This window comes from Antarcticirhabdus aurantiaca (assembly GCF_009765365.1).
Lineage (GTDB): Bacteria > Pseudomonadota > Alphaproteobacteria > Rhizobiales > Rhizobiaceae > Antarcticirhabdus > Antarcticirhabdus aurantiaca.
The window spans coordinates 331409-386453 of the sequence record NZ_VTOM01000001.1; the positions used below are offsets into that span (position 1 = coordinate 331409).

56 protein-coding genes (1 of these 56 only partly in view) are annotated in these 55045 nt (G+C 68.9%); 28 read left to right on the forward strand and 28 right to left on the reverse strand.

What is annotated here, in order from left to right:
* From flhA to FZN60_RS01690, 8 genes are all read left to right on the forward strand, one after another.
* A protein-coding gene (gene flhA / locus FZN60_RS01655; RefSeq protein WP_158870363.1) for a flagellar biosynthesis protein FlhA crosses the window boundary here: on the forward strand, positions 1–1451 show its 3' portion. The gene continues 646 nt to the left of window position 1, outside the view; 1451 of the gene's 2097 nt are visible here — the last part of the coding sequence; its start codon lies beyond the left edge, outside the window; it ends in the stop codon at positions 1449–1451.
* Positions 1448–2203 (forward strand): flagellar biosynthetic protein FliR, encoded by a 756-nt coding sequence (locus FZN60_RS01660; protein ID WP_158870365.1) that lies wholly within the window; start codon positions 1448–1450, stop codon positions 2201–2203. The genes flhA and FZN60_RS01660 overlap by 4 nt, the downstream gene beginning before the upstream one ends.
* A complete protein-coding gene (locus tag FZN60_RS01665) occupies positions 2200–2640 on the forward strand; it encodes a hypothetical protein (protein ID WP_158870367.1) in 441 nt (146 codons plus the stop codon). Before FZN60_RS01660 ends, FZN60_RS01665 begins: the two co-directional genes overlap by 4 nt.
* 78 nt (positions 2641–2718) lie before the next feature.
* The gene (locus FZN60_RS28785) at positions 2719–3228 is read left to right on the forward strand and encodes a rod-binding protein (protein WP_246726521.1); all 510 of its coding nucleotides are present in this window, start codon (positions 2719–2721) and stop codon (positions 3226–3228) included.
* Between the two features lie 27 nt (positions 3229–3255).
* Positions 3256–3609, forward strand: coding sequence for a hypothetical protein (locus FZN60_RS01675; protein ID WP_158870369.1), 354 nt, complete (start codon positions 3256–3258; stop codon positions 3607–3609).
* Positions 3606–4097 (forward strand): hypothetical protein, encoded by a 492-nt coding sequence (locus tag FZN60_RS01680; protein WP_158870371.1) that lies wholly within the window; start codon positions 3606–3608, stop codon positions 4095–4097. Before FZN60_RS01675 ends, FZN60_RS01680 begins: the two co-directional genes overlap by 4 nt.
* Positions 4098–4419: 322 nt before the next feature.
* Positions 4420–5172, forward strand: a complete 753-nt coding sequence (locus tag FZN60_RS01685; protein WP_158870373.1) for a helix-turn-helix transcriptional regulator — start codon at positions 4420–4422, stop codon at positions 5170–5172.
* A 131-nt stretch (positions 5173–5303) separates the two neighbouring features.
* Positions 5304–5801, forward strand: a complete 498-nt coding sequence (locus FZN60_RS01690) for a hypothetical protein (RefSeq protein ID WP_158870375.1) — start codon at positions 5304–5306, stop codon at positions 5799–5801.
* Positions 5802–5807: 6 nt separating this feature from the next.
* Here FZN60_RS01690 and FZN60_RS01695 read toward each other — a convergent pair whose 3' ends face one another.
* The 12 genes from FZN60_RS01695 to FZN60_RS01750 form a co-directional block, all read right to left on the reverse strand.
* Complete coding sequence (locus FZN60_RS01695) at positions 5808–6119, reverse strand: polyhydroxyalkanoic acid system family protein (RefSeq protein ID WP_158870377.1); 312 nt, start codon at positions 6117–6119, stop codon at positions 5808–5810.
* Between the two features lie 127 nt (positions 6120–6246).
* Complete coding sequence (locus FZN60_RS01700; protein ID WP_158870379.1) at positions 6247–7662, reverse strand: DEAD/DEAH box helicase; 1416 nt, start codon at positions 7660–7662, stop codon at positions 6247–6249.
* Positions 7663–7895: 233 nt separating this feature from the next.
* Complete coding sequence (sthA, locus tag FZN60_RS01705) at positions 7896–9308, reverse strand: Si-specific NAD(P)(+) transhydrogenase (protein WP_158870381.1); 1413 nt, start codon at positions 9306–9308, stop codon at positions 7896–7898.
* A 70-nt stretch (positions 9309–9378) separates the two neighbouring features.
* Entirely contained in the window at positions 9379–10518 is a 1140-nt protein-coding gene (locus FZN60_RS01710) for a D-alanyl-D-alanine carboxypeptidase family protein (RefSeq protein WP_158870383.1), read from the reverse strand.
* Between the two features lie 128 nt (positions 10519–10646).
* Positions 10647–11042, reverse strand: a complete 396-nt coding sequence (locus FZN60_RS01715; RefSeq protein ID WP_158870385.1) for a response regulator — start codon at positions 11040–11042, stop codon at positions 10647–10649.
* Positions 11043–11496: 454 nt separating this feature from the next.
* Entirely contained in the window at positions 11497–13329 is a 1833-nt protein-coding gene (locus FZN60_RS01720; protein WP_158870387.1) for an ABC-F family ATP-binding cassette domain-containing protein, read from the reverse strand.
* A gap of 47 nt (positions 13330–13376) precedes the next feature.
* Positions 13377–14525, reverse strand: coding sequence for a T6SS phospholipase effector Tle1-like catalytic domain-containing protein (locus FZN60_RS01725; protein WP_158870389.1), 1149 nt, complete (start codon positions 14523–14525; stop codon positions 13377–13379).
* 81 nt (positions 14526–14606) lie between these two features.
* Entirely contained in the window at positions 14607–17792 is a 3186-nt protein-coding gene (locus tag FZN60_RS01730; RefSeq protein WP_158870391.1) for an efflux RND transporter permease subunit, read from the reverse strand.
* Positions 17789–19123, reverse strand: a complete 1335-nt coding sequence (locus FZN60_RS01735; RefSeq protein ID WP_158870393.1) for an efflux RND transporter periplasmic adaptor subunit — start codon at positions 19121–19123, stop codon at positions 17789–17791. The genes FZN60_RS01730 and FZN60_RS01735 overlap by 4 nt, the downstream gene beginning before the upstream one ends.
* Positions 19124–19342: 219 nt before the next feature.
* On the reverse strand, positions 19343–20983 hold the full coding sequence (locus tag FZN60_RS01740; RefSeq protein ID WP_158870395.1) for a PRC-barrel domain-containing protein: 1641 nt from the start codon (positions 20981–20983) through the stop codon (positions 19343–19345).
* Complete coding sequence (locus FZN60_RS01745) at positions 20980–21216, reverse strand: hypothetical protein (protein WP_158870397.1); 237 nt, start codon at positions 21214–21216, stop codon at positions 20980–20982. Before FZN60_RS01745 ends, FZN60_RS01740 begins: the two co-directional genes overlap by 4 nt.
* A 49-nt stretch (positions 21217–21265) precedes the next feature.
* On the reverse strand, positions 21266–21433 hold the full coding sequence (locus FZN60_RS01750; protein WP_158870399.1) for a DUF1328 family protein: 168 nt from the start codon (positions 21431–21433) through the stop codon (positions 21266–21268).
* Between the two features lie 225 nt (positions 21434–21658).
* Here FZN60_RS01750 and FZN60_RS01755 point away from each other — a divergent pair, with 225 nt between their 5' ends.
* Positions 21659–22564: a diacylglycerol/lipid kinase family protein gene (locus FZN60_RS01755; protein ID WP_246726523.1), complete on the forward strand. Its 906-nt coding sequence runs from the start codon at positions 21659–21661 to the stop codon at positions 22562–22564.
* Positions 22565–22677: 113 nt separating this feature from the next.
* Here the strand turns inward: FZN60_RS01755 and FZN60_RS01760 are convergent, their stop codons facing one another.
* From FZN60_RS01760 to FZN60_RS01785, 6 genes are all read right to left on the reverse strand, one after another.
* Positions 22678–23025 (reverse strand): ANIS5 family metal-binding protein, encoded by a 348-nt coding sequence (locus FZN60_RS01760; RefSeq protein WP_158870403.1) that lies wholly within the window; start codon positions 23023–23025, stop codon positions 22678–22680.
* Positions 23026–23174: 149 nt separating this feature from the next.
* Positions 23175–23471, reverse strand: coding sequence for a hypothetical protein (locus FZN60_RS01765; protein WP_158870406.1), 297 nt, complete (start codon positions 23469–23471; stop codon positions 23175–23177).
* 171 nt (positions 23472–23642) lie between these two features.
* Positions 23643–24086: a hypothetical protein gene (locus tag FZN60_RS01770; protein ID WP_158870407.1), complete on the reverse strand. Its 444-nt coding sequence runs from the start codon at positions 24084–24086 to the stop codon at positions 23643–23645.
* A 22-nt stretch (positions 24087–24108) separates the two neighbouring features.
* Positions 24109–24462: an ElaB/YgaM/YqjD family protein gene (locus tag FZN60_RS01775; protein WP_158870409.1), complete on the reverse strand. Its 354-nt coding sequence runs from the start codon at positions 24460–24462 to the stop codon at positions 24109–24111.
* A 148-nt stretch (positions 24463–24610) separates the two neighbouring features.
* Positions 24611–25162 (reverse strand): sigma-70 family RNA polymerase sigma factor, encoded by a 552-nt coding sequence (locus tag FZN60_RS01780; RefSeq protein WP_158870411.1) that lies wholly within the window; start codon positions 25160–25162, stop codon positions 24611–24613.
* 13 nt (positions 25163–25175) lie between these two features.
* Positions 25176–25394 (reverse strand): NepR family anti-sigma factor, encoded by a 219-nt coding sequence (locus tag FZN60_RS01785; RefSeq protein WP_158870413.1) that lies wholly within the window; start codon positions 25392–25394, stop codon positions 25176–25178.
* Positions 25395–25684: 290 nt separating this feature from the next.
* Here FZN60_RS01785 and FZN60_RS01790 point away from each other — a divergent pair, with 290 nt between their 5' ends.
* The 5 genes from FZN60_RS01790 to FZN60_RS01810 all read left to right on the forward strand — a co-directional run bounded on the left by FZN60_RS01790 (position 25685) and on the right by FZN60_RS01810 (position 29047).
* Positions 25685–26479 carry a response regulator gene (locus FZN60_RS01790; RefSeq protein WP_158870415.1) on the forward strand — a complete coding sequence of 265 codons (795 nt, stop codon included), beginning with the start codon at positions 25685–25687 and terminating at the stop codon, positions 26477–26479.
* A 235-nt stretch (positions 26480–26714) separates the two neighbouring features.
* Positions 26715–27704, forward strand: a complete 990-nt coding sequence (locus FZN60_RS01795; protein WP_158870417.1) for a PAS domain-containing HWE histidine kinase family protein — start codon at positions 26715–26717, stop codon at positions 27702–27704.
* Between the two features lie 160 nt (positions 27705–27864).
* Positions 27865–28155: a hypothetical protein gene (locus tag FZN60_RS01800; protein ID WP_158870419.1), complete on the forward strand. Its 291-nt coding sequence runs from the start codon at positions 27865–27867 to the stop codon at positions 28153–28155.
* Between the two features lie 121 nt (positions 28156–28276).
* Entirely contained in the window at positions 28277–28570 is a 294-nt protein-coding gene (locus tag FZN60_RS01805; RefSeq protein ID WP_158870421.1) for a YMGG-like glycine zipper-containing protein, read from the forward strand.
* A gap of 168 nt (positions 28571–28738) precedes the next feature.
* Positions 28739–29047, forward strand: a complete 309-nt coding sequence (locus tag FZN60_RS01810; protein ID WP_158870423.1) for a hypothetical protein — start codon at positions 28739–28741, stop codon at positions 29045–29047.
* 7 nt (positions 29048–29054) lie between these two features.
* On the opposite strand, the gene FZN60_RS01815 is transcribed toward FZN60_RS01810, so the two are convergent.
* A complete protein-coding gene (locus FZN60_RS01815; RefSeq protein WP_158870425.1) occupies positions 29055–29804 on the reverse strand; it encodes a HugZ family pyridoxamine 5'-phosphate oxidase in 750 nt (249 codons plus the stop codon).
* Between the two features lie 130 nt (positions 29805–29934).
* Here FZN60_RS01815 and FZN60_RS01820 point away from each other — a divergent pair, with 130 nt between their 5' ends.
* A complete protein-coding gene (locus FZN60_RS01820; RefSeq protein WP_158870427.1) occupies positions 29935–31134 on the forward strand; it encodes an Mrp/NBP35 family ATP-binding protein in 1200 nt (399 codons plus the stop codon).
* 172 nt (positions 31135–31306) lie between these two features.
* On the opposite strand, the gene FZN60_RS01825 is transcribed toward FZN60_RS01820, so the two are convergent.
* Positions 31307–33169: a monovalent cation:proton antiporter-2 (CPA2) family protein gene (locus FZN60_RS01825; protein WP_158870429.1), complete on the reverse strand. Its 1863-nt coding sequence runs from the start codon at positions 33167–33169 to the stop codon at positions 31307–31309.
* A 157-nt stretch (positions 33170–33326) separates the two neighbouring features.
* Here FZN60_RS01825 and FZN60_RS01830 point away from each other — a divergent pair, with 157 nt between their 5' ends.
* The 5 genes from FZN60_RS01830 (at position 33327) to FZN60_RS01850 (ending at position 38700) form a co-directional block, all read left to right on the forward strand.
* Entirely contained in the window at positions 33327–34922 is a 1596-nt protein-coding gene (locus FZN60_RS01830; RefSeq protein ID WP_158870431.1) for an ABC transporter substrate-binding protein, read from the forward strand.
* Between the two features lie 144 nt (positions 34923–35066).
* Positions 35067–36074, forward strand: coding sequence for an ABC transporter permease subunit (locus FZN60_RS01835; protein WP_158870433.1), 1008 nt, complete (start codon positions 35067–35069; stop codon positions 36072–36074).
* Between the two features lie 10 nt (positions 36075–36084).
* Positions 36085–37023 carry an ABC transporter permease subunit gene (locus FZN60_RS01840; RefSeq protein ID WP_158870435.1) on the forward strand — a complete coding sequence of 313 codons (939 nt, stop codon included), beginning with the start codon at positions 36085–36087 and terminating at the stop codon, positions 37021–37023.
* Positions 37024–37027: 4 nt separating this feature from the next.
* On the forward strand, positions 37028–37876 hold the full coding sequence (locus FZN60_RS01845) for an ABC transporter ATP-binding protein (protein WP_158870437.1): 849 nt from the start codon (positions 37028–37030) through the stop codon (positions 37874–37876).
* Positions 37873–38700 (forward strand): dipeptide ABC transporter ATP-binding protein, encoded by an 828-nt coding sequence (locus FZN60_RS01850; RefSeq protein WP_158870439.1) that lies wholly within the window; start codon positions 37873–37875, stop codon positions 38698–38700. The genes FZN60_RS01845 and FZN60_RS01850 overlap by 4 nt, the downstream gene beginning before the upstream one ends.
* Positions 38701–38704: 4 nt before the next feature.
* Here FZN60_RS01850 and FZN60_RS01855 read toward each other — a convergent pair whose 3' ends face one another.
* From FZN60_RS01855 to FZN60_RS01880, 6 genes are all read right to left on the reverse strand, one after another.
* Positions 38705–38842 carry a hypothetical protein gene (locus tag FZN60_RS01855; protein ID WP_158870441.1) on the reverse strand — a complete coding sequence of 46 codons (138 nt, stop codon included), beginning with the start codon at positions 38840–38842 and terminating at the stop codon, positions 38705–38707.
* A gap of 3 nt (positions 38843–38845) precedes the next feature.
* A complete protein-coding gene (locus FZN60_RS01860; protein WP_158870443.1) occupies positions 38846–39085 on the reverse strand; it encodes a hypothetical protein in 240 nt (79 codons plus the stop codon).
* Positions 39082–40155, reverse strand: a complete 1074-nt coding sequence (gene choV, locus FZN60_RS01865; RefSeq protein WP_158870445.1) for a choline ABC transporter ATP-binding protein — start codon at positions 40153–40155, stop codon at positions 39082–39084. Before choV ends, FZN60_RS01860 begins: the two co-directional genes overlap by 4 nt.
* Positions 40152–41051, reverse strand: coding sequence for a choline ABC transporter permease subunit (choW, locus tag FZN60_RS01870; RefSeq protein ID WP_158870447.1), 900 nt, complete (start codon positions 41049–41051; stop codon positions 40152–40154). The genes choV and choW overlap by 4 nt, the downstream gene beginning before the upstream one ends.
* 37 nt (positions 41052–41088) lie before the next feature.
* Positions 41089–42036, reverse strand: a complete 948-nt coding sequence (locus tag FZN60_RS01875) for a choline ABC transporter substrate-binding protein (protein WP_158870449.1) — start codon at positions 42034–42036, stop codon at positions 41089–41091.
* A 127-nt stretch (positions 42037–42163) separates the two neighbouring features.
* Complete coding sequence (locus FZN60_RS01880) at positions 42164–42625, reverse strand: Lrp/AsnC ligand binding domain-containing protein (RefSeq protein ID WP_158870451.1); 462 nt, start codon at positions 42623–42625, stop codon at positions 42164–42166.
* A gap of 118 nt (positions 42626–42743) precedes the next feature.
* Between FZN60_RS01880 and putA the strand changes: the two genes are divergently transcribed.
* From putA to FZN60_RS01920, 8 genes are all read left to right on the forward strand, one after another.
* Positions 42744–45830, forward strand: a complete 3087-nt coding sequence (gene putA / locus FZN60_RS01885; protein WP_158870453.1) for a bifunctional proline dehydrogenase/L-glutamate gamma-semialdehyde dehydrogenase PutA — start codon at positions 42744–42746, stop codon at positions 45828–45830.
* Between the two features lie 321 nt (positions 45831–46151).
* Positions 46152–47831, forward strand: a complete 1680-nt coding sequence (locus FZN60_RS01890; RefSeq protein ID WP_158870455.1) for a formate--tetrahydrofolate ligase — start codon at positions 46152–46154, stop codon at positions 47829–47831.
* Positions 47832–47866: 35 nt separating this feature from the next.
* Positions 47867–48202, forward strand: coding sequence for a winged helix-turn-helix domain-containing protein (locus FZN60_RS01895; RefSeq protein ID WP_369413021.1), 336 nt, complete (start codon positions 47867–47869; stop codon positions 48200–48202).
* Between the two features lie 67 nt (positions 48203–48269).
* Positions 48270–49022 carry a molybdate ABC transporter substrate-binding protein gene (gene modA / locus FZN60_RS01900; RefSeq protein ID WP_158870457.1) on the forward strand — a complete coding sequence of 251 codons (753 nt, stop codon included), beginning with the start codon at positions 48270–48272 and terminating at the stop codon, positions 49020–49022.
* A 17-nt stretch (positions 49023–49039) separates the two neighbouring features.
* A complete protein-coding gene (gene modB / locus FZN60_RS01905) occupies positions 49040–49717 on the forward strand; it encodes a molybdate ABC transporter permease subunit (RefSeq protein ID WP_158870459.1) in 678 nt (225 codons plus the stop codon).
* The gene (gene modC, locus FZN60_RS01910) at positions 49714–50898 is read left to right on the forward strand and encodes a molybdenum ABC transporter ATP-binding protein (protein WP_246726524.1); all 1185 of its coding nucleotides are present in this window, start codon (positions 49714–49716) and stop codon (positions 50896–50898) included. Before modB ends, modC begins: the two co-directional genes overlap by 4 nt.
* A gap of 153 nt (positions 50899–51051) precedes the next feature.
* Positions 51052–53229: an anthranilate synthase gene (locus FZN60_RS01915; RefSeq protein WP_158870461.1), complete on the forward strand. Its 2178-nt coding sequence runs from the start codon at positions 51052–51054 to the stop codon at positions 53227–53229.
* Between the two features lie 20 nt (positions 53230–53249).
* Complete coding sequence (locus tag FZN60_RS01920) at positions 53250–54185, forward strand: cation diffusion facilitator family transporter (protein WP_158870672.1); 936 nt, start codon at positions 53250–53252, stop codon at positions 54183–54185.
* On the opposite strand, the gene FZN60_RS01925 is transcribed toward FZN60_RS01920, so the two are convergent.
* Together FZN60_RS01925 and FZN60_RS01930 are read right to left on the reverse strand one after the other, a co-directional pair.
* Positions 54182–54574, reverse strand: coding sequence for a type II toxin-antitoxin system VapC family toxin (locus tag FZN60_RS01925; RefSeq protein ID WP_158870463.1), 393 nt, complete (start codon positions 54572–54574; stop codon positions 54182–54184). The two genes, FZN60_RS01920 and FZN60_RS01925, sit on opposite strands and share 4 nt — an antisense overlap.
* Positions 54571–54813: an antitoxin gene (locus FZN60_RS01930; RefSeq protein WP_158870465.1), complete on the reverse strand. Its 243-nt coding sequence runs from the start codon at positions 54811–54813 to the stop codon at positions 54571–54573. Before FZN60_RS01930 ends, FZN60_RS01925 begins: the two co-directional genes overlap by 4 nt.
* Positions 54814–55045: the final 232 nt, after the last annotated feature.

Below are 55045 nucleotides of genomic sequence, written 5' to 3' on the forward strand. Positions count from 1 at the left end.
CCGCGGTCAACGTCTTCGGCGGCATCATCATCGGCATCACCCGCCACGGCATGGAGCCCGCCCACGCCGCCGACGTCTTCGTCAAGCTCTCGGTCGGCGACGGCATCGTGTCGCAGATCCCGGCCCTCATCATCTCGCTCGCCGCCGGCCTCCTCGTCTCGAAGGGCGGCACGCGCGGCGAGGCGCAGACCGCGGTTCTCGGCCAGCTCGGCCATTATCCCCGCGCCATGGGCGTCTCGGCCGGCCTGATGGGCCTCCTCGCGATCCTTCCGGGCCTGCCCTTCCTGCCTTTCGCGATGCTCGGCGGCGCGCTCGCCGGCATCGCCTACGTCGTGCCGAAGCGCCGACAGGAAGAGGCCGCGAAGGTCGCGGAGAAGGAAGCGGCCGAGGTCCAGCGCGTCCAGGAGGCCGAGCGCGTCTCGGTGAAGGAATCGCTGCGCATCGTCGAGATCGAGCTGGTTCTGGGCAAGCAGCTCTCCGCCCACCTCCTGCTCCAGCGCGACGAACTGGCCAACCGCGTCGGCAAGATGCGGCGCCGCTTCGCCTCGCGCTACGGCTTCGTCGTGCCGGAGATCAAGCTCTCCGACGATCTCGCGATCGACCCGAAGTCCTACGAGATCAAGATCCACGGGACGACCATCGCCAGCCAGCGCATCCGTCTCGGCGAGCTCCTGATCGTGCTCGGCGAGGGCAACGTGCCGGACGTGCCGCACGACATCACCAAGGAGCCGGCCTTCGGCATGCGCGCCGCCTGGATCTCCGAGACCTTCTCCTCGGAAGTCCGGCGCCTCGGCTTCGAGCCGATCGACACGCTCTCGGTGGTGCTTACCCACCTGTCCGAGACGATCCGCAACAACCTGTCGCAGCTCCTGTCCTACAAGGACATGCGCGCGCTGATCGACCGGCTGGAGGGCGACTACAAGCGCCTGATCGAGGAGATCATCCCCTCGCACATGAGCTATTCGGGCCTCCAGGCGGTGCTCAAGCTCCTGCTCGCCGAGCGCGTCTCGATCCGCAACCTCAACCTGATCCTGGAGGCCATCGCCGAGATCGCGCCCCACGTGCGCCGCTCCGAGCAGATCGTCGAGCACGTGCGGGTGCGCATGGCGCAGCAGATCTGCGGCGACCTCATCCACCAGGGTCAGCTCGGCGTCCTGCGCCTCGGCAACCGCTGGGACCTCGCCTTCCACCAGGCGCTCAAGCGCGACGCCAAGGGCGACGTCATCGAGTTCGACATCGACCCGCGGCTCGTCGAGCAGTTCGCGACGGAGGCGACCAAGGTCATCCGCGCCAAGATGGATGCCGGCGAGAGCTTCGTTCTTGTCGCCGCGCCCGACGCCCGTCCTTACGTGCGCATGATGATCGAGCGCATCTTCGTGAACCTTCCCGTTCTCAGCCACGTCGAGATCGCGCGCGGAACCGACATCAAGTCGCTGGGCACCATCTCGTGAGCGAGAGCGCCTCGGTTCAGGTCCTCTGCCTGTTCCTGGTGTTCTGCCGGGTGGGCAGCTGCCTGATGATCATGCCGGGCTTTTCCTCGGCGCGCCTGCCCGCGCAGATCCGGCTGTTCCTGGCGCTGGCCGTGTCCTTCGCGCTCTCGCCGGCGCTGATCGACAGCCTGCGCCCGCTGGTGGAGGGGGCGAGCGATGCCGAGCGCATCGCGCTCATCGTGACCGAGGTCCTGAACGGGGCAATGATCGGCCTTCTCGGCCGCACCTTCCTGCTCGCGCTCCAGTTCGCCGGGCACGTCGTCGCCAATGCCATCGGCATGGGGCAGGCGCTCGGTACCGCGATCGAGGACAACGAGCCGGGCGCGGCGATCGTGTCGCTGATCACGCTGACGGCGACGACGTTGATCTTCGTCCTCAACCTCCATGCCGAGATCGCCAGGGCGCTCGTCGATTCCTACTCGGCGATCCCGCCGGTGGAGGGGTTCGCGGCGCGCCGAGCGCTCGCCAACTTCACCGACAATCTCGACGAGGCCTTCCTCCTGTGCCTCAGGATCTCGAGCCCGTTCATCCTCTACGCCGTCATCGTCAACTTCGCGATCGGCCTCGCCAACAAGATGACGCCGACGATCCCCGTCTACTTCATCTCGCTGCCCTTCGTTCTCGCCGGCGGGCTCATCCTGTTCGGCTACGCCATGACCGACTTCTTCGTCCTGTTCATGCAAGACTTCACCGGCTGGGTGGTGAACGGATGAGCGCGCGCGGCGAGGGGCAGGCCAAGCGGCTCGCGCGGCTGCTCAAGGTCCAGAACCAGAAGCGCTCGGTGGAGGAGTGGCGCCTCGCCCATCTCAAGGACGAGCACGCCAGGATCGACGCGCAGGACGTCGCGATCATCGACGCGCTCAACCACGAGGGCGCGCTGCACGGCCTGTTCCTCGAGGGCAAGGTCAACGCGCTGAAGCGCAACGACGTCGAGCGCAAGAAGAACGTCGCCGAGCAGACCAGGGTCGAGCAGCTGCTCGTCGAGGCGCGGCGCCTGGAAAAGGGCGTCGAGAAGGCGCGCGACAAGGCCAAGCTCGCCGAGCGCGAAAGCCACGCCAAGCGCGACCTCGACGAGACCGTCGACCGCGTGGCGAGCGCCGGCTTCCAGGCCGAGATCCGCGCCCGTTTCAAGCCCTCAAGCCTCGAATAAGCCGCTCCGGTTTAAGTCGTCCAGGGCAGCCGGCCGGCCCGGCCGCGCCGCTTCCCCATCCATGAAAGGCGCCCTCCGGTGATCGTCGACCGCCTGTCCGCCAAGACCGCCGCGCCTTATCCGGTCGAGACCGTCGATGCCGGCCGGGCCGCGACCGCCGCTCGCGCCGCGTCCGCGGCCGGACACGTCGTCGAGGCCGGCGCCGACAGCTTCTCGGCCCGGCTTTCCAGCGTCGCCGCCCCGGAGATCGGCCGGGTGCCGGGCCTGGTGCGCCACGAGGCGCGCAAGGTCTCGCCGGAAGAGAAATTCGAGGGGTTCGTTCTACGAACCTTCGTCGAGGAGATGCTGCCCTCGGAGGAGGGCGGGTTCTTCGGCACGGGCATGGCGGGCAACGTGTGGCGCTCGATGCTGGCCGAGCAGATCGGCGACGAGCTCGCGGCCTCCGGCGGCGTCGGCATCGCCGAGCTGCTGGCGAAGCGCGACGCCAAGGCCGCCGGCGACCTGCCGTTCGGGCCCGACCCGACGAGCCTCGCGACCGCTCTCGGCGCCGGCCCCGCCGCCGCCCTGTCCGACGATCCCGAGTCCTGATTCTTCAAGAAAGACAGCGGAACCGCGATGGAAAACGTCCTGCTCCAGGCCATCGAGCGCCTCGAAACCGTGCTTCTCACCGAAACGCGAGCGCTCAAGAGCGGCGCCGCGCTGGACCTCGCCCAGATGGCCGGCCGGAAGAACCAGAGCCTTCTGGAGATGTCGCGCCTGTCCCGCTCCATCACCCGCGAGCAGCTGAGCCTCCCTGCGCGCGCGCGGCTCGACGCGCTGAAAGCCAATCTCGGCGAGAACCAGCGCGTCCTGTCGCTCCACGTCGCGGCAAGCCGCGACCTGTCCGAGCTGATCTCCGAGTCGATCCGCCAGGCCGAATCGGACGGAACCTATGATTCGTCGCGTCCGCGCGAAGGCCGGAGCGCATGATCAAGATCATCGCCCTCGGCGCATGGGTCTGCGCCGTCTCGCTCGGGTCCAGCTTTCTGGTCGCCTCCATGCAGAGCGGTGCGGCTCCGGCCGAAGCCGCGGCAGAGCCGACTTACTTCCAGGGGCTCGACTACCGCAAGACGAGCGACATCACCGTGCCGATGATCTCGGACAAGGGGCTGGAAGGCTATATCCTGGCACGCTTCGTCTACACCATCGACGGCAAGACGGTGTCGGAACTGAAGGTGCCGCCCGATCCCTTCGTCATCGACTCGGCCTTCCGCCGGATCTACTCGCTCGACGGCTTCGACTTCGGCCAGCCCCAGCGCTTCGACCTGAAGGCGCTGACAACGCAGGTCCGCGACGACGTCAACGCGGTCTACAAGACTGCACTCGTCGAGGAGGTCCTCGTCGACAAGTTCGACTACATCCGCCGCAACGAGGTGCGCGGCGCCGAGGAACAGGCCGCCGCCTTGCAGCAGAAGTAGGCGAGGGAACCGGCTCGGTGCCGAGCGGGCCCTCCGGGTCGTGTCGGCAAAGCTTGGCTTCGTCTCGACGGCTCGACGCTTCGTCGCGGGCGTTGATTCAGGCTCGAGAATACACTAGGTGCCCTTATTAATTGGTGCGGCGCCCATCGTACGACGAGACCGGGTATCTGGTCGCGCTGCTGTCCGGCACCGGCGCGAGACCTGCGTCGGGGCGGTGTCTCGGCGTCGGAGCGTCCCGAAAGGGTCGAGGCCGTCGCCGTGGCCAAGGGCGTGCCGCGCCAGGAGTCAGGAGCGCCGGTCCTTCGGGAAGATGAATATTGCGATGAATGACGAGCTTCTGGTCGAAGCGGAACCTGCGGTGGGCCGGGACACCATGGGAGCCGCCTTCGACGCGGACGGGCTCTGGAAGTTGGCGAACTTGCCGGACCTCACCGCCCGGTTGACCGAGGCGAGTCGAGCCGGCGGCTTCGAAGGCGTCGCGCTCGTCGTCGCGTCCCCCGATGCGGAGGGCGCCTTTCTGCGCCTGGTGGAAGAGGGGCGGCGCCTCGCTTCGTCCGAGCTTGCTCCCGATAGCCTCGGCGCGTTCATCGTCGGACTGCCGGAACGATCCTCGCTCCCGTTCCGATGGACCGGCCACGGCGAGGCGGACGAGCATCCCCCTGTCTTCGAAGCGGGCGTGCTGCGCGACCGCGGCCCGCTTCCAGTCGCTCTGTCGGGGATCTGCGTGCCGGTGCGAGCCGGGCTTCGGCGTGTCGGCGGGGTGCTTTTTCTCGGTCGGGGTCGGCCGGAGCTGCGCTCGCTCGACATCCTGGCCCTGCGCATCTTCTCGACGAGCTGGTTCGCCCGCTATTGCCAGCTCGAGGCCGTGATCGGCGAGCGTGGCCACGTCACCCCGCGCGAGCGCGAATGCCTGCAGCTCGCCTCGAACGGGCTGACGAGCGAGGCCATCGCGCGCCGCCTCGCCCTGTCCAAGCACACGGTGGACCACCATCTCGTCTCGGCCACGGTGAAGCTGAAAGCCGCCAACCGGGCGCATGCCATCGCCGAATCGCTGCGCCTCGGGATCGTGACCTGAGAAGCCGGGCGAACGGGTCCGGCCTTTCCCCAGGCTGGACGGCGACGGCTTCTTAACCTCGATCGGTGACCATGATGACGGGCCGGACGCCAGCCGCGCGGCCCGCATGGGTTTCCTGTTTCGAGTATGCCATGTCCGAGTTCCGGCAGCAGTCCGCGGCCGCGCGGCTTCGCGCGTTCCGCCGCATCGCGTCCCACTCCATATCGAGCGACGAGGGCGCCAACGCGATCCTCGCGGGGAGCGTCCTGCTCCTGTCATGCGGGTTCTTCGCCTGGGTCGTCTCGACCGCGGCCAAGGATCCGACCTTCTTCGAGCGCCAGCTGATCGCGGGAATGCGCTCCTCCAACGTCGACCCGATCACCACCGGGTCGACCGCCGCGCCGGCCGACGAGACGGGGCCGGCGATTCCCGTGCCGGCGGTGGTGCGGAACGGCGAGGTCGACCCGGCCGATTACTCGATCGTCGCCCTGTTCGAGTCCGAGGCGGTCGTCGCCGCCGGCGACGAACTGTGGCGCGTCAAGGTCGGCTCGACGCTGCCGGGTCTCGGCGCCGTGCTCGCGATCGAGACGGAAGCGGGCGGCACGGGCCGCGTGCGGACGGAGAAAGCGGTGCTCAGCGCCTCGCGCTGAGCCGGCTCACTTCTTTTCCAGGAGAATCTGGCCTTCGCGGGCGAGCTTGCCCTTCACCTTTTCGGCGAGCGCGGCGAGGAACATCGGCAGGTCCACCTCGACGTGAACGGCGGTGTCCAGCACGTCGAGGCGGCCGGTCACCGACTGGCCCATGACGCGGGCGCGGAAGTCCAGGTGGTCGTCCGTCCACGTGTCCTCCCACTTGATCATCCCGCCCATGACCTCCTGCCGCATCCGGCCGAAGCTGTCGGAGATGCGCTGGCGCGCCTCGGCGCGCGTGAGCTTGTGCGGGATGTCGATGCTGATCGTCTCGGCCATGTCGCGTCCTGTGAACGGGTCGGACACCGGATATGGAGGGCCGAAGCGCGCCCCGCAACGGCCATGAAAAAGGGCGGCGCGACCGAAGCCGCGCCGCCCTTGATCGTTTTGCCGCGGCCGAAGCCGCTCAGCCGTTGACGGTGCGACCGGCCGAGCTCGGCCGGTCCGACCGACGGCCGCCGCCCTGATTGCCGGCGCGGCGTTGCGGGCGTCCACCCTTGGCGCCCTGGCTCTCGCCCGCGCCGGGATGACCGCCATGACCGCCATGGCCCGAACGGCGACGATTGTTGCCCTTGGCATTGGCATTGGCGTTGCCGCCGCCGGTGTTCGGGCGTCCCTGACCGGGGCCACGACCGCGCCGGGGACGACGATCCTCGCGCTCCTCCTCGGCCGAGCCGGCGGGCATCGCGGTCGCGAAGTTCGTCGGCTGGATGTCGAAGCGCAGGCCCGTCAGCTTCTCGACCTGGCGCAGCTTGGCGCGCTCGGACGGATCGAGCAGCGTCACGGCGATGCCGGACTTGCCCGCGCGGGCCGTGCGGCCGATGCGGTGGACGTAGGACTCCGGCTCTTCCGGCAGATCGAAGTTGACGACGTGGCTGATGTCGTCGACGTGGATGCCGCGCGCCACGATGTCGGTCGCCACCAGCACCGGCACCGTGCCGGAATGGAAGGCGGCGAGCGCCTTCTGGCGAGCGCCCTGGCTCTTGTTGCCGTGGATGGCGAGCGCCTCGATGCCCGCCTTGGCGAGGTCCTCGGACAGGCGGTTGGCGCCGTGCTTGGTGCGCGTGAAGATCACGGTCTTCTCGAAGCCCGGCAGGGCCTCGATCAGCCAGAGCTTCTTGGCCTTCTGCGGCACGGAGTAGACGCTCTGGGCGATCTTCTCCACCGTGACCACCTCGGGCGTCACCTCGACGCGAACCGGATTGGTCAGGATGCGACGCGACAGGTCCTCGACGCTTCTCGGCATGGTGGCCGAGAAGAGCAGCGACTGGCGCTCCTCGGGCAATTCGTCGACGATGCGCATCACGTCGCGCACGAAGCCCATGTCCAGCATGCGGTCAGCCTCGTCGAGAACGACGAAGCGAACGCCGGACAGGCTGATGGCGCGCTGGTTGACGAGGTCGAGGAGCCGGCCCGGCGTCGCGATGACGATGTCGACGCCGCGGCGCATGGTGTCGATCTGCGGGCGGATCGACACGCCGCCGAAGACGACGGTGTGGGTGAGCTTGGTGCCGACGGTGTAGTCCTTCACCGAGTCGGCGATCTGCGAGGCGAGCTCGCGCGTCGGGGCGAGGATCAGGGCCTTCGGGGTCTTGGGAACCGGGCGCCCGACATGGCGGGTGAGCAGCCCGTGCAGCAGCGGCAGCGAGAAGGCGGCGGTCTTGCCGGTACCGGTCTGGGCGATGCCGAGGACGTCGCGCCCTTCCATCTGGGGCTGGATCGCCCGGGCCTGGATCGGGGTAGGGGTCGTGATGTCGAGGAGCGCGAGCGCCTTGAGAAGCGTGTCGGCGAGGCCGAACGCCTGGAAATCGGTCTGGGTCAAACTGGACTTTCGGGATGGGCAGGCGATCCCTGTCGCCCGCTCAAGCGGCCGGCCGCCCCTTGCGCGGGAGCGGAACGGCACGGGCCGCGGCCGGGACGAAGAACAACCCGGCTGGCGCTCGTCAAAAGGTCCCGAGCTGTCGGAACGAAGAAGCGGGCGCAGCGCATTCGCGGCGTGACCCGCCCCATATCGGCGCTTTGCTGCGCCGCGTCAACCCGTGCGCCGGCTGCGCTTCAGATCTTCGCCGTGACGGGCGAGGCGAAGGCGCGGTTCCAGGCGTCGAGGCTCGCGACCTTGTAGGCCTCGGCGAGCGTCGGATAGTTGAAGGTGTTCTCCATGAAGTAGTCGATGGTGCCCTTGAGGTTCAGCACCGCTTGGCCGATGTGGACGAGCTCCGTCGCGCCCTCGCCGATGATGTGGGCGCCGAGAAGCCGGCGCGTCTTGCGCGAGAAGATCAGCTTCATCATGCCGCTCTGGACGCCCATGATGTGGCCGCGCGAGGTCTCGCGGAAGCGCGCGATGCCGCATTCGTAGGGGATGCCGCGGCGCTGGACCTCTTCCTCGCTCATGCCGACCGTCGAGATCTCCGGCACGGAATAGATCCCGTAGGGAAAGAATTCGGGCGGGGGCGGCGGTTCCAGGCCGAAGGCGTGGCAGGCCGCGAGGCGGCCTTGTTCGAGCGAGGTCGAGGCGAGGCTGGGAAAGCCGATCACGTCGCCGGCGGCGTAGATGTGGGGAACGCTCGTCTGGAGCGTCTTCGGGTCCACCCTGATCCGCCCGCGTCGGTCGGTCTCGATCCCGACCGCCGAAAGGTTCAGCTTGTCCGTCGCGCCCATGCGGCCGGCGGCGAAGAGGAGGACCTCGCTCGTCACCGTGCGGCCGCTGGCGAGTTCGCAGACCGGCCGGCCGGCGGCGTCCAGCGTGACCGAGGACACCTCCGAGCCGAGGCGCAGCGCCACGTTGCGGTCGCGCAGCTCGTGGACGAACTCGGCGATGACCTCCTTGTCGATGAAGTCGAGGAAGCTTGTGCGCGGCTCGATCAGCGTCACCGCGACTTCCAGCGCGGAGAAGATGGTCGCGTATTCGACGCCGATGACGCCGGCCCCGATCACCGTCATGGACCGCGGCAGCTTCGGCAGCTCGACGATCTCGTCGCTGTCGAAGACGGAGGCGTGGTCGAAGGGGATCGTGTCCGGCCGGAAAGGCTGGGTGCCGCAGGCGATGATCACGACCCCGGCGCGCTCCACCCGCGTCTCGCCCGTGGGCAGCGCGATCGCGATCTCGTGCGGCGACAGGAAGGACGCCTCGCCCACGACGGTCTTCACGCCGTTGCGAACGAACTGGTGCTCCAGCACCTCGACCTCGTGGTCGAGCGTCTTGAGGATGCGGGCCTGGATGTCGGAGGCCGTGATGTCCTGCTTGACCCGGTAGGCGAGGCCGTAGAAGCCGCGCTCGCGCCAGCCGGTGAGGTTCAGCACCGTTTCGCGCATGGTCTTGGAGGGGATCGTGCCGGTGTGGACGGACACGCCGCCGACGCGCCGCCCCTTTTCCACGACGAGCACCGATTTGCCGAGCTTGGCGGCCTGGACGGCCGCGCGCCGGCCCGAGGGGCCGCTGCCGATGACGATGAGGTCGAAAACAGACATGAGGGCTCGCGCGCTCGCCGAAGAACAGATCGACGCGTTCTAGCCGCCCGGGATTGCGCGAGGCCGGTTCTCAGCCGCCGGTAATGTTGGACCAGAAGCGGCGGATGAAGCTGTCTTCCTCGACGGCTTCCGTCGTGAACAGCGGTTCCTCGTGAACGGTCAGCCCGGCGCGCATGATCCGCAGCGTTCCGGCCGGCGTGCCCGGCGAAACAGGCGCCGGCAGGGTGCGCGCGCCGACGACGATCTTGGTGTAGCCGCCGGCGCCCTCGCGCGGGCCGAGGAGCCGCACGTCGTTCTTGGTGGCGAGCGCGACCTGCGAGGCGGTCCCGTCCGTCACAGGCGCGTAGCCGACGCTCTCGCCCGAGCGCTGCACGGTCACCTCGGAGAAGCCTTCGAGGCCGAAGGCCATCATGGCGCGGGCTTCCTCGGCGCGCTGGTTCTGCGAGGTCATGCCGCTCATGGCGAAGACGATGCGGCGCTCGGCGTTCTTGGCCGAGGCAACGAGCCCGAAGCCGGCTTCGGAGGTGTGGCCCGTCTTGAGCCCGTCGGCGCCGAGGCCGAGCAGCGGATTGCGCGAGCGCTGGGTGATGCCGTTGAAGGTGAAGGCTTCCTCGGAGAAGAGGTGGTAGTGCACGGGATAGTCGCGGATGATGTGGGCGGCGAGCGTCGTCAGGTCCCGCATCGTCACGACCTGACCCTCGGCGGGAAGCCCGTGCGGGTTGACGAAGTGCGAGCCGGTGAGGCCGATCTCGGCGGCGCGGGCGTTCATCATGCCGGCGAAGGCCTCGACCGAGCCGGCGATGCCCTCCGCCGCGACGATCGTCGCGTCGTTGCCGGACTGGATCACGATGCCCTTGATGAGGTCGCCGAGCGCGACCTGTGAATTCAGCGGCAGGAACATGGTGGAGCCGCCCGAGGCCGCGCCGCCGGTGCGCCAGGCATGCTCGGAGACGGTGTACACGTCGTCGAGCGAGACGGTGCCCTTCTTCAGCTCGTTGAAGATCACCGCGATGGTCATCAGCTTCAGGAGGCTCGCCGGCGGCACGCGAGCGTCGGCGTCCTTCTCGAAGAGAACGATGCCGGTCTCGAAGTCGACCATCATGGCATGGGGGGCCGCGGTCTCGAAGGCGGCAGCCGGCCGCAGGAAGAGCACGAGGAGTGCGAGGCCCGTCAGCCAGGCCCGAGCCGATACCGTTGACGCCGTCCGCATCCTGCCTCCGTCTGCCGCATGGCCCGCGCGCGCGGACGACCCGAGGCTACAAAGCTTGCCGGTGAGATGAAAGCCTTGCGCGTCGTCACATCGTTCGCCGCGCGGCGAACGAGCGAAACGAGCGCGGCTCAAGCCGCGGAGTGGCGAGAGCGCTTGGCGCCGACTTCGCGATGGGCGACGATGCGCTGGATGTCTTCCGCCTTGTAGGGCTTCCAGAGAAGCGGCCAGTCCTTGACGTCCTCGGCGCTGACATAGCCCGTGACGAGTACGATGCGCAGGTTCGGCCAACGGCGGGAAGCGACGGCGGCGAGTTCGGGCCCGGTCATGCGGGGCATCCGGCAGTCGCTGAACAGGAGGCCGATGTCGGAACGGGATTCGAGGATGGCGAGAGCTTCCACCCCGTCGGCGGCCTCGATGACCTCGAACCCCATCTCTTCGAAGATGTCGACGGCGTTGAAGCGGACCAGGGGCTCGTCATCGACGACGAGGATGGTGCATTTGGCGGCGGGCGGGACTTGGCTCAACGGAGTTCGATGCTCCAAGGACGGACCGGCGGCGGTGTTCGCGAGCCTCCGACACGATCATGTCCGAGAAAGGTTTGCGGAACCTTATGTCCGCGCGTCCGCATGGGCCGAAATTGCATGAAGCGTCTCTGCGTCATTCGTACCGACGCGCAAGCGAACCGGGCCGTTCTAGCAATGGCCACCCATCCGCCGGCGCGCACGCCGTCCTGTTTCATACTCGACACGAAACCTCAAGATAGGCGCCGGGTTGGATTGTCAAACCCGGTGGCCGGAGGATTCTTGTCAACCGGCCCAAGACTTGGTGCCGAAACCTGCGATTCGCAACATCCAAGCAAATGATATGTTCGACTTGCAAGTGATCTTTCCATCATTACCCGCTCTTCCCCAGGGGAATGCGCAGGCGCGCCGCGACCTGCGACGCTTTGCCAGAGCGGCGGGGCGGTGAGGGGCGGGTTCAGCCCTCCATCGCGTCGCGCAGCATCTCCAGCTCCAGCCACTCGTCCTCCGCCTTCGCGAGGGCGGTCCGGTTCGCCTCGATCTCCGCGGCGAGCGCGGCGAAGCGCTTGGGATCCTTGGAGAACAGGGCGGGATCGGCCATGGCGGCCTCGGCCTTGGCGATGGCGGCCTCGAGGCGCGCGATCTCCTTGGGCAGGTTCTCCAGCGCGAACTTCTGCTTGTAGGCGAGCTTCGAGGTGGTCTTGCGCTCCGGGGCCGGGGCGCTCGCTGCGTTCTTGTTGCCTCCGCTCGGCCTCGCGGGGGCGGGCGCCTTCGGGCGCGCCGCATCGCTCGCTCCCCGCTTTTGCGCCACCATGTCGGAATAGCCGCCGGCATAATCCAGCCAGCGACCGTCGCCCGTGTCGGCCGGCGAGATCACGCTCGTCACCGTCCGGTCGAGGAAGTCGCGGTCGTGGGACACGAGAAGGACGGTGCCGGGATAGTTCGCGACGAGTTCCTGGAGGAGATCGAGCGTTTCCATGTCGAGATCGTTGGTCGGCTCGTCGAGAACGAGAAGGTTGGCGGGCGTCGCCAGCGTCTTGGCCAGGAGGAGACGCGCCCGCTCGCCGCCCGACAGGTTGCCGACCGGCGTCCTGATCTGCTCGGGCTGGAACAGGAAGTCCTTCAGGTAGCCCGCGACGTGGCGGGCTTCGCCGTTGACGACGACCTGGTCGCCGCGCCCGTCGGTGAGCGCCTCGGCCACCGATACGTCGTCGCGCAGGCTGGCGCGCTTCTGGTCGAGAAAGGCGAGATCGAGATTGGTGCCGAGGCGGACGAACCCGGTGTCCGGCGGCGTTTCGCCGATCAGCATCTTGAGAAGCGTCGTCTTGCCCGCGCCGTTCGGACCGACGAAGCCTATACGGTCGCCGCGCTGGATGCGGGTCGAGAAGTCCCGCACGAGGACGCGCTCCCCATAGGCCTTGGAGATCGTCTCCGCCTCGATCACCAGCTTGCCGCTCTCGCGCGTTTCGCCCGTCGCCATCTGCACCTGACCGACGGCGTGGCGGTGCTCGCGCCGCTCGGCGCGCAGGGAATGGAGGTTGGCGAGGCGGCGCTCGTTGCGCTTGCGCCGGGCGGTGACGCCGTAGCGCAGCCAGTGCTCCTCGCGCACGATCTTGCGGCCGAGCTTCTGGAAGGCGATCTCCTCCTCTTCCAGAACCTTGTCGCGCCATGCCTCGAAGGCGCCGAAGCCTTCCTCCAGGCGCCGGACGCCGCCCCGGTCGAGCCAGACGGTCGCGCGGGTCGTGCGCTCCAGGAAGCGGCGGTCGTGGCTGATGAGCACCATGGCGCTGCGGATCGCGCCGATCTCGCCTTCCAGCCACTCGATGGTCGGCAGGTCGAGGTGGTTGGTCGGCTCGTCGAGGAGGACGACGTCGGGCTCGGGCGCGAGCGTGCGGGCAAGTGCGGCGCGGCGCGCCTCGCCGCCCGACAGGTCGGCGGTGCGGGCGCTCTCGGACAGGCCGAGGGCTTCCAGAAGCATGGTTACGCGGTAGGGATCGTCGGCGGGGCCGAGACCGGCGCTCGCATAGGCGCCGACGGTCTCGTGCGCGCCGAAGTCGGGCTCCTGCGGCAGGTAGCGCACCGTCGTGCCCGGCTTGACGAAGACGTCGCCGCCATCCGGCTCGACGATGCCGGCCGCGATCTTGAGAAGGGTCGACTTGCCGGACCCATTGCGGCCGACGAGCGCGATGCGGTCGCCGGGCAGGACGTTCAGCTCGACGTCGGCGAGGAGCGGCGTGCCGCCGAAGGTGAGGCGCACGCCGTCGAGGCGCAGAAGCGGGGGAGGTGCCATGGCCCGGCTTCTAGCGCGATCGAGCCTCCGCCCGCAACGCGGCCCGGTCAGTCCTCTTCGTCGAGGGCCGGCGCCAGGTTCTTCGGGCGGTAGATCGCGTCGCGCACGACCTTGTTCTCGGCGCTCAGCGTGCGCACCGTTTGGCCGAAGCGGCGCTTCACGCTCGGATGGATCGACTCGTTGATCGTGGCGAGCACCTTCCTGCGCTTGTCCCTGGGCACGTAGACGGCCTCGTTGAAGGCGGCATCGACGTCGTGCTCAAGGATGCGCCGAAAGGTCGGCGTGAAGTAGTCCTTGCTCGAATAGCCCTTGCGGGATTCGTGCTGCGGGGCGAGGGGATCGAGGTCGCCGGTCCTCGGCAGGACGTCGGCATCGAGCTTCAGCCCGGCCTCTCGCGCCTCGTCCGCCATCCAGAGCAGCGGGATGTCGGCGAGCTTCCGGTTCGCGTAGCCGCCGCCGACATCGGAATGAACGCCGGCGAACCAGACCTGCCCGATGTCCGAGCCGTCCGGCGCCGGGTGGGTCCAGAAGGTCGGGATGAACTCGTCGCGGTGCTCGTCGATCGCGAGGGCGTGGCGCGCCCGGCGAACGATCCGCGAGGGCGTGGTGTCATGGAACTCGTAGCCCTCGTTGACGAAGCTGCCGATGAGGGAGGACGGGATGCCGAGCGAGCCGACCGTGTCCCAGACGCCGAGGAAGCTGATCGCCACCTCCCGATGCGCGTCGACCCCGTGCTTGCGCCGAAAGACCTCCGGCTTGCGCGTCGTCGCCTTCTCGTTCCGATAGAAGGCCCAGGCATCGGCGATGCGATCGAGATCCTGCCGCTTGAGGAGACCGCAGGCACCGATCATCCCGCACAGGCTTCGGGCGGTGAAGGCGCCGCGCGAGAAGCCGAAGAGGAAAATCTCGTCCGCCCCTCGGTCGTCCTCGGCCGGCACGTAGTTCTGGGCGAGAAACATGTAGGCGGACAGGATGTTGTCATCGAGACCGTCGCCGGTTGCCCCGTCCAGCAGGCGCCGGATCGCGTTGCCGGTGGAGCCGACGCCGCGCAGATAGAGCGTCAGCTGGGGAACGCCGTCGCCGCCGCTGTTGGCCTGCACCGACCGCGCCAGGATCGAGACGTTGGTCTCGCTCCCGCCGCGGTCGGCGTTGTTCCAGGTGCCGTCGAAGCACACGACGAGCCGCTTCTTCTGCATGGTGCTCCTCCCTCTTCCCTTGGGGAAGGATGGCACCGCCCGCGCGGCTCTGCAATCATCAAGTTCACCTGCGCGGCCGGCCTATTCCGCCGGTTGCAGGCCACCCTTCGCCGGTCCGTGTCCCTCCGCGTCGGCGCCGAGGCGGGCGGCTTCCTCGAGCTCGTGGTCGAGCCGGGCGCGGCTCTCGGCCTGGGGCTTGGAGAAGCGGGCGAGGAAGAGATAGGCGATCGGCGTGATGAACAGCGTCGCGAGCGTCGCCAAGGCGAGGCCGCCGACGATGACGTAACCGAGAGCCTGCCGCGCCTCGGCGCCGGCGCCGGTCGAGAAGATCAGGGGCACGCCGCCGACGATCGTCGCGATCATCGTCATCATCACCGGTCGCAGACGCGTCATGGCCGCGACCTCCACCGCCTCGCGCACCGACAGGCCGCGGTCGCGCTCGGCATTGGCGAACTCGACGACGAGGATGCCGTTCTTGGCGATGATGCCGACGAGGAGGACGAGGCCGATCTGGCTGTAGAGGTTGAGGCTCTGCCCGAAGAACTGCAGGGCGAAGACCGCGCAGGCGAGCCCGAAGGGCACCGTCGCGATGATGATGAGGGCCGAGACGAAGCTCTCGAACTGCGCCGCCAGCACCAGGAGCACGATCACGATGGCGAAGCCGAAGGTCAGCGCCAGGCCGCCGGAGGTTTCGCCAAGCGTCTTCGCCTCGGCGAGCGGGATCAGCCGCATCTCGGGCGGCAGGTGCTCGCTCGCGAAGGCCTGGAGGTCGGTCCAGCCCTGGCCGATCGTGTAGCCCGGCTTCAGCTCGGCGGAGAGCGAGACGGCGCGCGAGCGCTCCTCGCGGGTGAGCGAGGGCGCGATCGGCTCCTCGGTCAGCGTCGCGACGCTCGACATCGGGACGATGCGCCCGTCGCCGGTCTTCAGGAAGAGGTTCGACAGGTCGGCCGGATCGTTGATCGGCTGGCCGGTCGAGACGATCTCGATCGGAACGGCCTGGTCCTCGATAAAGGTCGTCGTGACCTGCGTGCCGTCGAGGAGCGCCTGGACGGCGGTCGCGAGGCCCTCGATGTCGATGCCGAGATCGGAGGCGCGCTCGCGGTCGATCTGGACCGAGAGCTGGGGCTGCGTCGCCTCGAAGTTGAGGTCGACGCGGCCCCAGCGGCCGTCCGTCTCCATCGCCTCGCGCAGCGTCTCGGCGGCGTCGGCGATGGCCGCGTAGCTGGAGCCGAGAACCGCGAACTGGAGGCCGCGCCCGCCGCCGCGGATGCCGAGCGAGTTCGGCTGGATCGCGAAGGCGCGCACGCCCGGGATCTCGGCGACGGCGCGGTTGATCTCGGCGGCGATCGCGCTCTGCGGCCGCTCGCGCTCGGCCCAGTCGGCGAGCGACAGGAAGACGAAGGCGGAGTTGTTGCTGCCGCCCGCGCCGGAGATCGAGTAGACGTTCGCCGCTTCGCCCGACTGGACATAAGGCAGGAGAAGGTCCTCGACCTGCCGGACCTTGGAGGAGGTGTAGTCGAGCGCCGCGCTCTGGGGCGTCGTGACGCGCAGGAAGATCGTGCCGCGATCCTCGGGCGGCGTCAGCTCCTGGGCGAGGTTGTTGTAGGCGACGAAGGCCGAGAAGGCGAACATCGAGGCGAGCCCGAGAACCACGAGCGGGAAGGTGAGCGAGAAGCGCAGCGCCGCGCCGTAGAGGCCCGCGAGCCGCCCGCCCATCCAGATCCAGCCGCGCGCCAGCAGGCTGTGGCGCTCGGCGGCGCTCGGCTTCTCCTTCAGGAGGCGCGAGGCGAGCATCGGGCACAGGGTCAGGGCGACGAAGGAGGACAGGAGGACGGCGATCGCCAGAACGAAGCCGAACTCCGCGAAGAGCGCGCCCGCCTGGCCCGGCAGGAACGAGATCGGGACGAAGACGGCCGCGAGCGTCGCCGTTGTCGCGATCACGGCGAAGAAGACCTCGCGCGTGCCGATCACGGCCGCCGCCTGGGGCTTGGCCCCCATGTCGCGGCGGCGCACGATGTTTTCGAGGACGATGATCGCGTCGTCGACGACGAGGCCGGTCGCCAGCACGAGGGCGAGGAGCGTCAGGATGTTGATCGAGAAGCCGGCGAGATAGATCGCCGCGATCACGGCGATCAGCGAGACCGGCATGGTGACGGCCGGGATCAGCGTCGCCCGAAGATTCAGGAGAAAGGCGTAGATCACCGCGACGACGATCAGGACGGCGAAGATCAGCGTCAGCTCGACCTCGTGGATGGCGCCGTTGATGAAGATGGCGTCGTCGCTGGTGACGCGGATCGAGACGGCGTCGGGCAGGGTGCGGTTCATCTCGTCGACGGCGGCGCGCACGCCTTCCGAGATCGACAGCGTCGAGGAGCCCGCCTGACGCACGATGCCGAGGCCGAAACCCGTCTGGCCGTTGATGCGCACGATCGACGTCGCGTCTTCCGGTCCGAAGCGGACGGTGGCGACGTCGCGAAGGCGGGTGCGGTCGTTGATGGCGATGGCGCCGAAGGCCTCCGGCGTCGTGACGTTGGCGTTGGCCCGCACGACGAGATCCTGCGTCGGCGAGACGAGCGAGCCGGCGGGAACGTCGAGGGCGACGTTGCGCAGCGCCGCCGAGAGGTCGGCGAGGGTGAGGCTCCGCGTCGCCAGGCGATCCGGATCGACGTCGATGAAGATGCGCTCTTCGCGGTCGCCGTTCTCCTGGACGTCCGCCACGCCCTCCACCGCCGAGAGGCGATCGACGATGACGTCCTGGACGAGCGTCGTCAGCTCGTCGGACCGCATGCCCGGCGCGACCACGGCGAGGCGCATGATGGCGTCGGCGTCGGCGTCGGCCTTGACGACGCGCGGCTCGTCGGCGTCCTCCGGCAGCTGGAAGACGACCCGGCCCACCGCGTCGCGCACGTCGCTCGCCGCGACGTTGATGTCGGTCGTGTCGGTGAACTCGATGGTGACCCGGCTCGAGCCGAAGCTCGATCGCGACGAGACGGAGTCGATGCCGGCGACGCGCGCGACCGCGCTTTCGACGGTCGAGGTGATCTGCTGGTCGACGGCTTCGGGCGAGGCGCCGTCGAGGGTGACGGACACGGAGACCACGGGTTGGTCGACGTTGGGCAGCTCGCGCACCTCCACGGCCTGGAAGGCGGCGAGGCCCGCCACGACCAGGAGGAGGTTGAGCACGATCGTCAGGACCGGCCGGCGGATGAAGAGGCTGGTGAGGCTGGTGAGGGCGTCCGGACCGCCCGACGGCTTGCCGCCGCTCATCGGACCGCGTTCTCGCGGGCATTGGCGGGCGAGGCGAAGCCGAGGCTCGCCCGGGCCGGAGACGGCGCGGCCGAGGCCGGAGCCGGAGGCGTTGCGGCTTCCGGCGCCGCCTCGCCGGCGGTGGCGCCGTCGGCCACCGCCGGGCCGGCGGGCGCGCCGGTCGTGCCGTCGATGCGCACGGGCAACCCCTCGCGAATGGACTGGACGCCCTCCACGGCGACGACGTCGCCCGGCCGCAACGCGTCGCTCGCCGCCAGCACGCGGTCGATGTCGCGCTGGACGATGCGCAACGCCGCCTTTTCCGGCCGGTCGCCGACGATCTTCCAGGCATAGGCGCCGGCGCGCTCCCACTGGATCGCCATGGGGTCGAGCGCGAGGTAGCGGTCGCCCTCGAAGTCGATGCCGAGCGCGAAGGACATGCCCGGGCGCAGCCGATCGTCCTCGTTGGCGATGGTGCCCTCGACGCGCAGCGTGCGCGAGGCCTCGTCGAGGCGGCTGTCGATGGCGGTGACGCGGCCCTCGAAGGTTTCGCCCGGCCGGGCGGTGCTCGTCGCCTCGAACGTTTGCCCGATCGCGACCTGGGGCACGTAGGATTCAGGCACGAAGAAGACGACGCGCAGGTTCGCGCGGTCGTCCACGGTGGCGATCAGCGTCTGACTGCCGACGAGATCGCCGACGTCGATGTCGGCGAGCCCGACCCGGCCGTCGATGGGGGCCGTGATGCGGCGGTCGTCGAGCGCGATCTCGGCGGAGCGCAGGTCGAGGCGCGCATTGTCGAGGGTACGGCGGTAATCTTCGAGCTGAACGGTGGAGATCGAGTTGGACAAGCGCTCGGCTCGGGCGAGCTGGTCCTCCGCGGCCTTGAGCGCAATGCGCGCCCGGTCGAGCGCGAGGCGTTCCGCGTCGTCCTTGAGGGTGATGAGCACGCTGCCGGCCGCCACTTCGTCGCCGGACTTGAAGCCGACCGCGGACACGATGCCGGTGGCATCGGGATAAACGGGAACGGAGCGCGCGGCCTCCGCCGTGCCGATGGCCTTCAACGTCGACTGCGCCACCGCCTCCGCGACGTCGCCGATGACGATCAGCGGCGGCCCGCCGGCACCGCCACGACCACCGCCGGGCGCGCCGCCGCGGTTGCCGGCGGCCGCCGGCCTGGCGGCTGCCGGGTCGCTGGCGGGATTGAGCCAGAGGACGGCCTGGCGCACCTCGTTGGGGAGCGCAGCGCCGGACTGCAGGATGGCGCGCCCGGGCGCCGGATCGAAGGTGATCCAGAGCGCTGCGGCGCCGCCAAGAAGTGCGATCGTGACGAGGAGCTGCTTGATGAAGGCCATGACCATCCGTGCTGCAACCGCCCGTCGGCACGATCGCCGCAGGCGTCTCGAGGCGCCTGCACCATAGCCGAGAAGCCCTGATCGACGCGTTGAGTTTCGTTACGATTTGTAATGGCCCCTGCGTCGATTCGAGGGCCGAGATACGACGAAGGGGCCCGCCTCGCGGCGGACCCCCTGGATTTCGGTGGCCGGGCGGGCGCCCGGTCGAGCCGCGATCCGTCAGTTCGTCGTGGTGGACGCGCCGCCCGCGGCCGGAGCCGTGCCACCCGCGGCCGGAGCCGTTTCGCCCTGGAGGCGCATGGTGTCGCGGTTCTCGGCATAGGACGACTGGTCGTAGGCCGGCGCGTTCTCGAGCTGGTCCTGCGAGAACTGGGTGTAGATGTAGAGCGAGTCACCCTGGTCGCGCATCAGCTGGACGTTGTCGAGGCCGACGGCCACCGGCTTGGCGCCGATGCCGAGGAAGCCGCCGACATCCACGATCACCGCGTCGACGCGGCCATCGGCGGTCATCGCGACGTCACCGACCTTGCCGAGGCTCTGGTCGTTCGGGCCGTAGACCGTCGTACCCATCAGCTCGTCGGCCGTCAGCTGGGCGCTGCTGTCGACGGGCATCATGTTCTCGCGCGAGGAGCCGCCGGTCGACGCCGTCGTGCTGTTGTCGGTGCCGGTGGTGGCCATGCCCGACTGATTCTGAGCGGTCTCGGTCGCGCCGGTCACGGCGTTGCCGGCCGACGTCGCCGCGCCTTCCATCGCCGAGCCGGCATTGGAGGCCATGTTCGAAGCCGTGTCCGCCGCGCCGCCGACGGCGGCACCCGTCGCCGCGCCGGCTGCCGCGCCCGTGGCGGCCATGTCGTTGGCCATGCCGCCGGTGCCCGACGAGGTGTTGGCTGCGACGTTCTGCTCGCGACCCTCGAAGGTCGGCGCCTGCTCGAGCTGCTCCTTACTCGCGGCGAGAACGAAGACCGGGTCGCCACCGTCCTGCGGGGTGACCTGGAACTCGCCGAAGGGCACGGCGACGTTCTTCTGGCCGATGCCGAGGAATCCGCCGACGCCGACCACCGCCGCATCCACCATGCCGTTGTCGGATACGACGAGGTCGCTCACCTCGCCGATGGTCTCGGCGTCGTCACCTGCACCGCTGCGGATATCCTGGCCGACGAGATCGGCCGTGAGATACTGGTCGGGACCCTGCATCATGGTCTCGCCGGCAGGCGCCGCGGCACCGCTGTTGGCGGCCATGTCGCTGCTACCGGCCGCGGGGGCCATCGTGCCGCCCGCCGCGGGAGCCGCGCCGGTCGCGGCCGTGTCGCCGGCCGCGGGGGCCATCGCCGTGCCGCCGGCGCCCGTCGCGGTGCCCGAACCCGCCGCCATGGACGGATCGGTCGTCGCGGCGGCCTGGCGCTCCATGAAGATCGGCGCCGAATTCAGCGCGTCGGCGTTGGTCATCGTGGCGCGGGGCTCGTTGTTCTCGCCCATGGACCACTGGATCTGATCGAACGGCACGGCGACCGTGCGGCTTTCGTCGTTGATCGTCGCCTCGACGATGGCGGCGGCGATCTTGCCGTCCTTCTCGACGAGGTAATTCTGGATCTCACCGAGCGACTGGGCGTCCGGCTGGTTGCCGGCGTAGATCTCCGCGTCGTCCATCTCGGAAACGAGGTGCTGCTGCAGCGACAGGCTCTGGAGGTAGCTGCCGGAGTTTGCGGCGGCGCCGACATCGGCGGAGGCGCCCATGGCGCCCGCGGGAGCCGCGGCGTCGGCCGAAGGAGCTGCCGGTTCCGGAGCCGTGGTCTCCTGGGCAAAGGCGCCCGTCGCGAACAGGCCGGCCATGGCCGTCGTTGCAAGAAGCTTGCGGATCATCGGTAGTTTCCTCTTTTGGCGTTCAGCGCGAACAAGCGCATCTCGTCCCGCATCGATCGGGACGAGCGGCCGGGCGCCTTCTGCCTCAATAATCGATCCTCCTGCAGATAGGTTCCGTACTCCGGCGTTGTTTTGCCGATGACGCGCTGCAACAGACGGGCGGCTTGAGAAAACTTGATGATCGGGGGCAGGATCTCGCCGATTGTTGATCGGCAGCTCGATCCTAGCGACATCAACTGTTCATGTCGCGTTTGGTTGCGCGGCTCGGATCGGCGGGCGCTATCAGAGGCTGATGACGAGGACGCCGAGAAGGAGCGCGAGAAGGAAGCCGATCAGCACGATGAAGATCAGGATCTTCGCGATGCCCGTGGCAAAGCCCGCCGTTCCCTGCATGCCGAGAAGGCTGGCAATGGCCGCAACCACCAGAAGTATGACGATCCACTCGATCATGTCACCGATCTCCGCCGGCCCTGGAACAAGGATGGGAAAGGGGGCCGCGGCGTCGAGGGTAGGGTGCGGTTCCGCCTGCGACAGGTGAAGGCCAAAATTTCTTGGCCTCCTCGGCTGACGCCCTGTGGATGGCGGGGGCGCGCCATATATGCGGCCGCGCCGGTCGCCCGCCCGCGAGGCGCCGCAAAGGAGGCGAAAGCGCGCTCGATGAAGGTTGCCGCGTTCATGAACAAGCAGGGTGGCACCCTGCGCACCGCCGATCACGACGCGCTTCGCGCGGTTCTGGAAAGCGAGTTCCACCTCCACGGCCACGAGATCGAAGTCCAGTTCCTGACGGCAGAGGAGCTCGGGGATGCGCTGCGCCGCGCCGCTGAGCGGAGCGACCTCGACGTGGTGCTGGTCGGGGGCGGCGACGGCAGCGTGTCGTCGGCCGCCGCCACGCTCTACGGTACGAAGGTCGCCCTCGGAATCCTGCCCGCCGGCACGATGAACCTCTTCGCCCGCACGCTTCAGGTGCCGCTGGCGCTCGAGGAAGCTGCGGCCGCCCTCGCATCGGGCCGGATCATCGACGTCGACATCGCCACCGTGAACGGCCGGCCCTTCGTCCACCAGTTCGCTGTCGGCCTTCATGCCCGCATGGTGCGCATGCGCCGGCGCATGAGCTACGGCTCGCGGATCGGCAAGATCCTCGCCTCCTTCCGCTCGGCCCTGATGGCGCTGCAGAGCGCGCCCAAGATCGAGATGGAAATCACCGTCGACGGCCAGCCGCGGCGCATCCGCACGCCAGCCGTCGCGGTCTCCAACAACATGTACGGCGACGGGCACATGCCCTATGCCGACGATCCGAAGGGCGGCACGCTCGGCGTCTATATCTGCCAGACGGACGATCGGAGGGCGCTGATGAAGCTCGCGGCCGACATCGTCCTGGGCACCTGGCGCACCAATCCGGCTCTCGAAGTCCTTCAGGCGCAGGAAATCGTCATCCGCTACGGCGGCAGCAAGCGGCACGGTCGGGCGGTGCGGGACGGCGAACTCGAGGATCTGCCGCCGGAGTCGGCGATCCGCATCGAGCCGGGCCGGTTGAAGGTGCTGGCCCCGCACGACGCCAGCTACCTCACGTCCGGCGGCTGACGACCCGCCGTCTCAGCCATCGATGGAACCTCGGGCGGGCAATCTGACGGTGCTTCGGCGTCGGCACGCCGCGTCACTCGCCGGCCCCCGCCGGTCGGTTTCGACGGAAGCTCTCAGGCTTCGCGATCCGGGAGTGTCGCGGGCTCGTCTTCGCGGCCTTCCTCGTCGCGATAGCTGTGCCCGCCCTCGGCCAGCATGCCGAAGGCTTCGGCGATCTGGAGTTCGAGCGGGGACACCTCGCCGTCGCCGTCGAGATCCGCGTTGGGACCGAGCACGGCCACGCCGTAGTTGTCGGCGAGTTCCTGGAGCCGTTGCTGCTTCTCGGCGATCGGCATGGTCGTGTCGTTGAGGATCTCGGTGACCTCGGCTTCCAGGTCGGTATTCCCGCTGCTGGCCTCGGTGAGGGAGCCGGAGGATGCTGTTCCATCGCCGCCGGGGCGGCTCGTCACGTTTGCGGCCATGGATGTCCCTCCGTTCTCGACTGCAATCGGTTCCGCGAACCGGAAAAGCCGGCGCGGGCGGATCCGAAACTCCGCACGCACCGGCTCGTATGAAAGGCCGTTCGGCGCATGACGCGCCGGCGGCGGAGCGAACCGAAAACCCGGTCGCGTCAGTTCGACGTGCCCTGCGAGGTGCTGCTCGGCGGCATCGCGTTTCCGTCCTGGGCCGGCGTGACGACCGAGCTGGAATTGCCGGCGCTGCTGGTGTTCGCCTGTTCCGTTGAGATGCCGGCCGCCGAGCCGCCGACCGTGGCAGAGTCCGGCGAGGTCGAGGTCATGAAGCCGCCGACCAGGAAGTAAAGGATCACGATCGCCGCCAGGGAGGCGACGAGGATCAGGAGAACGGGCTTGCCCTGGCTGCCCTGGCGGGCCTTGGTCGCGTTCTCGGTGACTGGGGGAGTTGCCATCGTGCTTGGCTCCTGTATGCGCCGGGCGGATACGCGGCGAGCGAAACTGGATTGTCAGGAGATCAAGGCGCCGGGAGCCGAAACGTTCCGCCCCGATGTCGAGGCGCTGCCCGCATCGGCGCGCAAGACTGCAGGACGCCGCGCGGGCGACGTCCTGCAGGATCGTTCAGGTTAGTCGCGCCGGCGACGCGTGGCGGTGATGAGGCGCCACACCGCGAACAAGAACCCTCCCGCAACCGGTACGAGCAGCAGGCTCTTGCGGCGGCGGACGGAGGAGAACAGCAGCGGGGCGTTCGACAGGGCGGCAACGCTGGCGATCGAGGCGATATCGCGCTGCAGCCTGTCGTCGGCGCGATTGGCCGGGGGACGGCCGGCCGCCGAGATCATCACGTAGACCGCGATAACCAGCACCAGGAAGAAGAGGGCGAAGCCGAGCGAGGTGCCGAAGGCCCCGAAATGGCTGGCCAGCCAGACGAACAGCGCGTTCATCAGGAAGCCCAGCATGAACAGGGCGCAGACGGCCATCAGCGCGTAGAGGACGGCGAGGCGCTTCATCTTCTCGACGAAGATGCCGGCCTCGCCGGTGATGAGCTTCGTGATGAGCTGCGTCAGCATCGGCGGGCGCGCCGGTCAGCGGTCAGCGGAACAGGCGGGCGTAGACGTAGCCGACCGCGGCCGCGATCAGCACGCTCTTGATCGGTTCGGCGCGAACGCGCTCGGCGACCTGGTCCTCGAACTCGGACGCGGCTTCCTGGGCCTGGCGCACGTAGCGCTCGCCGCGGTCGCGCACGTCGTCGCGAAGCGCGAAAGCCTGGCGCTTGGCGCCCTCGGCCTGATGCGAAGCAAGGCTCTTCATCGCCTCGGCGACGCCCTGCAGGTCTTCGCGCAGGCGCGCGACCTGAGCTTCGAGGGTCTCGCGGTCCTCACGGCCCGAAGCGCCGGCCGCGGCGGCACGCTTGTCGAGGTTCTCGGTGGCGGAAGTGTCGGACATTCGGAGGATCCCTGAGGGTACTGACGGTGGGCGACCCACTCGCATCCTCCGCAACCGGGAGGCGGGGAGGGGAGCATGGCCGGCGATAAACGAGGACTTGGGGCGGGCCGGGGCGTTATCCAGCCCCGACCAGACTTTCCCGCACCGTTCAGGCCGCCGGAGCGACGCCGATGATCTGCGACGAGATGGAGTCCGGGCCGAACTCCCCGTCGCCCTCGATCTTCAGGATCTCGGCGATGCGGGTGCGAGCGCGCGACACGCGACTCTTGATGGTTCCGACCGCACATTTGCAGATGTCGGCGGCTTCCTCGTAGGAGAAGCCGGACGCGCCGATGAGGATCAGCGCTTCGCGCTGGTCGTCGGGCAGCATCTCGAGAGCCTTGCGGAAGTCCTGCAGATCGAGGTGTCCCTGCTGCTCCGGATGGCCGGCGAGCTGCATGGCGTGAACGCCGTCGACGTCCTGGACCTCGCGGCCCTTCTTGCGCATCTGCGTGTAGAACTCGTTGCGCAGGATGGTGAAGAGCCACGCCTTCAGGTTGGTGCCGGGCTGGAAGGTGTGCTGCTTGTCCCAGGCCTTGACCAGCGTTTCCTGGACGAGGTCGTCCGCGCGGTCGAATGAGCCCGAGAGCGACGCCGCGAAGGCGCGCAGGTTGGGGATGATGGCGATGAGTTCTCGGCGGAAGTCGGTTTCCTGAGCCATGGGCTGGGCTCCTTCACTCGTCGCCGGACTTCTTCGACCCCGATTCGGCCGCATCGAGCGCGTCGAGCAGCATGAGGAACCGGTCCGGGACGGGTTCGCTCGCGACGTCGTCGTAATAGGCCTTCAGTCGCTTGCCGATGGCCGTGTTGTGACCCAGGCCGAGCCACGGGTCGACCGGTCGGTCTGCGTTGGGCGTTTGCACGGCGTCATCCTTATCGTCGCGTTCTTCCATTGACCTTCGGCATGTCCCTCAACGACGGCGGGATTCGACGCGCTCCGCCGCCGTGGTCCGACGAAGCGCGAGCCGTGAAAGATGTGTCGCGGACAAAAATTCGCAAGCCCCTTTCCGCGACCCGCCGGACGTCATATTCCCAGGGGTGAAAGGACCGCCGGGGCGGCCGCTTGCCAGAGGGAACTCGCGGCGGACCCGATGGTTCCATTATGGGGAACCTTTTCGCGAGACATGCCGTTTCGCGTCAGGTCCGACCTTCAGCCGATCGATCCGATGCGAGGGGAATGTTCATGTCAATGTCGTCGCGCATAGCGCCGCACATACCTTATCTCCGGCGTTACGCGCGTGCCCTCAGCGGTTCGCAGGCCAGCGGCGATGCCTATGTGGCCGCCGTTCTGGAGGCGCTCATCGCCGAGCCCTCCTTGTTCAGCACGGACGAGCCGCCGCGCATCTCGCTCTACAAGCTGTTCTCGTCGCTGTGGCAGTCGGTGGACGTCAACATCCACGAGGATGCGCCGGCCTCGGCTTGGGAGGAGCGGGCGACAAAGAACCTGCGCGCCATCTCGCCGCTGCCGCGTCAGGCGTTCCTTCTGGTGGCCGTCGAAGGCTTCACCACCTCCGAGGCCGCCACGATCCTCGGCGTCGACGAGGCAGGCTTCTCCGCCCTCATCGATCAGGCGAGCTCCGACATCGGGCGCCAGGTCTCGACCAACATCATGATCATCGAGGACGAGCCTCTGATCGCGATGGACATCGAGCAGATGGTGGAAACGCTCGGCCATTCGGTGACCGGCATCGCCCGCACCCACAAGGAGGCGATCGCCCTCTTCGAGAAGCAGCGCCCTGGCATGGTGCTGGCCGACATTCAGCTCGCCGACGGATCCTCGGGCATCGACGCGGTGAACGACATCCTTCAGAAGGTTGCCGTTCCCGTGATCTTCATCACCGCCTTCCCCGAGCGCCTGCTGACGGGCGAGCGGCCGGAGCCGACCTTCCTTGTCACCAAGCCGTTCAATCCGGACATGGTGAAGGCGCTGATCAGCCAGGCGCTGTTCTTCGACGCAGGGCGCCGGGAAGCGGCCTGACGGGCGGCGCGGAGTCCCGTGAGCTCGCGCCCGGTTCGGGTGCGAGCCGGCTCCGTGGAACCTGAGCCGTTGCGCTCCGTTGCTGTCGGCGCACTTGTCCGGCGCCGCCAGACCCCGCGGGTGAGTCTCGACGCGTAAACGGAAGGCCGAAGAATGATGCGGACGGAGCGAGTCTCACGAAGCCTTCGACGGGCTCTCGCAACGCTCGCCCCGTCCCGGTGCTGAGTTCCCGCCGATGATTCCCGCCAAGGCCCTGAGAGCGATCGAGAGCACGGACATCGTGGTCTTCGCGCAGAATCTCGACCTCGACTACACTTGGTTCTTCAACCATCAGAACTCGTGGCTGCACGAGGCGGCTGTCGGCGCCAACGATCGCGACCTTCTCGTAGGTGCCTCGGGCGAACGGGCGATCGCCGCCAAGCGCGAGGTGCTTCGCTCGCGCAAGCCGGCGCGTCTCGAAGTGTCGGTGGCTCAGGGCGCCTCGACGCGCTGGTACGACCTTCGCGTCGAAGCCGACATCGACGAGGCCGGGGCCGTGGTCGGCCTCATCGGCTCGCTTCTCGACATCACCGAGCAGAAGCGGCGCGAAGATACGCTGAAGACGCTCCTGCGCGAGCTGTCGCACCGCTCCAAAAACCTTCTTGCCATCATCCAGAGCCTGGCCAGCCAGACGGCGCGTCATTCGCTGACGGTGCCCGAATTCCTGGTGCGTTTCCGGGGACGCATCCAGTCCCTGTCCTCCTCGCAGGACATCGTCACCGATACGGACTGGCGCGGCGCCGATCTGATGAGCCTCATCACCATGCAGGTCGAGCGCTACGCGCCGGACGGCATGGAGCAGATCAAGGTCTCGGGCGTCGACGTCTACCTGTCGCCGACCGCCTCGCTCCACGTCGGGCTCGCCCTTCACGAACTCGCCGTCAACGCCGCCTCCTACGGCTCCCTGTCGGTTCCGGGCGGCACGGTGGCGATCAGCTCGCAGTTCGAGCAGCATGACGACGAGACGTTCCTGCGCCTCGTCTGGACCGAGGCCAACGGCCCGCGCGTGAAAGCCGAGCACGATCCGCGCTTCGGCACCTCGACCCTCGAGCGCATCGTGCCCAACGCCGTCGGCGGCGAGGCCTTTCTCGAATATCAGCCGGCCGGGATCGCCTACACGCTGATGATCCCCGAAGCGCAGTTCGAGATCATCGAAGCGCCGGCGCGCTTCGCCGCCGAGGCCTGAGGCCCGCTTCGTTCCGCGATGTTTCGGATCAGACGGCGAGCGAGCGACGCTCGCCCCCTCGTGCTGCGCTCCTTCATTCAAGCCATCGTGAAGCCTTCCCTAGCGGGAGAATGGAACGATCCTCTTGCCGACGAGTTTTTCAGGCAAAGGAGAACTCGCCGTGGAACACGTTGCTGCTTTCATGTTGCTTGTGGGCTGCAGTGGGGATGTGTCGGCCTGCCAGGAAGTTCCTGTGCCGATGCCTGCCTACGAGGATGTTTCCGAATGCCAGGCTGACCTGCCCATTCAGATGCGCCTCTCCGGTGCCACGGATCGCAAGCTGTTCGGGGCCTGCAAGGAAGTCGATGCGGACGTGTTCGAGCAGTCGGCGAGCGTCGATTGGCGCATCAGCCGCGACGGTCAGCTCCTGATCACCTTCGATGCCGCGCCGCAGGTGGTGGCTTCGCGCTGAGCGCGTTGTGCCGTCTGGTTTGTCGACAGGCAAATTTTCTCCAAACCCTTTCCACGGGGCAACCTTTCTTCCATGTTCCCGTTCCGAAGGGCAGGGACCCTGGTTCGGGAAAGGTTTATCCATGAGGAAACTCACGATCGTCGCATTGTCCGCTCTGACGCTCGGCGCGGCGGGCTGCTCGACGGTGGAGCGGGACACGGGCACGGGCGCTCTTCTCGGCGCCGGCGCCGGCGCTCTGATCGGCCAGGTGGCAGGCGGCGACACGCGGAGCACGCTCACGGGCGCGGCCATCGGCGGACTCGGCGGTGCCATCGCGGGCAATCTCGTCGGCCGTTCCAGCGCCTCGTCGGGCGACTGCATCTACAGCGACAGCGCCGGCCGCCGCTACGTGTCGCGCTGCCCGTCGGGCTACTGACCGGATTCGGCCACGACCGGCCGATCCACCCGCAAAGCCGCCGAACACCCTTCGGCGGCTTTCGCTTTTTGGCGGTTCCGGCTTGCTTCCGGTTGGTCCGTCAGGAACCTTGTCGCATGCTGCGCAGCGCTGGAAGCCGGCGGCGACGAAAGGCACGAGAAGACGATCATGTTCCGACCCGAACCCGTCCGCTTCGCAGGTCGTCTCGCCCGAGGCCTTGTTCTTCTCGCGCTGCCGCTTGTCCTGGCAGGCTGCGGCGGAGGCGGCGGACGATTGCCGCCGGTCTTCGGCGCGGTGTTCGGGCTGGAAGGCGCCGAAACCTATCCCTTCGTGCCCGGGCGCGTGGCCGAGCCGGTGGTGGGGCCCAGGGATCGGCTGATCGGCGAGTCCGCCAGCCAGCCGGGCCAGTGCATCTACGCCGACGACGGCACGCCCCGCCGCTTCCGAGCCGCCTGTCCGGACGGCTTCGACCTTTGATGGCGCGTCAAGCGCCCCGCCCCAGCGCGACGAAGGCGTTGCGGTAGCCGTCAGGCTCCGTCACGGGCGCGGCGAACTCGATCCGCTCCAGCCGGTCGCCCTTGACGATCTCGAAGCCTCGGCGGTCGGCGGTCACGATGGACCAGCCGGTGCCGGCATCCGTCACCAGCCGCGCGGCGATGGCGTCGATCGCGTCGGCATGGTCCTCGTTCATGTGGAGGCGGGCCCGCTCGGCGCGCTCGCCCAAGGCGGCACCCTCGGGATCGACGACATCCGCCGCCGCGAGCTCGAAGGCCCGCGCGAAGCCGCCGTTGAGGCCGGCTCGTTCCGGCTCGACCACGACGAAATGAAAGTCGCCGAAGTCGGCATAAAGCTCGGCGGACGGGTGGCGGGCGAGAAAGCGGGCCTTGGCGGACGAGCGCTCGTCGCTGTCGCGCGCCAGAAGACGGGCGCGGCCGATCAGCGTGATGCGCGGATGGCGAAGCGGGTCGCCGCCGCCCGGCTCGCCGAAGAGGAGCGAGCAGCGCGGGTCGGCGCGGAGCGCCTGCGTGTGGACGGACAGGTCCGAGACGAGCAGGATCGGGCGCCCTTCGAAATCCGTGGCGACCGAGGCGCGGCTCGCCAGCGGGTAACCGGTGCCGGGCTCGATCGTCGCGAGGCTCGCATGACGCGCAGCCCGCACGAGGCGGCGGGCAAGGGCGCGCGCCTCCTCGTCCACGGGCCGCAGGGTTTGTTCGCGGGGCTTGGCTTCGGTCACGGCGGCGTCTCCGGTGCCCGGGAGCGTCCATCGGTCGCCGCTCCCATCTTTGTCGGCCACGAACGATTGCCAGAGCGCGGCGGGAACGGATAGTCCCTGCGGCAAGGATCAACGAGACGGGAGCGCGGCGATGAGCGAGGATCAGAAGCAGGCGATCCGGGCGATGCTTGCGGCGATGGACGCGCCGGACGGCGGCGGCGACGTCGTGTCCCGCGGGCTGGTGTCCGAAATCTTCATCGCCAACAACAAGGCCTTCTTTTCGCTGACGGTGCCGGCCGAGGAAGCGGAGCGCTTCGAGCCGTTCCGGCGTGAGGCCGAGCGGCGCGCCGCGGCTCTTCCCGGCCTGGAAGGCGCGATGGTGGCCCTGACCGCCGAGCGCGCGCCGGGCGCGGCCCGCTCCGCTCCGCCCCCGCCGCCCGCGCGCGGACCGGCCCACCCGCACCATCACCCGCATCCGCGTCCCGGCGCGACCACGAGCGGCCCCGCCGAAGGGCGCGGCCCCGCCGGCCCGCGACCGGGCAAGCCCGGCATTCCGGGCATTGCCACGATCGTCGCGGTGGCGAGCGGCAAGGGCGGCGTCGGCAAGTCGACGACGGCGGTCAACATCGCGCTCGGCGCCGCGCGGCTCGGCCTCAAGGTCGGGCTCCTCGACGCCGACGTCTATGGTCCCTCCGTGCCGCGGCTCCTGAACCTCAAGGACAAGCCCCGCACCGCCGACGGGCGCCGGATGATCCCGCTCGACGCCTACGGGCTCAAGGCCATGTCGATGGGCCTCCTCGTCGAGGAGGATACGCCGATGATCTGGCGCGGGCCGATGGTCATGTCGGCGCTGACGCAGATGCTGCGCGAGGTCGAGTGGGGGCAGCTCGACCTTCTCGTCGTCGACATGCCGCCGGGCACCGGCGACGCGCAGCTGACCATGGCGCAGCAGGTGCCGCTGGCCGGCGCCGTCATCGTCTCGACGCCGCAGGACCTCGCGCTGATCGACGCGCGAAAGGGGCTCGCGATGTTCCGGAAGGTCGAGGTGCCCGTTCTCGGCATCGTCGAGAACATGAGCTACTTCATCGCCCCCGACACGGGGACGCGCTACGACATCTTCGGCCACGGCGGCGCGCGGGCGGAGGCCGAGAAGCTCGGCGTGCCGTTCCTCGGCGAGGTGCCGCTGGAGATGGCGATCCGCGAATCGTCGGATGCCGGGCGCCCGGTGGTCGCGACGGATCCCGATGGTCCGCAGGCGCGAGCCTACCTCGACATCGCCGCCGGCATGCTCCGCTCGATCGAGGCGCAGAAGCAGGGCGGCTCGGCAGGGCCGCGGATCGTCTTCGAATAGGGCGCTGAACCCTCGCCCGTAAGCGGGCGAGGCTGGGCGGCGAAGCCGACCGGGTGAGGGTGCCGGCCGCGCCGAGGGGCCAGGCGATGAACCTTCAAGGCCGTGGCCTTCACGAGTCACCCTCATCCCCCTGGCGGGCCCTTCTCCCGCCGGCGGGAGACGGGAGCCTGCCTCAGGCCGGCTCGCGCGGGGCGTCGGCCGGCTTGACCCGCTGCGGCACGGGGGAGGAGGGCGGCTTGTTGTCCGGCCCGAGGATGGCGCCCTGGCCCTTCGGCCGGGTGAGCGGAGCGGGGACCGGTGCATTGCCGCGCATGAGGTCGCGGCCGGCATAGATGTCGGAGGCGAGCTGGAGGTCGAAGCGCTCCTCGTCGCGCCGGCGCACGTCCTCCATGATGTCGGCGATCGCGTCCTCCTCCGTGCCGAAGGAGCGCAGCACGGCTTCACCGAAGCTCATCGCCGATTCGAGCGTTTCACGGATCTGGTACTCGACGCCGGCATGAACGAGCCGCAGGGCATGGCCGCGGTCGTAGGCTCTGGCGAAGACCTTCACCAGCGGGAACTCTTCCGCCATGAGTTTCGCGATCTTGTCGCAGGCCTCCTCGTCGTTGACGCAGACGAGGACGGCCTCGGCGCCCCGCACGCCCGAGGCTTCCAGGATGTCGAGCCGCGTGCCGTCGCCGTAATAGACCTTGAAGCCGAAGGTCGAGGCCGCCTGGATCATCTCGACGTCGGTCTCGATGATCGTCACCTCGATGCCGCGGGCGAGCAGCGGCTGCGAGGCGACCTGGGCGAAGCGGCCGAAGCCGATGATCAGGACGCGGCTCGACAATCCATCCGGCGTCTCGAGGCCTTCCGTCGAAACCTTGGGCGGCGGCGTCAGGCGCTTGAGCGCGATGTTGACGATCGGGGTGAGGGCCATGGACAGGATGACGATCGCCGTGAACGCCGCGTTGGTTTCGCTGTCCATGATGCCGGCCGCGGTCGCGGCGGAGTAGAGGACGAAGGCGAACTCGCCGCCCTGCGCGAAGAGCGCGACGCGGGTGATCGCCTCGTGGTTGCCCGAGCCGAAGGCCTTGGCGACGAGATAGATGCCGAGCCCCTTCACCGCGACGAAGGCCAGGAGGCCGCCGACGATGAACAGCCATTCGCGGGCGATCACGGCGAGGTCGAGCGACATGCCGACGGCCAGGAAGAACAGGCCGAGAAGAATGCCGCGGAAGGGCTCGATGTCGGTTTCGAGCTGGCGGCGGAAGGAGGACTCGGAAAGGAGCACGCCGGCGAGAAACGCGCCCATCGCCATGGACAGGCCGCCGAACTCCATGAGAAGCGCCGAGCCGAGAACCACGAAGAGGGCGGCCGCCGTCATCATCTCGCGCGCATGGACGCGGGCGAGTACGCCGAAGAGCGGGTTGAGGAGGTAGCGTCCGGCCAGAATCAGGCCGCCGATGCAGGCGACGGCGACGAGGGCGGTCGCCAGCGGGTCGGCGGCGTCTTCCGCCGTTCCGGGTGCCAGCAGCGCGACGGCCGCGAGGAGCGGCACGATCGACAGGTCTTCGAGGAGAAGCACCGAGACGGCGCGCTGGCCGGCCGCCGTGCCCGTCTCGCCGCGCTCCTCCAGCATCTGCATGATGACGGCGGTGGAGGACAGGACGAAGCCCATGCCGGCGATGAAGGCGGCGCGCCAGTCGAGGCCGAGCCCCATGGCGGCGAGGGTGAGAAGCCCGCCGCAGACCGCAACCTGGGCGATGCCGAGGCCGAAGATCGCCTTTCTCAACGCCCAGAGCCGGGAGGGCTGCATCTCCAGGCCGATGATGAAGAGCAGCATGATGACGCCGAACTCGGCGAAGTGCAGCACCGCCTCCGGCTCGTCGGCGAGCGAGAGCGCGAAGGGGCCGCAGATCAGGCCCGCGGCGAAGTAGCCCAGCACCGAGCCGAGACCGAGCCGGCGGAAGATCGGAACGGCGACGATGCTGACGCCCAGAAGCGCCACGACCTCGACGAGGCCGATGCCCGCGCTCGCATTTTCAACCGCCATGTCGGCCGCTCCCGTGCTTGTGGGCAACTGCCTGCCCAATGACCGATTCTGACCGGTGGGTCAAAAACAAGCTTGCCTTGGGCCGTCGAGTCCTATCGGATGCGGCCTTCCGCGAAACGAAGGTTTCGTAGGCAACAATTCCACGGAGCTGCCCCAGATGAAACTTTTCACCCGGCTTCTTGCCGCAACGGCGCTGACCCTCGCGCTCGGCGGCGCGGCATCGGCCAAGACCTTCGTGTTCTGCTCGGAAGGTTCGCCCGAGGGCTTCGATCCCGGTCTCTACACCGCCGGCACCACCTTCGACGCATCCGCCCACCCGGTCTACAACCGCCTGACCGAGTTCAAGAAGGGCACCACCGAGGTCGAGCCGGGCCTCGCCGAGAGCTGGGACGTCGCGCCTGACGGCCTGACCTACACCTTCAAGCTCCGTCCGGGCGTGAAATTCCACTCCAACGACACCTTCACGCCGACGCGCGACATGAACGCCGACGACGTGATCTTCTCGTTCGACCGGCAGGGCAACAAGGACAATCCCTGGCACCAGTACGTCAGCGGCGCCTCCTGGGAATACTACGATTCCATGTCGATGCCCGAGACCGTGAAGTCGGTCGAGAAGGTCGACGACATGACGGTGAAGTTCACGCTCACCCGCGCCGACGCCGCCTTCCTCGCCAATGTCGCCATGCCCTTCGCCTCGATCGTGTCGAAGGAATATGCCGACAAGCTCGCCGAGGCCGGCCAGCAGGCGCAGTTCAACCAGCAGCCGATCGGCACCGGGCCGTTCCGGTTCGTCGCCTACCAGCCGGACGCGCTGATCCGCTACCAGGCCTTCCCCGAATACTGGGCCGGCAAGCAGCCGATCGACGATCTCGTCTTCGCCATCACCACGGATGCCGCCGTTCGCCAGCAGCGCCTGCTCGCCGGCGAGTGCCACCTGATGGCCTATCCGAATCCCTCCGACGTGCCCGCCATGCAGCAGAACGCCGACCTCAAGGTCGACGAGCAGCAGGGCCTCAACATCGGCTACTTCGCCTACAACACGAAGCAGGCGCCGTTCGACAAGGTCGAGGTCCGCAAGGCCCTCAACATGGCGATCAACAAGCAGGCCATCATCGATGCCGTCTACCAGGGCGCCGGCCAGATCGCGAAGAACCCGATCCCGCCGACGATGTGGTCCTACAACGACTCGATCCAGGACGATCCCTACGATCCGGAAGCCGCCAAGAAGATGCTGACGGATGCCGGCGTCTCGAATCTGTCGATGAAGATCTGGGCCATGCCGGTTTCGCGGCCCTACAATCCGAACGCCCGCCGCATGGCCGAGCTGATCCAGGCGGACTTCGCCAAGGTCGGCGTCAACGCCGAGATCGTCACCTACGAGTGGGCCGAGTACCTCGAGCGCTCGAAGGCCGAGGACCGCGACGGCGCCGTGCTGCTCGGCTGGACCGGCGACAACGGCGATCCGGACAACTTCCTGGCCGTGCTGCTGGGCTGCGACGGCGTCGGCAACAACAACCGCGCCCAGTGGTGCAACGAGGACTTCGACAAGCTCGTCCAGCAGGCGAAGTCCCTGCCGAGCCAGGAGCAGCGTGCCGAGCTCTACGAGCAGGCCCAGGTGATCTTCAAGGAGCAGGCGCCCTGGGCGACGATCGCCCATTCGGTGGTCTACGTTCCGATGCGCAAGAACGTCACCGGCTTCGTCCAGAGCCCGCTCGGCGACTACACCTTCGACGGCGTCGACATCACGGAATAAGCCTCCTCCAGGCTTCCGACATGCGGCGGGACGGCGCGAAACGCGCCGTCCCGCCGTTTTCCGTTTCCGGCAAGTCCTTGATGCCGGCCGCTCTTTTTCATCAGGGCCACTTGCATCGGGCCCCGTTTCGGGCGACACGCCGCCATGCTCCGTTTCTTTCTGTCCCGCGTCGCGGTCCTCGTGCCGACGTTTCTGGGCGTCGCGCTGATCGCCTTCGCCTTCGTCCGGCTCCTGCCCGGCGACACCATCACGATCATCGGCGGTGAGCGCGGCGTCAGCCCCGAGCGCCGCGCGGCGCTGGAAGCCGCGCTCGGCCTCGACCGGCCCTACATCGTCCAGTTCGGCGACTACGTCTTCTCCGTGCTGCGCGGCGACTTCGGCGTCTCGACCAGCACCTACCGGCCGGTGCTCCAGGAGTTCCTGACGCTCTTCCCCGCCACGATCGAGCTGTCCGTCGTCGCGATCCTCCTCGCGGTCGCGATCGGCATCCCGGCCGGCATCTTCGCGGCGCTCAAGCGCGGCACCTGGATCGACCAGGGCATCATGGGCACCGCCCTCGTCGGCTATTCCATGCCGATCTTCTGGTGGGCGGTCCTCCTCATCATCTTCTTCTCCGGCTACCTCCAGTGGACGCCCGTGTCGGGGCGCATCTCGCTGATGTACTTCTTCCCGCCGGTCACGGGCTTCATGCTGATCGACAGCCTGCTCTCGGGGCAGGCGGGCGCCTTCCGATCGGCGCTGAGCCACCTGATCCTGCCGGCCATCGTGCTCGCCACCATCCCGCTCGCCGTCATCGCGCGCCAGACGCGCTCGGCCATGCTGGAGGTGCTCGGCGAGGACTATGTCCGCACCGCGCGCGCCAAGGGCCTCGGCCCGCGCCGGGTCGTCGGCGTCCACGCGCTGCGCAACGCCCTGATCCCGGTCGTCACGACGATCGGCCTTCAGGTCGGCGTGCTCCTGACGGGCGCGATCCTGACCGAGACGATCTTCTCCTGGCCGGGCATCGGCAAGTGGCTGATCGACGCCGTCGGCCGGCGCGACTACCCCTCGGTGCAGGGCGGCATCCTGCTCATCGCCATCGTCGTCATGGCCGTGAACCTCGTCGTGGACCTGCTCTACGGCCTCATCAATCCCCGCGTCCGGGCGCGCTGAGGAGGACCCCATGAGCCACATCTCCGCCCAGGAGTCCGAGGCCGGCGTCGGCGCCGACATTCCGTCGCGCATCCCCGCCGGCAACCCGCGCGCCCAGGTGCTGCGCGAGTTCTGGTACTACTTCTCCCGCAACAAGGGCGCCGTTCTCGGCCTCTTCGTCTTCCTTCTCGTGGTTCTCGTCGCGCTCTTCGCGCCGCTGATCGCGCCCCACAATCCGCTGGTGCCCGCCGGTGCCATCCAGTTGCCGCCGGCCTGGTGGGAGCGTGGGAACCCGTCCTTCCTGCTCGGCACCGACGACATCGGCCGCGACATCCTGTCCCGCCTGATCTTCGGGGCGCGCTACTCGCTGTTCATCGGCCTCGTCGTGGTCACGCTGTCGGTCTCCGTCGGCATCACGCTCGGGCTGATCGCCGGCTACGTCCGCGGCTGGCTCGACATCGTCATCATGCGCGTCATGGACGTGATCCTGGCGGTGCCGTCGCTCCTCCTGGCGCTCGCGCTGGTCGCGATCCTCGGGCCCAGCCTCGTCAACGTGATGATCGCGATCGCGCTCACCCTCCAGCCGCATTTCGTGCGGCTCACCCGAGCCGCCGTGCTCGCCGAGAAGGAGCGCGACTACGTCACCGCCGCGCGCGTCGTCGGAGCCGGTCCCTTGCGGCTGATGGTGGTCACCATCCTGCCGAACTGCCTCGGACCCCTCATCGTCCAGGCGACCCTGTCCTTCTCCAACGCCATCCTCGACGCCGCGGCCCTCGGCTTCCTCGGCATGGGTGCCCAGCCGCCGACGCCGGAATGGGGCACGATGCTGGCGGGCGCGCGCGAGTTCATCTCCTCTGCGCCCTGGATCGTCACCTATCCCGGCCTCGCGATCCTCATCACCGTTCTCGCGATCAACCTCGTCGGCGACGGCTTGCGCGACGCGCTCGATCCCAAGCTGAAAAGGAGCTGAGCCCATGCCACTCCTCTCCGTGAAGAACCTGTCCGTTTCCTTCGATACCTCGACCGGCCCGTTCAAGGCCGTCGCCGGCATCGACTACGCGGTCGATGCCGGCGAGGTGCTGGCCATCGTCGGCGAGTCGGGCTCCGGCAAGTCGGTCGGCATGCTGGCCGTCATGGGCCTCCTGCCCAAGACCGCGACGGTGACCGCCGACGAGATCCGCTTCGACGGGCGCGACCTCAAGGGGATGTCCGACAAGGAGCGCCGGCAGATCATCGGGCGCGACATCGCGATGATCTTCCAGGAGCCGAATGCCAGTCTCAATCCCTGCTTCACCGTCGGCTACCAGATCGAGGAGCTCCTGAAGAAGCACCTCAAGCTCGGCCGGCGCGAGCGGCGCGAGAAGGCGGTGGAGCTGTTCAAGGACGTCGGCATTCCCGATCCGGCCGAGCGGTTGTCGAGCTATCCCCACCAGATGTCGGGCGGCCAGTGCCAGCGCGTGATGATCGCGATGGCCATCGCCTGCAACCCGAAGCTCCTCATCGCCGACGAGCCGACGACGGCGCTCGACGTCACCATCCAGAAGCAGATCCTCGACCTCCTGATGAAACTCCAGGCCGATCACCGCATGGGGCTCATCATGATCACCCACGACATGGGCGTCGTCGCCGAGACCGCCGACCGCGTGGTCGTCCAGTACAAGGGGCGCAAGATGGAGGAATCGGACGTCCTCACGCTCTTCACCCGCGCGCAGAGCCCCTATACCCGCGCGCTGCTCTCCGCCCTGCCGGAGAACGCGACGGGCAACCGCCTGCCGACGGTTTCCGAGCTGATGAGCGCCGACGGCGCGGGAGCCTCGGCATGAGCGCGCCCGTCGTTCTCGAAGCGCGCGACATCAAGCGCGACTACGTCGTCAATCGCGGCCTCTTCGCCAAGCCGAAGATCGTCCACGCCGTGAAGGGCGTGTCCTTCAAGGTCGAGAAGGGGCGCACGCTCGCCATCGTCGGCGAATCCGGCTGCGGGAAGTCGACGCTCGCCCGCATCCTGACCCTGATCGACCCGCAGACCAGCGGCGACCTGATCATCGACGGCAACACGGTCGAGATCGCCTCCGGCCGACCCTCGCGCGAGCTTCGGGCCAAGGTCCAGATCGTCTTCCAGAACCCCTACGGCTCGCTGAACCCGCGCCAGAAGATCGGCAGCGTCCTCACCGAGCCGCTCCAGCTCAACACCGACAAGAGCGCCGCCGAGCGGCGAGACCTCGCCATGGCGATGCTGCAGAAGGTCGGGCTGCAGCCGGAGCACTACAACCGCTACCCGCATATGTTTTCAGGGGGCCAGCGCCAGCGCATCGCCATCGCCCGCGCCCTGATGCTGAACCCCTCGATCCTCGTTCTCGACGAGCCGGTCTCGGCACTCGACCTGTCGGTTCAGGCGCAGATCCTGAACCTCCTTGCGGACCTGCGCGACGAGTTCGGCCTCACCTACGTCTTCATCAGCCACGACCTCTCGGTCGTGCGCTTCATCGCGGACGAGGTGATGGTGATGTATTTCGGCGAGGCGGTGGAGCACCGCTCCAAGGCCGAGATCTTCGCCGACCCCCAGCACCCCTACACGCGAACGCTGTTCGCGGCGACGCCGCGGGCGGACGTCGAGACGATCCGGAAGCGGGTGATGGCGCGGGCGTGAAGCCTCAAGGTCTCCGATCGTCGGGCGTGCCGTACTTCTTGTCGAAACGGCGCCCGGCGATCCAGAAGATCACGAGGTTCGCGAGCCCGAAGATCACACCGGCGATGGGCAGAGCGTTGGCTGACAAGAATTCCGCGTTCATCACCTAATCCTCGCTCTTCAGTCCGCGCAGGAGGACGTGCGCGAGGAAATGTAGACCCAAGGCGACGGCGATCCAACCCCATCCACCGCTCGGTGCGCTGTTCACAGCCGGCAGGATGATTGCGGTACCGAAGATCGCCAGCGCCGCGGCGTTCACTGAAGTCGCTGCGAGCTTGACGTTTTCGTTGAAGCGCTTTGCGGCCAGTCTGCGCTTGCGTCGCGCGGCCTCGTCCTCCTCGCTCACCGGTCATCCGGTCCCGGCCGCGCCCGCCTGCCCAGCGCCGCCATGACGTCGCGCGGGCTGATGCGGCCGAGAAGGCGGCCTCCGGCGGAGACGGCGATCTCGCCCTCGTTCGTGCCGAGCGTCTCGATGACGCGGCGCAGCGGCGCGTCGGGGTCGGCCATGCCGGCGATCGCCGGGCCGGCGCCGTCCTCGCGATCGATCGGGCGCATGACGTCCGCCGCCGTCAGCACCGACAGCGGGTTCATGTGGGCGACGAAGTCGGCGACGTAGTCGTTGGCGGGGGCGAGGACGATGTCCTTCGGTCGCCCGGCCTGGACGATGCGGCCGCCCTCCATGATCGCGATGGTGCTGCCGAGCTTGAAGGCCTCGTCGAGGTCGTGGCTGACGAAGATGATGGTCTTCTTCAGCCGCGCCTGGAATTCGAGCAGCTCGTCCTGAAGGCGCGTGCGGATCAGCGGGTCGAGCGCCGAGAAGGGCTCGTCCATCAGGAGCACCGGCGCGTCGGTTGCGAAGGCGCGGGCGAGGCCGACGCGCTGCTGCATCCCGCCGGACAGCTCGCCGACGCGGGCATATCCCCAGTCCGACAGCCCGACGAGGGCGAGCTGCGCCTCGACGCGCTCGCGGCGCTCCTTGGCGGATACGCCGGACAGCTCCAGGCCGAACCCGACATTGTCGGCGACCGAGCGCCAGGGCAGGAGCGCGAACTGCTGGAACACCATGGCGACCTCGCGCCGGCGAAGCTCGCGAAGCCGCGACGCGCCGCAGGCGGCGGGATCGACGGCTCCCCGGCCGGTGTCGATCGAGACGGCGCCGCGCACCACCTGCGCGAGGCCGTTGACGGTTCGCAGCAGCGTCGACTTGCCGGAGCCCGACAGGCCCATCAGCACGGCGATCTCGCCGGGATGCACGTCGAGCGTGGCGTCGGCGACGCCGAGCATCAGCCCGGTCTCCTTGCGGATCGCGGCGCGGTCGGCGCCGCGGTCGATCAGCGGCAGGGCGCGGGCCGGATTGCGGCCGAAGACCACGGACACGTTCCGGAAGGAAACGATGGGGCGCTTGGTCTCGCTCACCGGGCGTGCCTGTCGTCGATGTGGAAGAAGCGGTCGAGGATGATGGCGAGAAGCACGATGGCGAGCCCCGCCTCGAAGCCGTTGCCGATGTTGATCGTGTTGAGCGCGCGCACCACCGGCACGCCGAGGCCCGGCGCGCCGACGAGCGCGGCGATCACCACCATGGACAGCGAGAGCATGATGGTCTGCGTCAGGCCCGCCATGATCTGGGGCAGGGCGTGCGGGATCTCGATCTTGAGGAGGCGCTGCATGGGCGTCGCGCCGAAGGCGTCGCCCGCCTCCTGGAGCTGAAGCGGCGTCGAGGCGATGCCGAGCTTGGTGAGGCGGATCGGCGCGGGCAAGGCGAAGATCACGGTCGCCACCAAGCCCGGCACGAGGCCGAGGCCGAAGAGGATCAGGGCCGGGATGAGGTAGACGAAGGTCGGGATCGTCTGCATCAGGTCGAGCACGGGGCGAAGGCCCGCATCGAGCCAGGGCCGCCGCGCCGCCGCGATGCCGACGGGCACGCCGACCGCCATGCAAACCGCGGTCGAGGCGATGACGAGGGCGAGCGTTTCCGTCGTTTCCTTCCAGTAGCCGAGATTGATGATCAGGAGGAGGCCGCCGACGGTGAGGAGGACCGGCGCGATCCGTCGCCGCAGCAGGAAGGCCAGGATGCCGAAGCCGGCCACGACGACGAGCGGATGCGGCTCCGCCAGGACGAACAGGATCGCCTCGATGAAGGCGGACAGAACCGCCTGGATCCAGTCGAACAGGAATTGGAGGTGGGTCGTCAGCCAGTCGACGGCGGCCTCGGCATAGTCGCCGAGCGGCAAGGGATGGTCTTCGATCCAGGAAAGCACGCGCGCCGCGTCCCCCGCAGGCTGGAGCCGGATGGAGAAGCGGCCGGATCGCATCCGGCCGCCACGAGATCATGCCGTTCGGAGCCGAAGCTCAGGACAGGCCGAGATGCTCCTTGACGGCGGCGAGCCCGTCCTGCCCGTCCAGCGTCGTCACGCCCTGGAGCCAGGGCTCCCAGCTTCCCGGGTTGGCGGTCAGCCAGGCCTTGGCGGCGTCTTCCGGATCCTCGCCCTCGTCGATGATCGCGCCCATGATCTGGCTCTCCGAATCCAGCGTGAACTGGATGGCGTCGAGGAGCTTGTTGGCGTTCGGGCACTCGGCCGCGTAGTTGGCGCGGGTGACCGTCGAGACCGTCGCGCCGCCGTAGTTCGGGCCGAAGAAGTCGTCGCCGCCGGCAAGGTATTCGAGCTGGAAGTTGGTGTTCATCGGATGGGGGGCCCAGCCGAGGAAGACGATCGGCTCGTTCGCCTTGGTGGCGCGGGCGACCTGCGCCAGCATGCCCTGCTCGGACGACTCGACCAGCTCGAACTTGCCGAGATCGAAGGCGTTCTTGTTGATCATGTCGAGGATCAGGCGGTTGCCGTCGTTGCCCGGCTCGATGCCGTAGATCTTGTTGCCGAGCTTGTCGGCGAACTTGCCGATGTCGGCGAAGCTTTTCAGCCCCTCGTCGAAGAGGGCCTTGGGCACCGCCAGCGTGTACTTGGCGCCTTCGAGGTTGGTGCCGAGGTCGACCACCGACTTGTCGGCGAGATAGGGGGCGACGTCGGCCTGCATGGAGGGCATCCAGAGGCCGAGAAAGGCGTCGAGGTCGTTGTTCTTCAGCGAGGCGAAGGTGACCGGCACGGCGAGCACCTTCACGTCCGGCTCGTAGCCGAGGCCCTCGAGAACCTGTGAGGCGACCGCGGTGGTCGCGGTGATGTCGGTCCAGCCGACGTCCGACAGGCGGACGGTCTCGCAGGCCTCGCCGTCCTGGGCGGCGGCGGGCCCGGCAAAGGCGGCGGCAGCGAGCGCGGTTGCGGCAATGGCGAGGATCGGTCTCATGGGGTCTCCTTGCGGCCGACGGAAATCGCCAGCCCTCTTCTTCGGGCTTGCTGGACGGGCCAAAGAGTGACCTCTCCGCACCCCGTCCTCAAGCGTGAATGCGACGTTTCGGCCGCGGATGAAACAGTCAGAGCGCGAGCGCGCTCGTGTTCTTGATCTCCTCCATCACGGCATAGGTGTGCGTTTCCCGGACGCCGGGAAGGTTCAGGAGCGCATCGGACAGGAAGGCGCGGTACGCCGCCATGTCCTTGACCCGCGCCTTGAGGAGGTAGTCGAAGCCGCCCGCCACCATGTGGCACTCCATGATGTCGGCGTTGGCGCGGGCCGCCTTGGCGAATTCGGCGAAGACGTCCTCGCTGGTGCGGTCGAGGCGCACCTCGACGAAGACGATGAGACCGCGCCCGAGCTTCTCCGGCGACAAGCGCGCGGCATAGCCGAGGATGAAGCCCTCGGCCGTCAGGCGCCGCACGCGGTCGGCCGTGGCGGTAGGCGACAGGTGGACGCGGTTGGCCAGCTCCGTCGTCGTCAGCCGCCCGTCGCGCTGGAGCTCGTCGAGGATCTTCAGGTCCTTGCGGTCGATCGCCGTCATGTCCGCGGTTGAAGCATGGTTTCGCCCCGGAAGTCACGGCTTGCGCCCCAAAGAACGGTGGGAAGCGCGCCGGGCTCCTTTGCTATGTGCGGGACATCCCCGACGGAGACCCGCCCCCATGTCGCTCGCCCCCGCCGCGTCCTTCCCCCCGGCCTTTTCCGCTCCCTTCGCCCCCGACGAGGAGGGCGTCGTCGCCCGCCTCCTCCAGGCGAGCGCCGCCTGGCGCCACGACGAGACCGCCGTCGACGCGCGGGCGCGGCGGATCATCGAGGGCATCCGCGGGCGCTCTGGCGGCATCGGCGGCGTCGAGGACTTCCTGCGCGAGTTCGGCCTGTCGACCCGTGAAGGGCTCGCGCTGATGATCCTCGCCGAGGCGCTGCTGCGCGTGCCCGACGCGCAGACGCAGGACCGCCTGATCGAGGACAAGATCGGCGCCGGCGACTGGGCGAACCGCGAGGAGGGCGGCGAGCGCATGCTGACGGCGGCTTCCGCCTGGGCGCTCGGCGTTTCCGCCCGCATCATCCGCCCCGGCGAGACGCCCGAGGGCGTCCTCTCCGGCCTCGTCAAGCGCGTCGGCGCGCCGGCCGTGCGCCACGCGACGCGCCAGGCCATGCGCTTCCTCGGCCGGCACTTCGTCCTCGGCGAGACGATCGAGGATGCCCTCGACCGGGCGAAGGCCGCCGAGAAGAAGGGCTACCGCCACTCCTACGACATGCTGGGCGAGGGCGCCCGCACGGCCGCCGACGCCAAGCGCTACTTCCGCTCCTATGCCGACGCCATCGAGGCGATCGGCGCCAAGGCCGGCAGCCACGCGCTGCCCGACCGCCCCGGCATCTCGGTGAAGCTCTCGGCGCTCCACCCCCGCTTCCAGCCGACGCAGCGCGAGCGGGTGATGCGCGAGCTCGTGCCGGACGTTCTCCAGCTCGCCCGCCGCGCCAAGGCGCACGACCTGAACCTGACGATCGACGCGGAAGAGGCGAGCCGGCTGGAGCTGTCGCTCGACGTCATCGACGCGGTGGTGCGCTCCGGGGAGCTTGCCGGCTGGGACGGCTTCGGCCTCGCCATCCAGGCCTATGGCAAGCGCGTTCTGGCCGTGATCGACCACGTCGACGCGCTGGCGGAGGCCGCGGGCATCCGCATGATGGTTCGCCTCGTGAAGGGTGCCTACTGGGACTCCGAGATCAAGCTCGCGCAGGAAAAGGGCCTGTCCGGCTTTCCCGTCTACACCCGCAAGGCCTCGACGGACCTGTCCTATCTCGTGGCGGCGAAAAGCCTCCTCGAACGGCGCGCCCGGCTCTATCCCCAGTTCGCCACGCATAACGCGCTGACCGTCGCGACCATCCTGGAAATGGCCGGCGACGAGCCCTCCGGCTTCGAGTTCCAGCGCCTCCACGGCATGGGCGAGGCGCTCTACGAGATCGTGCGCGAGGAGAACGCAAAGCGCGTGCCCTGCCGCATCTACGCGCCGGTCGGCGGCTATCGCGACCTTCTCGCCTATCTCGTGCGCCGGCTCCTGGAGAACGGCGCCAACTCCTCCTTCGTCGCCAAGGTCGGCGATTCCGACGTGCCGGTGGACGAGCTGCTGAAGCGCCCGCGCGATCTTCTGGCCGGCGCCTCCGCCGCCAATCCGCGCATCATCCTGCCGGCCGCGCTGTTCGGCGCGCGGCGCAACTCGGCCGGGCTTGAATTCGGCGAGCGTGCCGGATTCGAGCGCTTCCTCGCGCGCCGAAACGAGGCGGCGAACAAGCGCGTGGCCCTCGAGGGCGCGAGCGTGCCCGTTCGCTCGCCGGTCGACGGTTCCGAGGTCGGCGCCTGCCGCCCCTTGAGCGAGGCCGAGGCGCGCGCGCTGATGGACCGGGCGGCCAGGGCCGTGCGGGCCACGGGCCAGGTGCCGGTGTCGCGTCGGGCCGCCGCGCTGCGGGGCGCCGCCGACAAGATCGAGGCGCGGGGCGCCGAGTTCACCGCGCTCCTCGCCCGCGAGGCCGGCAAGACCATCGACGACGCCATCGCCGAGATCCGCGAGGCGGCCGACTTCCTGCGCTTCTATGCCGGCGAGGCGGAGCGGGTCTTCGGGCACGCCGAGGCGCTGCCCGGTCCGACGGGCGAGGAGAACAAGCTCGTTCACCGGCCGCGCGGCGTCGTCGTCGCGATCTCGCCCTGGAACTTCCCGCTAGCGATCTTCATCGGCCAGGTCGCCGCGGCGCTGGCGGCGGGCAACGTCGTCGTCGCCAAGCCGGCCGAGCAGACGCCGCTCGTCGCCGGCATCGCCGTCTCGATCCTGCGCGAGGCGGGCATCTCCGCCGATGCCCTGCACCTCGCGGTCGGCGACGGGGCGGTCGGCGCGGCGCTCGTCGCGCATCCCGCCTGCGCCATGATCGCCTTCACCGGCTCGACCGAGACGGCGCAGGCGATCAACCGGGCGCTGGCGGCCAAGAGCGGACCGATCGTGCCGCTCCTCGCCGAGACCGGCGGCATCAACGCCATGGTGGCCGACGCGACGGCTCTCCCCGAGCAGGTGGCGGACGACGTCGTCTCCTCCGCCTTCCGCTCGGCCGGCCAGCGCTGCTCGGCGCTGCGGCTCCTGTTCCTTCAGGCCGACGTCGCCGACCGCGTGGTCGAGATGATCGAGGGCGCGGCGGCGGAGCTCGTCGTCGGCGATCCCGCCGACCCCGCCACCGACATCGGCCCGGTCATCGACGCCGAGCAGAAGCGCATGCTGGACGAGCACGTCTCCGCGATGGAGCGCGAGAAGCGCGTTCGCTTCAAGGGCAAGCTCCCGGCAAGCCTGCCGCCCGGCGGCCACTGGGTCGCGCCGGCGGTCGTGAAGCTCGACCGGCCGGAGCAGCTGACGCGCGAGATCTTCGGCCCCGTCCTCCACGTCGTCACCTGGAAGGCGGGCGAGCTCGACAAGGTCTGCGACGCCATCGAGGCGACGGGCTACGGGCTGACGCTCGGCATCCACAGCCGCATCGACGAGACCATCCGCACGGTTTCCGAGCGGCTGTCGGTCGGCAACGTCTACATCAACCGCAACACGATCGGCGCCGTCGTCGGCTCTCAGCCCTTCGGCGGCTCGGGCCTGTCGGGCACCGGTCCGAAGGCGGGCGGGCCGAACTACCTCCAGCGCTTCGCCATCGAGCAGGTGGTTTCCACCAACACGGCGGCGGCCGGCGGCAATGCCAGCCTCATCGCCATGGAGTCGTGACGGGCAGAGCAGTTGCGTCAGTTTGGGACAAGCATGCCGGCCTAGTGTCGGCATGTCGCGGAAACGATGGCACGCGCCGCTCCCGGTTTCTCCTCCCGTACCGGGTCCTGGCCCCTCGGCTTTCACGACGATCGAACGGGTGTCCCGCGCGGCGATCCTCCCTGCAGCCGCGCGAAACCCCGGCATGACATGCATCGCATCAGGAACCCGGCGCGGCACCCGCGCCGGGTTTTTGCCGTCGCCTCTCAAGGCCCCCGGAGCTATGGTCCGCCGGAACGGCGGCCCCCGAGTCGCCGCGGCACGGGATTGACCGGAGGCGGAATGGCGACGGTGCTGTCGGACATCGAGATCGCGCGGGCCGCGAAGAAGAAGCCGATCCGGGACGTCGCGGCGCGCCTCGGCATCGCCGAGGACGACCTCGTCCCCTACGGCCGCGACAAGGCGAAGATCTCGGCCGAGTTCATCCGGTCGCTGGACGGCCGGCCGGACGGCAAGCTGATCCTCGTCACCGCGATCAACCCGACACCGGCCGGCGAAGGCAAGACGACGACGACGGTCGGCCTCGGCGACGGCCTCAACCGCATCGGCAAGCGCTCGGCGATCTGCATCCGCGAGGCCTCGCTCGGCCCCTGCTTCGGCGTCAAAGGGGGCGCAGCCGGCGGCGGCTACGCGCAGGTCATTCCGATGGAGGACATGAACCTCCACTTCACCGGCGACTTCCACGCCATCACCTCGGCCCACAACCTCCTCGCCGCGCTCGTCGACAACCACATCTACTGGGGTAACCGCCAAGCCATCGACACGCGCCGCGTCACCTGGCGCCGCGTCCTCGACATGAACGACCGGGCCCTCCGGCAGATCGTCTCCTCGCTCGGCGGCGTCCCCAACGGCTATCCCCGCGAGACCGGCTTCGACATCACCGTCGCCTCAGAGGTCATGGCGATCCTGTGCCTCGCCCGCGATCTCGAGGACCTCGAAGCCCGGCTCGGCCGCATCGTCGTCGCGAGCCGCGTCGACCGCAGCCCGGTGACGGCCGCCGACATCGGCGCGGCCGGCGCCATGGCCGTGCTCCTCAAGGACGCGCTGCAGCCGAACCTCGTGCAGACGCTGGAGAACAATCCCGCCTTTGTCCATGGCGGCCCCTTCGCCAACATCGCGCACGGCTGCAACTCGGTGCTGGCGACGAAGACGGCGCTGAAGCTCGCCGACTACGTCGTCACCGAGGCCGGCTTCGGCGCGGATCTCGGCGCCGAGAAGTTCTTCGACATCAAGTGTCGCATCGCCGGGCTGAAGCCGGCCGCCAGCGTCATCGTCGCGACGGTGCGGGCGCTGAAGATGAATGGCGGGGTGCCGAAGGACGAGCTCGGCCGCGAGGACGTCGACGCCGTGAAGCGCGGCGCGGCCAATCTCGGCCGGCACATCGAGAACGTCAAAAGCTTCGGGGTGCCGGTGGTGGTCGCGATCAACCATTTCGGCACGGACACGGATGCCGAGATCGAGGCGGTGAAGCGCTACACCGCCGGCCTCGGCGTCGAGGCCGTGCTGTGCCGCCACTGGGCGGAAGGCTCGGCCGGCATCACCGAGCTCGCCGAGAAGGTCGCCGCCATGGCCGACCACGGCGCCGACAACTTCGCCCCGCTCTATCCCGACGACATGCCGCTCTGGGAGAAGATCGAGACGGTGGTCAAGCGCATCTATCGCGGCGCCGAGGCCACCGCCGAACGAAGCGTGCACGCGCTCCTCGCCGACTTCGAAGCGCGGGGCCACGGGCACCTGCCGGTCTGCATGGCGAAGACGCAGTATTCTTTCTCGACCGACCCGTCCCTGTTGGGCGCCCCGAGCGGCCATTCGGTCCACGTGCGCGAGGTGCGCCTGTCGGCGGGCGCGGGCTTCGTCGTCGCGATCTGCGGGGAGATCATGACCATGCCCGGCTTGCCGCGCAGCCCGGCGGCCGAGCGCATCTTCCTCAACGAGGCCGGCCAGATCGAGGGCCTATTCTGACCGCGGCCGGGGAGGGGCGGCTGTCGCACCTGCGGGTGGAGCTTCCCGGCGGCGTCGCCCTAGGGCCCGGCAAGGCGGCGCTCCTGGAAGCCATCGGCGAGGCGGGCTCGATCGCCGCCGCCGGCCGGCGGCTGCGCATGAGCTACAAGCGCGCCTGGGGCCTCGTCGAGGCGCTGAATGCCGACTTTCCGACGCCGCTCGTCGAATCGTCCCGCGGCGGCGCGGCGCAAGGCGGCGCGCACCTGACGGAGCGCGGCGAGGCGGTTCTCGCGCGCTACCGCGCCATGGAGGCGAAGGCCGTGGCGGCGATCGCGGCGGACCTCGCGGCGCTCGCCGATCTCGCGCGCCGCGATGTGTCCCATGGGACATAACGGTTGCCCGAATCGGACCCCTACCTATAACGATATGTCGGGATCAACATATCGGAGCCGGCCGTTCATGCGCATCACCCGCCTTGCCCTTCTCGCCGGCCTCGTTCTTGCCGCGCCCCTGCCGGCCTTCGCCGACACGGCGAGCGTCGCGGTCGCCGCCAACTTCACGGAAGCGGCCAAGGAGATCGCCGCGGCCTTCGCCGAGAAGACCGATCACGAGGTGCAGCTCTCCTTCGGCGCGACCGGCGCGCTCTACACGCAGGTGACGCAAGGGGCGCCCTTCCAGGTCTTCCTCGCCGCCGACGACGAGCGCCCGACCCTCGCGGTCAAGGAGGGTTATGGCGTCGAGGGCAGCGTCTTCACCTACGCCGTCGGCAAGCTGGCGCTCTACAGCGCGAGCGCCGACGTGACGGACGGCGAGGCGGCGCTGAAGGCGGGCAGCTTCGACAAGATTTCCATCGCCAATCCAGAGACCGCCCCCTACGGCGCGGCGGCCGTCGAGACCATGGAGAAGCTCGGCGTCTACGAGGCGCTGAAGGGGAAGGTGGTCCAGGGCCAGAGCATCGCCCAGGCCTTCCAGTTCGTCGAGACCGGCAATGCCGAGCTCGGCTTCGTCGCGCTCGCGCAGGTCATAAACGCCGCAGCCGGCTCGCGCTGGGACGTGCCGCAGGACCTCTACGAGCCGATCGGCCAGGACGCCGTGCTCCTCAAGACCGGCGCCGACAACCCGGCCGCCACCGCCTTCGTCGACTTCCTGAAAACCGACGAGGCGAAGGCCATCATCGCAAGGTATGGCTACGGCCTCGACGCCGGCGCCTGAGATCCGAGGGGAGGGGCATGGACTTCGACGGCGAGATCGGCGGCGCGATCCTTCTCACGCTCCAGCTCGCGACCGTCACCACGCTCCTCCTTCTTCTCGTCGGCATTCCGCTGGGATGGTGGCTCGCCCGCACGAAGAGCCGGGCCAAGGAAGTGGTCGGCACGCTCGTCGCGCTGCCCCTCGTCCTGCCGCCGACCGTCCTCGGCTTCTACCTCCTCGTGGCGCTGGGGCCGGACGGGCTCGGCGGGCTCTTCGGCGTGCGCACCTTCGCCTTCACCTTCGAGGGCCTCGTCTTCGGCTCGGTGGTCTTCTCGCTGCCCTTCGCCGTCCAGCCGATCCGCGACGCCTTCGAGGCGGCCGGCGAGCGCCCCTTCGAGGTCGCCGCGACCCTGCGCGCCTCGCCGCTCGACGCGTTCCTTTCCGTCGGCCTGCCGCTCGCCCGACCCGGCATTCTCACGGGCGCCGTCCTCGGTTTCGCCCACACGGTCGGCGAGTTCGGCGTCGTCCTGATGATCGGCGGCAACATCCCCGGCGAGACCAAGGTCCTCTCCATCGCCATCTTCGACTTCGTCGAGACGCTTCGCTGGCGCGAGGCTCACATCCTCTCCGCCGGCATGCTCGTCTTCGCCTTCGCGGTGATCCTGACGGTCTCGGTGATCGACCGCCGCGCGAGACGGGCGAGGGCAGGGGCGTGACGGGACGAGAACGGCCCATCGCGGCCGACACGCCGCGCGATGTCTCCGTCGCCCTGTCCGGTCGCCTCGGCGCCTTCGCCCTCGACGTCGCCTTCGAGGCGCGGGCTCAGGGCGTGACCGCGCTCTTCGGCCCGTCCGGCTCCGGCAAGACCAGCGTCCTGCGCGCCGTCGCCGGGCTCCAACGTCTCGACGGGCGGGTCCGCATCGGTGGCGAAACCTGGCAGGACGGCACCCGCTTCGTGCCGCCCCACCGGCGCGCGCTCGGCTACGTCTTTCAGGAGGCGAGCCTCTTCCCGCATATCAGCGTATCGGCCAACATCGACTACGGCGCCAAGCGCACCGGCGGCGTCGATCCGGCTGCGCGTTCCGAGATCGTCGATCTCCTCGGCATCGAGCCATTGCTGCCCCGCGCGCCCGCGCGTCTGTCGGGCGGCGAGCGGCAGCGCGTCGCGCTCGCCCGCGCGATCCTGTCGCGGCCGCGCATCCTCCTGATGGACGAGCCGCTCTCGGCGCTCGGTGCCGAGGCGAAGAACGAGATCCTGCCCTATCTGGAGCGGCTGCACGCGAGCCTGTCGATCCCGATCCTTTATGTCAGCCACGACCTTGCCGAGGTCGAGCGCCTCGCCGACGGCATCGTGGTTCTGCGAAACGGACGGGTCGCGGCCGCCGGAGCGCTGGAGCCGACGCTCCGGGCCGCCGGTCTCCGGCAGGGACGGGGCGCCGCGGCGGTGCTGACGGCGCGCGTCGCCGCCTTCGACGTGGGCGATGCCCTCGCCGAGATCGACCTGTTCGGCCAGCCGCTCTTCGTCGCCGGCAGCTCTCCGGGCGACGTCGGCGCGGCGCGGCGGGTGCGGATCGAGGCCTCCGACGTTTCGCTGTCGCGCCAGGCGCCGGCGCCCTCGACGATCCTCAACGCCCTGCGCGCCGAGATCGTCCGCGTCGAGGAAACCACTGCCGCGGAAGCGCTGGTCACGCTGCGTCCCCTCGGGGCGCCGGACGGCGCCACCATTCTCGCCCGGATCACGCGCCGCTCCGCCCGCCGCTTCGCCTTTCAGCCGGGCGAACGCGTGTTCGCGCAGGTCAAGACGATGTCGCTCGCGACACAGCGTGCGGGCGAAACCGGAGCCAAAGATCTTGGCGTTGCCACGGGACCCGACCTCGGCTATCCGTCGTCGCCATGAACACGAAGATCGTCGTCGCGATGTGGTGGTGGGCCAGCTGAAGAGCGGGCTCGATCTTGCATGCGCGATGCAGACAGGAGGCCGCTCGGGAACCCCGGCGGCCTTTCGGTTTTCGAAGAGGCCCCCGAGCGACGCAATCGGAGGGAATGCCGCATGACGATGGAAGCGATCGAGACCTACGTCACCCTCGGCGGCGTCGAGGTGTCGCGCCGCAGGCGCGCCGTGCCCTATGCCGGCGCGATCGAGCCCTACTTCGACAAGCTCGACACCCGCCGCGGCGCCGTCCTTTTCTCCAACTACGAGTTCCCCGGCCGCTATACGCGCCAGGACGTCGCCTTCGTCGACCCGCCGCTCGTCGTCACCTCGCGCGGGCGCGCGGTCTGGATCGAGGCGCTGAACCCGCGGGGCCGAGTGATCCTCGGGCTCGTTGAGGGCGCGCTCTCCGGCCACGCCGACATCGCCTCCGCGAGCCGCGCCCCCGATCGCCTCGACCTCGCCGTGAAGCAGCCGGAAGGCGCCTTCACGGAAGAAGAGCGCTCGCGCATGCCGACCGTCTTCTCGGTGCTGCGCGCCATCGTCGACTTGTTCCGCTCGGGCGAGGACGGCGATCTCGGCCTCTACGGCGCCTTCGGCTACGACCTCGCCTTCCAGTTCGACCGCGTCGAGGAAACGCTCGCGCGCGATCCCGAGCGGCGCGACCTCGTGCTCTACCTGCCGGACGAGCTGCTCGAAGTCGACCACTACTCGGCCTCGGCCTCGCTCGTGTCCTTCGACTTCGCGATGCAGGGTGCCTCGACGGCGGGGCTCGAGGGCGGCGGTCCCGATGCGCCCTTCGTTAGGGCCGACCGCATTCCGCCGCGCGGTGACCACCAGCCCGGCGAATATGCCGACCTCGTGCGGCTCGCCAAGGAGCGCTTCGTGCGCGGCGACCTCTTCGAGGTCGTGCCGGGCCAGGTCTTCTTCGAGCGCGCCGAGCACAGGCCGTCCGAAATCTCGCGGCGGCTGAAGGCGGTGAACCCGTCGCCCTATTCCTTCTTCGTCAATCTCGGGCAGAACGAATATCTAGTCGGCGCGAGCCCGGAGATGTTCGTGCGCGTCTCGGGCCGGCGCGTCGAGACCTGCCCGATCTCCGGCACGGTGAAGCGCGGCGCCGACGCCATCGCCGATTCCGAGCAGATCCTGAAGCTCCTCAACTCCAAGAAGGACGAGTCCGAGCTCACCATGTGCTCGGACGTCGACCGCAACGACAAAAGCCGCGTCTGCGACCCCGGCTCGGTGCGCGTCATCGGCCGGCGCCAGATCGAGATGTATTCGCGCCTCATCCACACGGTGGACCACATCGAGGGGCGCCTGCGCGACGGCATGGACGCCTTCGACGCCTTCCTGTCCCATGCCTGGGCCGTCACCGTCACCGGCGCGCCCAAGCTCTGGGCCATGCGCTTCATCGAAAAACACGAGAAGAGCCCCCGCGCCTGGTACGGGGGGGCGGTCGGCATGGTGTTCTTCAACGGCGACATGAACACCGGCCTGACGCTCAGGACCATCCGCCTCAAGGACGGCATCGCCGAGGTGCGCGCCGGCGCGACGCTCCTCTACGATTCGGTGCCGGACGAGGAAGAGGCCGAGACGGAGCTGAAGGCGTCGGCGCTTCTCGCCGCCATCCGCGAGGCCGGCGCCTCGAACGCGGGCGCGGCCGGCCGCGACGCGGCCAGGGTGGGCGAGGGCGTGCGCGTCCTCCTCGTCGACCACGAGGACTCCTTCGTCCACACGCTCGCCAACTACTTCCGCCAGACCGGGGCGGAGGTTTCCACCGTGCGCACGCCCGTGCCGCCGGAGATCTTCGAGCGCGTCGACCCGGACCTCGTGGTGCTCTCGCCGGGGCCGGGCACGCCCTCCGACTTCGACTGCCGCAACACGATCCTCGCCGCCCGCGCCCACGGCGCCTCCGTGTTCGGGGTCTGCCTCGGGCTCCAGGCGCTGGCCGAGGCCTATGGCGGGACGCTCCGCACGCTGCACGTGCCCTATCACGGCAAGCCATCGCGCATCCGCGTCTCGAAGCCGGGGATCATCTTCTCCGGCCTGCCGCAGGACGTCACCGTCGGGCGCTACCACTCGATCTTCGCCGATCCCGTGCGCCTGCCGAAGGACTTTGAGGTGACGGCCGAGACCGAGGACGGGATCGTCATGGCCTTCGAGCACCGGACGGAGCCGGTGGCCGCCGTGCAGTTCCATCCCGAAAGCATCATGAGTCTGGGCGGTGAGGCCGGCATGCGGATGATCGAGAACGTCGTCGCGCACCTGCCGCGGCGCGCGAAGGTGAGGGCAGCCTGAAGGTGCAAGCCATGGTGGGAATGGGAGCGGAGCTGCCGCGCGCGGTGGCCGTGAGCGATGCCGGCGGCGCGCAGCTGGTCAAGCGCACGGCGATGGCGACCGTCGCCGTTGCCGTCCTGGTGCTCGGCATCAAGTACGCCGCCTACTACGTGACCGGCTCGGTGGCGCTGTTCTCGGACGCGCTGGAATCGATCGTCAACGTCGTCGCCGGCCTCATCGCCCTTTGGGCGGTGACGGTCAGCTACAAGCCGGCCGACAGCGACCATCCCTTCGGCCACACCAAGGCGGAATACTTCTCCGCCGTGGTGGAAGGCGTCCTCATCGTCCTCGCCGCGCTCCTGATCCTGCGTGAGGCTTGGGAAGCCTATCTCGTGCCGCGCACGCTGGAAGCGCCGGCGCTCGGCATCGCCATCAACGGCGTCGCGACGGTAATCAACGCCCTCTGGGCCACCTACCTGATCCGGCGCGGCCGCGAGAAGCGCTCGCCGGCGCTCGCCGCCGACGGCCGGCACATCATGGCCGACGTCGTCACTTCAGTCGGCGTCCTCGCCGGCCTCCTCGTCGCGACCGCCACCGGCTGGACGATCCTCGACCCCGCCATGGCGGCGCTCGTCGCGCTGAACATCCTGCGCGAAGGCTACCACGTCGTCACCCATTCGCTGTCCGGCCTCATGGACCAGGCGATGGACCCGGCGGAAGAAGGGGCGGTGCGCGAGATCATCTCCGCTCGAGCCGAAGGCGCCATCGAGGTCCACGACCTCAAGACGCGCCTCGCCGGCCGGGCCATGTTCATCGAGTTCCACATGGTCGTGCCCGGCGCCATGACGGTCGGCGCCGCCCACGTCATCTGCGACCGCATCGAGGACGCCCTCCAGGCCGCCTTCGCCGACGTCACCGTCCTCATTCACGTCGAGCCGGAAGCCGAGGCCAAGCAGACCGGCGTGCCGGTGCTCTAATCCTGCCAATTGTCGAGTGAGAGGCCTTCGACGCGCGCGAACTCGGCCGTGTTGCGCGTGACGAGCGTTAGGCTGCGGGCGCGAGCCTGGCCGGCGATCAGGATGTCGTAGGCGCCGATCGGCGTGCCGCGGCGCTCGAGCGTCGCGCGGATGTCGCCGGCGTGCCGGGCGTCATTGTCTTCGAACGGAACGGTTTCGAAGCGAAGGGCCTCGAAGTTGGCGCGGTTCGCCGCGGCGCGCCGGCTCTTGTCGATGCCGTAGAAGAGTTCGAACGAGACGATCGCCGACAGGCCGATGTCGCTTGGGCGCCAACGCCGCATGGCGTCGAGCACGCTCCGATCCTTCTTGAGAATCGCGATGACGATGTTCGTGTCGAGAAGGAACCTCAATCGAGGTCGCCTAGCGACGAGCGCTCCTGCGCCGCCGGCTGAGTCTGCAGCGCGTCCTCGACATCCGGGTCCAGCGGCGCCTTGATGTCGTCGAGCCAGGACCAGTCGTCGGCGATCGGCTCCAGGATCACGGACCGGCCTTGTCGGCGGATTCGAACCTCCTGCCCGTCGAATCGGAATTCCTTGGGTAGCCGGACCGCCTGGGAGCGTCCCGTCCAGAAGAGCTTGGCCGTGTCCATGGATCCTCCTCGATACCTACGGACGGTAGATAGCATCCGGTGCTGGTCGATGCCATGCGAGCCTGTGCCGGAAAATCGTGTCCATGCCCCCTTGCGGCGGACGGCAAATCGCGTCACCTTCCCGTCATGACCATCGCGCCCGCCCTGATCCTGGCTCTGTCCCTGTCGCTGCTGACGGCGGTGGGTCTTGCGCGCGCGTCGCGGCTTCGCGCCCTTCCGCTTCTTCTTAGAC

What these genes read in the sequence shown, in the direction of transcription:
- FZN60_RS01665 (WP_158870367.1), top strand. Translation starts at nt 2,200, where the DNA reads ATGAGCGCGCGCGGCGAGGGGCAGGCCAAGCGGCTCGCGCGGCTGCTC.
- FZN60_RS01690 (WP_158870375.1), top strand. Translation starts at nt 5,304, where the DNA reads ATGTCCGAGTTCCGGCAGCAGTCCGCGGCCGCGCGGCTTCGCGCGTTC.
- FZN60_RS01795 (WP_158870417.1), top strand. Translation starts at nt 26,715, where the DNA reads ATGATTCCCGCCAAGGCCCTGAGAGCGATCGAGAGCACGGACATCGTG.
- FZN60_RS01780 (WP_158870411.1), bottom strand. Translation starts at nt 25,162, where the DNA reads ATGGCTCAGGAAACCGACTTCCGCCGAGAACTCATCGCCATCATCCCC.
- FZN60_RS01695 (WP_158870377.1), bottom strand. Translation starts at nt 6,119, where the DNA reads ATGGCCGAGACGATCAGCATCGACATCCCGCACAAGCTCACGCGCGCC.
- FZN60_RS01785 (WP_158870413.1), bottom strand. Translation starts at nt 25,394, where the DNA reads ATGGAAGAACGCGACGATAAGGATGACGCCGTGCAAACGCCCAACGCA.
- FZN60_RS01675 (WP_158870369.1), top strand. Translation starts at nt 3,256, where the DNA reads ATGGAAAACGTCCTGCTCCAGGCCATCGAGCGCCTCGAAACCGTGCTT.
- FZN60_RS01825 (WP_158870429.1), bottom strand. Translation starts at nt 33,169, where the DNA reads ATGGCGGTTGAAAATGCGAGCGCGGGCATCGGCCTCGTCGAGGTCGTG.
- FZN60_RS01790 (WP_158870415.1), top strand. Translation starts at nt 25,685, where the DNA reads ATGTCAATGTCGTCGCGCATAGCGCCGCACATACCTTATCTCCGGCGT.
- FZN60_RS01810 (WP_158870423.1), top strand. Translation starts at nt 28,739, where the DNA reads ATGTTCCGACCCGAACCCGTCCGCTTCGCAGGTCGTCTCGCCCGAGGC.
- FZN60_RS01840 (WP_158870435.1), top strand. Translation starts at nt 36,085, where the DNA reads ATGAGCCACATCTCCGCCCAGGAGTCCGAGGCCGGCGTCGGCGCCGAC.
- FZN60_RS01710 (WP_158870383.1), bottom strand. Translation starts at nt 10,518, where the DNA reads ATGCGGACGGCGTCAACGGTATCGGCTCGGGCCTGGCTGACGGGCCTC.
- FZN60_RS01920 (WP_158870672.1), top strand. Translation starts at nt 53,250, where the DNA reads ATGGGAGCGGAGCTGCCGCGCGCGGTGGCCGTGAGCGATGCCGGCGGC.
- FZN60_RS01745 (WP_158870397.1), bottom strand. Translation starts at nt 21,216, where the DNA reads ATGTCGCTAGGATCGAGCTGCCGATCAACAATCGGCGAGATCCTGCCC.
- FZN60_RS01820 (WP_158870427.1), top strand. Translation starts at nt 29,935, where the DNA reads ATGAGCGAGGATCAGAAGCAGGCGATCCGGGCGATGCTTGCGGCGATG.
- FZN60_RS01775 (WP_158870409.1), bottom strand. Translation starts at nt 24,462, where the DNA reads ATGTCCGACACTTCCGCCACCGAGAACCTCGACAAGCGTGCCGCCGCG.
- choW (WP_158870447.1), bottom strand. Translation starts at nt 41,051, where the DNA reads ATGCGATCCGGCCGCTTCTCCATCCGGCTCCAGCCTGCGGGGGACGCG.
- FZN60_RS01830 (WP_158870431.1), top strand. Translation starts at nt 33,327, where the DNA reads ATGAAACTTTTCACCCGGCTTCTTGCCGCAACGGCGCTGACCCTCGCG.
- FZN60_RS01930 (WP_158870465.1), bottom strand. Translation starts at nt 54,813, where the DNA reads ATGGACACGGCCAAGCTCTTCTGGACGGGACGCTCCCAGGCGGTCCGG.
- FZN60_RS01890 (WP_158870455.1), top strand. Translation starts at nt 46,152, where the DNA reads ATGGCGACGGTGCTGTCGGACATCGAGATCGCGCGGGCCGCGAAGAAG.
- FZN60_RS01805 (WP_158870421.1), top strand. Translation starts at nt 28,277, where the DNA reads ATGAGGAAACTCACGATCGTCGCATTGTCCGCTCTGACGCTCGGCGCG.
- FZN60_RS01730 (WP_158870391.1), bottom strand. Translation starts at nt 17,792, where the DNA reads ATGAGCGGCGGCAAGCCGTCGGGCGGTCCGGACGCCCTCACCAGCCTC.
- FZN60_RS01720 (WP_158870387.1), bottom strand. Translation starts at nt 13,329, where the DNA reads ATGGCACCTCCCCCGCTTCTGCGCCTCGACGGCGTGCGCCTCACCTTC.
- sthA (WP_158870381.1), bottom strand. Translation starts at nt 9,308, where the DNA reads ATGTCTGTTTTCGACCTCATCGTCATCGGCAGCGGCCCCTCGGGCCGG.
- FZN60_RS01725 (WP_158870389.1), bottom strand. Translation starts at nt 14,525, where the DNA reads ATGCAGAAGAAGCGGCTCGTCGTGTGCTTCGACGGCACCTGGAACAAC.
- putA (WP_158870453.1), top strand. Translation starts at nt 42,744, where the DNA reads ATGTCGCTCGCCCCCGCCGCGTCCTTCCCCCCGGCCTTTTCCGCTCCC.
- FZN60_RS01740 (WP_158870395.1), bottom strand. Translation starts at nt 20,983, where the DNA reads ATGATCCGCAAGCTTCTTGCAACGACGGCCATGGCCGGCCTGTTCGCG.
- modB (WP_158870459.1), top strand. Translation starts at nt 49,040, where the DNA reads ATGGACTTCGACGGCGAGATCGGCGGCGCGATCCTTCTCACGCTCCAG.
- FZN60_RS01880 (WP_158870451.1), bottom strand. Translation starts at nt 42,625, where the DNA reads ATGACGGCGATCGACCGCAAGGACCTGAAGATCCTCGACGAGCTCCAG.
- FZN60_RS01765 (WP_158870406.1), bottom strand. Translation starts at nt 23,471, where the DNA reads ATGGCAACTCCCCCAGTCACCGAGAACGCGACCAAGGCCCGCCAGGGC.
- FZN60_RS01835 (WP_158870433.1), top strand. Translation starts at nt 35,067, where the DNA reads ATGCTCCGTTTCTTTCTGTCCCGCGTCGCGGTCCTCGTGCCGACGTTT.
- FZN60_RS01760 (WP_158870403.1), bottom strand. Translation starts at nt 23,025, where the DNA reads ATGGCCGCAAACGTGACGAGCCGCCCCGGCGGCGATGGAACAGCATCC.
- FZN60_RS01750 (WP_158870399.1), bottom strand. Translation starts at nt 21,433, where the DNA reads ATGATCGAGTGGATCGTCATACTTCTGGTGGTTGCGGCCATTGCCAGC.
- modA (WP_158870457.1), top strand. Translation starts at nt 48,270, where the DNA reads ATGCGCATCACCCGCCTTGCCCTTCTCGCCGGCCTCGTTCTTGCCGCG.
- FZN60_RS01680 (WP_158870371.1), top strand. Translation starts at nt 3,606, where the DNA reads ATGATCAAGATCATCGCCCTCGGCGCATGGGTCTGCGCCGTCTCGCTC.
- FZN60_RS01875 (WP_158870449.1), bottom strand. Translation starts at nt 42,036, where the DNA reads ATGAGACCGATCCTCGCCATTGCCGCAACCGCGCTCGCTGCCGCCGCC.
- FZN60_RS01755 (WP_246726523.1), top strand. Translation starts at nt 21,659, where the DNA reads ATGAACAAGCAGGGTGGCACCCTGCGCACCGCCGATCACGACGCGCTT.
- FZN60_RS01770 (WP_158870407.1), bottom strand. Translation starts at nt 24,086, where the DNA reads ATGCTGACGCAGCTCATCACGAAGCTCATCACCGGCGAGGCCGGCATC.
- FZN60_RS01735 (WP_158870393.1), bottom strand. Translation starts at nt 19,123, where the DNA reads ATGGCCTTCATCAAGCAGCTCCTCGTCACGATCGCACTTCTTGGCGGC.
- FZN60_RS01685 (WP_158870373.1), top strand. Translation starts at nt 4,420, where the DNA reads ATGAATGACGAGCTTCTGGTCGAAGCGGAACCTGCGGTGGGCCGGGAC.
- FZN60_RS01845 (WP_158870437.1), top strand. Translation starts at nt 37,028, where the DNA reads ATGCCACTCCTCTCCGTGAAGAACCTGTCCGTTTCCTTCGATACCTCG.
- FZN60_RS01855 (WP_158870441.1), bottom strand. Translation starts at nt 38,842, where the DNA reads ATGAACGCGGAATTCTTGTCAGCCAACGCTCTGCCCATCGCCGGTGTG.
- FZN60_RS01915 (WP_158870461.1), top strand. Translation starts at nt 51,052, where the DNA reads ATGACGATGGAAGCGATCGAGACCTACGTCACCCTCGGCGGCGTCGAG.
- FZN60_RS01850 (WP_158870439.1), top strand. Translation starts at nt 37,873, where the DNA reads ATGAGCGCGCCCGTCGTTCTCGAAGCGCGCGACATCAAGCGCGACTAC.